The sequence below is a fragment of the Myxococcus sp. CA023 genome, from assembly GCF_010998615.1.
In the GTDB taxonomy this organism is placed as follows: domain Bacteria; phylum Myxococcota; class Myxococcia; order Myxococcales; family Myxococcaceae; genus Myxococcus.
Genome location: NZ_JAAEAH010000058.1, coordinates 1 through 56,162, shown reverse-complemented (window position 1 = coordinate 56,162; position 56,162 = coordinate 1). Strand labels below are relative to the sequence as shown.

Annotated in this window: 50 protein-coding genes (1 of these 50 running past the window's edge); 32 read left to right on the top strand and 18 right to left on the bottom strand. The window is 70.1% G+C overall.

The genetic code is table 11. The annotated features are described in order from the left end of the window. Positions 1-1,124, bottom strand: partial view of a gephyrin-like molybdotransferase Glp gene (gene glp / locus F8M74_RS24540; protein WP_141258372.1) — the 5' portion only. The gene continues 127 nt to the left of window position 1, outside the view; 1,124 of the gene's 1,251 nt are visible here — the first part of the coding sequence; the start codon lies at positions 1,122-1,124; its stop codon lies off the left edge, out of view. A gap of 126 nt (positions 1,125-1,250) precedes the next feature. Between glp and F8M74_RS24535 the strand changes: the two genes are divergently transcribed. The 6 genes from F8M74_RS24535 to F8M74_RS24510 all read left to right on the top strand — a co-directional run bounded on the left by F8M74_RS24535 (position 1,251) and on the right by F8M74_RS24510 (position 5,248). Beyond that, complete coding sequence (locus F8M74_RS24535) at positions 1,251-1,871, top strand: molybdenum cofactor guanylyltransferase (protein WP_141258374.1); 621 nt, start codon at positions 1,251-1,253, stop codon at positions 1,869-1,871. A 71-nt stretch (positions 1,872-1,942) separates the two neighbouring features. Next, complete coding sequence (locus tag F8M74_RS24530; protein ID WP_141258375.1) at positions 1,943-2,533, top strand: TIGR02269 family lipoprotein; 591 nt, start codon at positions 1,943-1,945, stop codon at positions 2,531-2,533. A gap of 6 nt (positions 2,534-2,539) precedes the next feature. Beyond that, complete coding sequence (locus F8M74_RS24525; RefSeq protein ID WP_141258377.1) at positions 2,540-3,262, top strand: double-CXXCG motif protein; 723 nt, start codon at positions 2,540-2,542, stop codon at positions 3,260-3,262. Between the two features lie 113 nt (positions 3,263-3,375). Then, positions 3,376-3,693 (top strand): DUF3817 domain-containing protein, encoded by a 318-nt coding sequence (locus tag F8M74_RS24520; protein WP_140870138.1) that lies wholly within the window; start codon positions 3,376-3,378, stop codon positions 3,691-3,693. A 115-nt stretch (positions 3,694-3,808) separates the two neighbouring features. Next, the gene (locus tag F8M74_RS24515) at positions 3,809-4,423 is read left to right on the top strand and encodes a DUF2378 family protein (RefSeq protein WP_216612114.1); all 615 of its coding nucleotides are present in this window, start codon (positions 3,809-3,811) and stop codon (positions 4,421-4,423) included. Positions 4,424-4,690: 267 nt separating this feature from the next. Then, positions 4,691-5,248 carry a hypothetical protein gene (locus F8M74_RS24510; protein ID WP_171410174.1) on the top strand — a complete coding sequence of 186 codons (558 nt, stop codon included), beginning with the start codon at positions 4,691-4,693 and terminating at the stop codon, positions 5,246-5,248. A gap of 140 nt (positions 5,249-5,388) precedes the next feature. Here F8M74_RS24510 and F8M74_RS24505 read toward each other — a convergent pair whose 3' ends face one another. The 3 genes from F8M74_RS24505 to F8M74_RS24495 form a co-directional block, all read right to left on the bottom strand. Beyond that, positions 5,389-7,182, bottom strand: a complete 1,794-nt coding sequence (locus tag F8M74_RS24505; RefSeq protein WP_141258382.1) for a glycoside hydrolase family 15 protein — start codon at positions 7,180-7,182, stop codon at positions 5,389-5,391. A 354-nt stretch (positions 7,183-7,536) separates the two neighbouring features. Continuing rightward, the gene (locus F8M74_RS24500) at positions 7,537-8,475 is read right to left on the bottom strand and encodes a proline dehydrogenase family protein (protein ID WP_141258384.1); all 939 of its coding nucleotides are present in this window, start codon (positions 8,473-8,475) and stop codon (positions 7,537-7,539) included. 15 nt (positions 8,476-8,490) lie between these two features. Continuing rightward, positions 8,491-8,868: a hypothetical protein gene (locus tag F8M74_RS24495; RefSeq protein WP_228559825.1), complete on the bottom strand. Its 378-nt coding sequence runs from the start codon at positions 8,866-8,868 to the stop codon at positions 8,491-8,493. A 588-nt stretch (positions 8,869-9,456) separates the two neighbouring features. On the opposite strand from F8M74_RS24495, the gene F8M74_RS24490 reads away from it, so the two are divergent. The 10 genes from F8M74_RS24490 to F8M74_RS24445 all read left to right on the top strand — a co-directional run bounded on the left by F8M74_RS24490 (position 9,457) and on the right by F8M74_RS24445 (position 21,291). Next, positions 9,457-10,014: a hemerythrin domain-containing protein gene (locus tag F8M74_RS24490; protein ID WP_141258388.1), complete on the top strand. Its 558-nt coding sequence runs from the start codon at positions 9,457-9,459 to the stop codon at positions 10,012-10,014. Positions 10,015-10,212: 198 nt separating this feature from the next. Then, complete coding sequence (locus tag F8M74_RS24485) at positions 10,213-10,749, top strand: cell wall protein (protein WP_141258390.1); 537 nt, start codon at positions 10,213-10,215, stop codon at positions 10,747-10,749. Between the two features lie 129 nt (positions 10,750-10,878). After that, entirely contained in the window at positions 10,879-11,754 is an 876-nt protein-coding gene (locus tag F8M74_RS24480; RefSeq protein ID WP_011557312.1) for a tryptophan 2,3-dioxygenase, read from the top strand. 141 nt (positions 11,755-11,895) lie between these two features. Continuing rightward, the gene (locus tag F8M74_RS24475) at positions 11,896-13,017 is read left to right on the top strand and encodes a hypothetical protein (RefSeq protein ID WP_140796191.1); all 1,122 of its coding nucleotides are present in this window, start codon (positions 11,896-11,898) and stop codon (positions 13,015-13,017) included. A gap of 122 nt (positions 13,018-13,139) precedes the next feature. Then, positions 13,140-15,998 carry a GAF domain-containing protein gene (locus F8M74_RS24470; protein ID WP_301340578.1) on the top strand — a complete coding sequence of 953 codons (2,859 nt, stop codon included), beginning with the start codon at positions 13,140-13,142 and terminating at the stop codon, positions 15,996-15,998. A 41-nt stretch (positions 15,999-16,039) separates the two neighbouring features. Beyond that, entirely contained in the window at positions 16,040-17,053 is a 1,014-nt protein-coding gene (locus tag F8M74_RS24465; RefSeq protein ID WP_228559830.1) for an OmpA family protein, read from the top strand. 47 nt (positions 17,054-17,100) lie between these two features. Beyond that, positions 17,101-18,561, top strand: coding sequence for an adenylate/guanylate cyclase domain-containing protein (locus F8M74_RS24460; RefSeq protein ID WP_141607767.1), 1,461 nt, complete (start codon positions 17,101-17,103; stop codon positions 18,559-18,561). Positions 18,562-18,614: 53 nt separating this feature from the next. Then, on the top strand, positions 18,615-19,037 hold the full coding sequence (locus tag F8M74_RS24455; protein WP_141256527.1) for a type II secretion system protein GspG: 423 nt from the start codon (positions 18,615-18,617) through the stop codon (positions 19,035-19,037). A 168-nt stretch (positions 19,038-19,205) separates the two neighbouring features. Then, on the top strand, positions 19,206-20,567 hold the full coding sequence (locus F8M74_RS24450; protein ID WP_141256528.1) for a universal stress protein: 1,362 nt from the start codon (positions 19,206-19,208) through the stop codon (positions 20,565-20,567). A gap of 136 nt (positions 20,568-20,703) precedes the next feature. After that, positions 20,704-21,291 (top strand): Fis family transcriptional regulator, encoded by a 588-nt coding sequence (locus tag F8M74_RS24445; protein WP_141256529.1) that lies wholly within the window; start codon positions 20,704-20,706, stop codon positions 21,289-21,291. A 9-nt stretch (positions 21,292-21,300) separates the two neighbouring features. Here F8M74_RS24445 and F8M74_RS24440 read toward each other — a convergent pair whose 3' ends face one another. Beyond that, positions 21,301-21,705, bottom strand: a complete 405-nt coding sequence (locus F8M74_RS24440) for a hypothetical protein (protein ID WP_163884551.1) — start codon at positions 21,703-21,705, stop codon at positions 21,301-21,303. Positions 21,706-21,895: 190 nt separating this feature from the next. Here F8M74_RS24440 and F8M74_RS24435 point away from each other — a divergent pair, with 190 nt between their 5' ends. Together F8M74_RS24435 and F8M74_RS24430 are read left to right on the top strand one after the other, a co-directional pair. Beyond that, positions 21,896-22,363 carry a hypothetical protein gene (locus tag F8M74_RS24435; protein ID WP_026114269.1) on the top strand — a complete coding sequence of 156 codons (468 nt, stop codon included), beginning with the start codon at positions 21,896-21,898 and terminating at the stop codon, positions 22,361-22,363. 150 nt (positions 22,364-22,513) lie between these two features. Beyond that, entirely contained in the window at positions 22,514-22,942 is a 429-nt protein-coding gene (locus F8M74_RS24430; protein ID WP_090491230.1) for a hypothetical protein, read from the top strand. 141 nt (positions 22,943-23,083) lie between these two features. Here F8M74_RS24430 and F8M74_RS24425 read toward each other — a convergent pair whose 3' ends face one another. Next, the gene (locus F8M74_RS24425) at positions 23,084-23,644 is read right to left on the bottom strand and encodes an SCO family protein (protein ID WP_228559831.1); all 561 of its coding nucleotides are present in this window, start codon (positions 23,642-23,644) and stop codon (positions 23,084-23,086) included. A 344-nt stretch (positions 23,645-23,988) separates the two neighbouring features. Between F8M74_RS24425 and F8M74_RS24420 the strand changes: the two genes are divergently transcribed. After that, a complete protein-coding gene (locus F8M74_RS24420) occupies positions 23,989-25,110 on the top strand; it encodes a LysM peptidoglycan-binding domain-containing protein (protein WP_141256531.1) in 1,122 nt (373 codons plus the stop codon). Between the two features lie 196 nt (positions 25,111-25,306). After that, positions 25,307-26,770 (top strand): hypothetical protein, encoded by a 1,464-nt coding sequence (locus tag F8M74_RS24415; RefSeq protein ID WP_228559833.1) that lies wholly within the window; start codon positions 25,307-25,309, stop codon positions 26,768-26,770. Positions 26,771-26,800: 30 nt separating this feature from the next. On the opposite strand, the gene F8M74_RS24410 is transcribed toward F8M74_RS24415, so the two are convergent. Then, positions 26,801-27,559, bottom strand: a complete 759-nt coding sequence (locus F8M74_RS24410) for a hypothetical protein (RefSeq protein ID WP_228559835.1) — start codon at positions 27,557-27,559, stop codon at positions 26,801-26,803. 201 nt (positions 27,560-27,760) lie between these two features. Here F8M74_RS24410 and F8M74_RS24405 point away from each other — a divergent pair, with 201 nt between their 5' ends. From F8M74_RS24405 to F8M74_RS24390, 4 genes are all read left to right on the top strand, one after another. Continuing rightward, entirely contained in the window at positions 27,761-28,186 is a 426-nt protein-coding gene (locus F8M74_RS24405; protein ID WP_171410315.1) for a nuclear transport factor 2 family protein, read from the top strand. Positions 28,187-28,581: 395 nt separating this feature from the next. Further along, positions 28,582-29,448, top strand: coding sequence for a hypothetical protein (locus tag F8M74_RS24400; RefSeq protein ID WP_141256534.1), 867 nt, complete (start codon positions 28,582-28,584; stop codon positions 29,446-29,448). A 37-nt stretch (positions 29,449-29,485) separates the two neighbouring features. Next, positions 29,486-30,064 (top strand): YceI family protein, encoded by a 579-nt coding sequence (locus tag F8M74_RS24395; RefSeq protein WP_090491236.1) that lies wholly within the window; start codon positions 29,486-29,488, stop codon positions 30,062-30,064. Further along, positions 30,061-30,879 (top strand): ubiquinol-cytochrome c reductase iron-sulfur subunit, encoded by an 819-nt coding sequence (locus tag F8M74_RS24390; RefSeq protein WP_141256535.1) that lies wholly within the window; start codon positions 30,061-30,063, stop codon positions 30,877-30,879. Before F8M74_RS24395 ends, F8M74_RS24390 begins: the two co-directional genes overlap by 4 nt. Positions 30,880-30,946: 67 nt before the next feature. On the opposite strand, the gene F8M74_RS24385 is transcribed toward F8M74_RS24390, so the two are convergent. From F8M74_RS24385 to F8M74_RS24360, 6 genes are all read right to left on the bottom strand, one after another. After that, positions 30,947-32,149 (bottom strand): CBS domain-containing protein, encoded by a 1,203-nt coding sequence (locus F8M74_RS24385; protein ID WP_141256536.1) that lies wholly within the window; start codon positions 32,147-32,149, stop codon positions 30,947-30,949. A 110-nt stretch (positions 32,150-32,259) separates the two neighbouring features. Further along, positions 32,260-33,384, bottom strand: coding sequence for an ArsA-related P-loop ATPase (locus F8M74_RS24380; protein ID WP_141256537.1), 1,125 nt, complete (start codon positions 33,382-33,384; stop codon positions 32,260-32,262). A 52-nt stretch (positions 33,385-33,436) separates the two neighbouring features. Beyond that, the gene (locus F8M74_RS24375) at positions 33,437-34,381 is read right to left on the bottom strand and encodes an ArsA-related P-loop ATPase (RefSeq protein ID WP_141256538.1); all 945 of its coding nucleotides are present in this window, start codon (positions 34,379-34,381) and stop codon (positions 33,437-33,439) included. A 138-nt stretch (positions 34,382-34,519) separates the two neighbouring features. Next, positions 34,520-35,740, bottom strand: a complete 1,221-nt coding sequence (gene rocD / locus F8M74_RS24370; protein WP_141256539.1) for an ornithine--oxo-acid transaminase — start codon at positions 35,738-35,740, stop codon at positions 34,520-34,522. Positions 35,741-35,879: 139 nt separating this feature from the next. Next, positions 35,880-36,563, bottom strand: a complete 684-nt coding sequence (locus tag F8M74_RS24365; protein ID WP_090491242.1) for a hypothetical protein — start codon at positions 36,561-36,563, stop codon at positions 35,880-35,882. A gap of 144 nt (positions 36,564-36,707) precedes the next feature. Next, complete coding sequence (locus F8M74_RS24360; RefSeq protein WP_163884548.1) at positions 36,708-37,016, bottom strand: hypothetical protein; 309 nt, start codon at positions 37,014-37,016, stop codon at positions 36,708-36,710. Between the two features lie 72 nt (positions 37,017-37,088). On the opposite strand from F8M74_RS24360, the gene F8M74_RS24355 reads away from it, so the two are divergent. Next, positions 37,089-38,108, top strand: coding sequence for a hypothetical protein (locus F8M74_RS24355; RefSeq protein ID WP_141256540.1), 1,020 nt, complete (start codon positions 37,089-37,091; stop codon positions 38,106-38,108). Next, positions 38,105-39,076 carry a zinc ribbon domain-containing protein gene (locus F8M74_RS24350; protein WP_141256541.1) on the top strand — a complete coding sequence of 324 codons (972 nt, stop codon included), beginning with the start codon at positions 38,105-38,107 and terminating at the stop codon, positions 39,074-39,076. The genes F8M74_RS24355 and F8M74_RS24350 overlap by 4 nt, the downstream gene beginning before the upstream one ends. A gap of 22 nt (positions 39,077-39,098) precedes the next feature. Here F8M74_RS24350 and F8M74_RS24345 read toward each other — a convergent pair whose 3' ends face one another. Then, a complete protein-coding gene (locus tag F8M74_RS24345) occupies positions 39,099-40,478 on the bottom strand; it encodes a serine/threonine-protein kinase (protein ID WP_171410314.1) in 1,380 nt (459 codons plus the stop codon). Between the two features lie 90 nt (positions 40,479-40,568). Continuing rightward, complete coding sequence (locus F8M74_RS24340) at positions 40,569-41,738, bottom strand: serine/threonine-protein kinase (RefSeq protein WP_141256554.1); 1,170 nt, start codon at positions 41,736-41,738, stop codon at positions 40,569-40,571. A 220-nt stretch (positions 41,739-41,958) separates the two neighbouring features. Between F8M74_RS24340 and F8M74_RS24335 the strand changes: the two genes are divergently transcribed. Continuing rightward, positions 41,959-42,411 (top strand): helix-turn-helix domain-containing protein, encoded by a 453-nt coding sequence (locus F8M74_RS24335; protein WP_163884555.1) that lies wholly within the window; start codon positions 41,959-41,961, stop codon positions 42,409-42,411. A gap of 47 nt (positions 42,412-42,458) precedes the next feature. Here F8M74_RS24335 and F8M74_RS24330 read toward each other — a convergent pair whose 3' ends face one another. After that, positions 42,459-44,087 carry a PAS domain-containing sensor histidine kinase gene (locus tag F8M74_RS24330; RefSeq protein ID WP_141256543.1) on the bottom strand — a complete coding sequence of 543 codons (1,629 nt, stop codon included), beginning with the start codon at positions 44,085-44,087 and terminating at the stop codon, positions 42,459-42,461. A 376-nt stretch (positions 44,088-44,463) separates the two neighbouring features. Between F8M74_RS24330 and F8M74_RS24325 the strand changes: the two genes are divergently transcribed. The 4 genes from F8M74_RS24325 (at position 44,464) to F8M74_RS24310 (ending at position 51,198) form a co-directional block, all read left to right on the top strand. Continuing rightward, the gene (locus F8M74_RS24325; RefSeq protein ID WP_141256544.1) at positions 44,464-46,116 is read left to right on the top strand and encodes a hypothetical protein; all 1,653 of its coding nucleotides are present in this window, start codon (positions 44,464-44,466) and stop codon (positions 46,114-46,116) included. Between the two features lie 161 nt (positions 46,117-46,277). Then, positions 46,278-46,655, top strand: coding sequence for a response regulator (locus tag F8M74_RS24320; RefSeq protein ID WP_141256545.1), 378 nt, complete (start codon positions 46,278-46,280; stop codon positions 46,653-46,655). Beyond that, positions 46,652-49,180 (top strand): ATP-binding protein, encoded by a 2,529-nt coding sequence (locus tag F8M74_RS24315; protein WP_141256546.1) that lies wholly within the window; start codon positions 46,652-46,654, stop codon positions 49,178-49,180. Before F8M74_RS24320 ends, F8M74_RS24315 begins: the two co-directional genes overlap by 4 nt. Then, positions 49,177-51,198 carry a response regulator gene (locus tag F8M74_RS24310; protein ID WP_141256547.1) on the top strand — a complete coding sequence of 674 codons (2,022 nt, stop codon included), beginning with the start codon at positions 49,177-49,179 and terminating at the stop codon, positions 51,196-51,198. Before F8M74_RS24315 ends, F8M74_RS24310 begins: the two co-directional genes overlap by 4 nt. Positions 51,199-51,207: 9 nt before the next feature. Here the strand turns inward: F8M74_RS24310 and F8M74_RS24305 are convergent, their stop codons facing one another. Together F8M74_RS24305 and F8M74_RS24300 are read right to left on the bottom strand one after the other, a co-directional pair. After that, the gene (locus F8M74_RS24305; protein WP_141256548.1) at positions 51,208-52,845 is read right to left on the bottom strand and encodes an LVIVD repeat-containing protein; all 1,638 of its coding nucleotides are present in this window, start codon (positions 52,843-52,845) and stop codon (positions 51,208-51,210) included. Between the two features lie 70 nt (positions 52,846-52,915). Beyond that, positions 52,916-54,640 carry an LVIVD repeat-containing protein gene (locus F8M74_RS24300; protein WP_141256549.1) on the bottom strand — a complete coding sequence of 575 codons (1,725 nt, stop codon included), beginning with the start codon at positions 54,638-54,640 and terminating at the stop codon, positions 52,916-52,918. Positions 54,641-54,933: 293 nt separating this feature from the next. Between F8M74_RS24300 and truB the strand changes: the two genes are divergently transcribed. Continuing rightward, positions 54,934-55,842 (top strand): tRNA pseudouridine(55) synthase TruB, encoded by a 909-nt coding sequence (gene truB, locus F8M74_RS24295; RefSeq protein WP_141256550.1) that lies wholly within the window; start codon positions 54,934-54,936, stop codon positions 55,840-55,842. Positions 55,843-56,162: the final 320 nt, after the last annotated feature.

Sequence of the window (56,162 nt, the reverse complement as noted above, 5' to 3'; positions counted from 1 at the left end):
AGGATCTGCCCGGCGCCCTGGGGGCGGAGCACGGCGCGCGGCGCGAGGCCGCCCCGGGCTTCCAGGGTGGTGGTGATGAGGTAGGTGAGGCCCGCTTGCTTGTGGCGTGCTTCGGAGAGGTGGGCGCGGACGCGGCGGCGCGTCTCCAACACACCTTGGTGTTTTAGAAGGAGCGGGCGCGCGAACTGGTCGAACGCCACGGTGGCCGCGCCGGGATTGCCGGGCAGCACGACGACGGCGGTGTCACCCAGCCGGGCCACGGCCACGGGCTTGCCGGGCTTGAGCGCGACGCCGTCCACGAAGAAGCGGGCGCCGAGCGCGGCGAGCACGCGTTTCACCAGGTCCTTGTCACCCACGGAGGCGCCTCCGGTGGTGATGAGGACATCCACCTGCGGGGCCAGTCGGGAGAGCGCATCGCGCAGGGCGCGCTCGTCATCGCGGGCGCGGGCGAGCTGGCGGACATTCGCGCCGGCCTCGTGGGCGAGCGCGGCCACGAGGACGAGGTTGCTCTCGTACACCTGGTGGGGCAGGGCTGGAGTGCCAGGAGGGACGAGCTCATCGCCGGTGGCGAGCACGGCGATGCGCGGCGCGGAGCGCACCCAGACGTCCGTGTCGCCCATGGACGCGAGCACACCGAGCACGGCGGCGCCCATGCGCTGGCCCGCGTCGAAGAGGGGTGTGCCGGTGAGGACTTCCTCTCCGGCGCGGCGGATGTCGTTGCCGGGCGGCACGGTGATGAAGATGTCCACGCAGGCGCCGTCTTCGGCGGCGCGAGTGGCCTCCTGTCGGACGACGGCGTCGGCGCCGGGGGGCAGAGGTGCGCCGGTGAAGACGCGCGCGGCTTCTCCGGGCCGGAGGGGCGTGGAGGGGAGGGCGCCGGCGAAGACCGTGCTGGTGACGCGCAGGCGCGCGGGCCGGTCGCGGGAGGCGCCCTGGGTCTCCTCGGCGCGCACGGCCCAGCCGTCCATGGCGGAGTTGTCACAGCCGGGCAGCGAGCGAGACGCCGTGACAGGGCTGGCGAGGAACCGGCCCTGGGCATTAAGGAGCGGCACGCGCTCCGGCGCCGCCGGGGCGATGGCGTCGAGCGCGGCCTGCCGGGCGGAGTCGAGGGGCGTGAGGGGCATGGAAACGCCGCAGCCTATGACGTGGAGCGCCCGCTGTGTCCACGGAGGCAAGGGACGCTTCGTTTGGGGGCGTGCGTGGGCGGACAGATAAAGTGGCCGCGGCAGGCGCGCGAACGGGGCACGAGCATGGAGCGGATCCGCACGGAGTTCCCGGAGGTGACGCTGGCCATCCTCTCGGGAGGGCAGGGCCGGCGCCTGTCTGGCGTGCCCAAGGGGCTGTTGGAAGTGGAGGGGCGCACGGTCCTGGAGCGGCTCCTGGCGCTGGCCCCGTGCTTCGAGGACGTCTTGCTGGTGGCTAACGTGCCTGGGCCCTATGCGCGCTTTGGGGTGCGCACGGTGGCGGACGTGGTGCCAGGCAAGGGAGCGCCTGGCGGTGTCCATGCGGCGCTGGTGGCCGCGCGCACGCCCTGGGTGGTGGCGGTGGCGTGCGACATGCCGTTCATCACGACGGAGGTCCTGCGGGTGTTGCTGGGCGCGCGGGACGACGGCGTGGACGCGGTGTGCTTCGAGGTGCGGGGCAGGCTGGAGCCGTTGCTCGCAGCGTACCGGTCGGCGCTGGCACCGGCGTGGGGGACGACACTGGCGACGGATCCTTCGATGCGGGAGCTGTTGTCCGGAGTGCGCACGCGGCTGTTGTCCGAGGCCGTGCTGCGCGCGGTGGATCCGTCACTCCGGTCCGTGGCGAACGTGAACACCCCCGAGGACCTGGCGCGCTACGGCGTGGCGCTGCCGTCGTGGCGGGGGTGAGGGGAGTGTGTCTCCGCGAGGAAGGCGCTCAAGAAAGGGATTGGGACCGCCCAGAGATATACTGACAGGCTGTGCGACCCTCCCTGTGCGTATGGCTTCTGGTGCTTGCCTTGTTCTGGGGTGGTTGCGCCACCGCCTCGAATGCACCTCTCCAAAGCGGAGGGGCTGATGCGGAAACGGAGTGTCGCTCGCCCGATGAAGACAGGTGCGTCGCACTCCTGTGCCAGGGGGACGCATGTGGCTTCTACCTCTGTGAGGACATGCCCGGTGCGGTGTCGGTGGCCCTTCCTCGAGGGGCCGTCATGGTCTTCCCCAACTGGAATGGCGCGCCCGAGCGGATCATCCCTCCGTCACGCCAGCTCACGCCCGGGCGCTGGGAAAAGCATCACATCTTTCCCCAGGCAGAAGACCTCTCGATGTGGTTCGGAATTCGAGGCGTCAAGATCCACGACTACACCATGCCGATTCCGCGTGACGTCCATCGGCGCATTCACGGCGGAGACGGACGCGGTGGCGCGTGGAACCAGGCCTGGCGCGACTTCAAGGCGGCAAAGCCGGGCGCCAGCCCCACGGACATCTACAAGTTCGCGGGGGAACTCATACATCGCTTCCAACTCATGGGCGGTCCGATTCAGCCCTACTATTCGCGCCCGGGAGTGTGAGGACGGATGAGCCGTTTCTTCTGGATGCACGAGGACAAGGCCGCGGCGGCAAAGTACGGAGGGGAGATCAACGCCTGGCACAAGCTGTCGCTCCCTGGCGTGAGCTGCGGCACTTGCGGCGAGACATGGGCCCATACGGGACACGAGTATCCGTGCGTCAACCTGGCTCAACTGCCAGAGCGCAACGAGTTCGCGCGTCCCAGGCCCGAGCCCTTCCCTGAATTCGCGCGTCTCCGTGAGCTGGTCCGGCCTCTGGTTCCTCCAGGTGCCGAACTGCCGCCCGGTACGGGCTTCGGTCCCCTGGTCGGACGTGCCACGGGCGTATTCGGTCCCATTGCCTGGGTATGGGGGCAGAAGCTGCTCGTGCAGCGCGACGCCCTGTCGCGGCTGCATTCCGAGGGCGTACAAGGCCTCCAGGCCTGCCCGACGCAGCTGCGCTTCCGGCAGAAAGACCCGCCAGAACTGCTGGAGCTACAGATTGAGCCCCACGGCAGGCTGCATCCGGACTGCATCCCGCCCGATGAGCCGCCACCGTGCGTGACCTGTGGCCGCTTCGGCCTGACGCGGCCGGATGCACCCATTCTCGACGCGGCCTCCCTCCCCACGGGCCTGGACCTGTTCCGGGTCGGGAACTTCTCCACGATGATTGTCGGCACGGAGCGCTTCATGGATGCGGTGCGCCGACTGGACCTGGATGGCATCACCTTCCAAGCGCTGCCCGCGCACTGACGGACGACCCGCCAAGACTCGAGCCTAAGCAAGCAACCAGGCAGCACCTCCTGCGTCACCATGACTCATGGACCGCGGCGGCCGGGAATGGGAAACAGGCGGGGGAGAACCTCATGCTGAAGACCCCTCTTGGACGTTTCCGTGCCGTGGCCCTCGCGGAGGGCCTGTCCGTCATCGCGCTCTTCTTCATCGCCATGCCCTTGAAGTACGCCGCGGGCATGCCGCAGGCCGTGAAGTTCACCGGCTGGGTCCACGGCCTGCTCTTCGTGCTCTACCTCTTCGCGCTCATGGAGGCGGCCATCACCTACCGCTGGTCCTTCGTCCGCGTGGTGGGCGGCGTCTTCGCGTCGCTGCTTCCCTTCGGCACCTTCGTCTTCGAAGCGCGCCTGCGCCGTGAAGCGGCCGAGCCGGCCGTCGAGCCCGCACCCTGAGTCACGTCGCGCATCGGACGTGACAGGTGGGACGCTCCGCACCGAGGCCGCCCGGAGTTCGCGCGGGCGGTCAAGCTGTGCCAGCATCCCGCGCGTTCTCCGACGGGAGGTCAGCATGGAGCGCGGCAAATGGGACACGCCAGAGGATGTGGAGCGCGAGCTGAGCTCGCGGCTCGCGCTCGTGGAAGCGTCCGAGGGCATTCGCGGTATGCACTTCGCGGCCGTCCTCGACACCGTGCGCTTCCTCGGCGGTGAGCAGGCGGTGGCTCCCATCCAGCAGGGCGGTGACTACCCCGCCGACCTGGACACCACCGAGCTCTACCCCGTCCCGCCCTTCATGCGCGTGTTCTTCTCCGCGGCCCGGCTGCTGGCACCACAGCTCGGCGGCGTCGAGGAGGCCATGCGGCAGCTCGGCGTCCAGGGCACGCTGGCCTTCATCAACTCCATGTTCGGCGCCGAGGTCCGGCAGCAGGTGGGCGGCGAGCCCAAGCGCCTCGTGGAGATGCTCCCCGAGGCCTACCGCATGGCCATCAACTTCGGAGAGCTGCAGGTGGCGTGGACGGGCCCGCGCTCGGGCCGCATCCACATGCGCCGCATCTTCACCCCCGTCGCGTACAACGAGGGCATGCTCGAAGGCGCGCTGCTGGCCGTGGGCGCCCAGGACATCCAGGTGCGCGGCGGACAGACGTCCCTGCTGGACAGCGAGTACACGCTGTCCTGGGACTCGTGAGCTGCTGCGTGTCGCGGATGCGGTAGGCCGCAGTGCGTGCCGCGGTTTCTCGCCTCGCGAGAATGGGCCACTGCCAGTGCTCGTCCGTACACATCTGCTGGACGAATCGTGGTGAGCCCTCTGTCACGCGGCTGATCCACGCATGACATCGACGCGACTGTTCACAACCATGACGAAATAAATGATGTTCCTCCGCGCCCATTGGCTAGAAGTGGGCGCCGAGCGCCCGGACATGTGCACCGGGCCTACGCAACGGAGGGACGTCTCATGAAGGCAAACAACTGGAAGAACCTGGCCGCAGTGGCGGGCGTCATGGTGTCGGTGAGCGCCGGCGCTCAGGAGTCGTCGGGGAGCTTCGGTTCGGAGGGGCAGTTCGTCATCAGCACGGATGCCTCCGCGAACATGGGTTACTCCACGCAGGGCAGCGGCATCGGCTACATCTTCCTGGAGCCCGGCGCGGACTACTTCCTCAAGAAGAACCTGTCCGTCGGTAGCGGCCTCCAGGTCCGCGCGCTCTTCGGCAGCGGTGACACGATTGCCGCCTTCGGCCTGAACGCGCGCGTCGGTTACAACATCCCGCTCTCCGACCGCATCTCCGTGTGGCCCAAGGGCCAGGTGTCGCTGTACATCGGCGACGACATCCTGCCCTTCGCCAACTCGGCGCTCCCCGCCAACGTGACCGTCATCCTGGAAGGCTACGCGCCCTTCCTCTTCCACGTGACGCCGCACTTCTTCGTGGGCGGTGGCCCGCGCCTGGCCTTCGGCCTGGGCGATGACGTGGAGGTGAACTTCAGCGTCGCCTCCACCATCGGCGGCTACTTCTAGTCTCCGCCCCGCCGCGTCCCTCGAGGACGTGGACGTGCGTGTGGTGCATCAGGGGCCTCGGACGAGGTGGGACGCTGCTCCCACCGCGTGCCGGGGCCCGCTTCATTTCCAGCCAATGGCCCGGGCCGCCGCCGCCGCCGTCAGTGGCTCCGCTGCTGACCGGGGCCGCCCTCTCGCGACAGGTTCTGCGCGGTGCCCACCAGCGCGAGGTGGCTGAAGGCCTGCGGGAAGTTGCCAACCATCTTGTGGGCCACCGGGTCGTATTCCTCGGACAGCAGGCCCACGTCGTTGCACAGGCCCAGCAGGCGCTCGAACAGCTCGCGCGCCTCGCCCTTGCGGCCCATCAGCGCCAGCGCGTCCGCCAGCCAGAAGCTGCACGCCAGGAAGACGCCTTCGCCCGGAGGGAGGCCGTCCCGTGTCTCGTGCGTGTGATAGCGGCGCACCAGCCCGTCGTGGCACAGCTCGCGGCGGATGGCCTCCACGGTGCCGCGCACGCGGACGTCGTCGGGCGGGAGGAAGCCCACCATGGGAATCAACAGCAGGCTGGCGTCCAGGGCCTGGCTGCCAAAGGCCTGGGTGAAGGTGTTGCGGCGCGCGTCGTAGCCCCGCGCGCAGATGTCCGCGTGCATCTGCGCCCGCAGCGCCTTCCAGTGCTCCACCAGCGCGCCGCGCATGCCGCGCAGGTTCGCCGTCCTCACCATCCGGTCCATGGCCACCCAGGCCATGACCTTGGAGTGGGTGAACTGCTGTCGCCCGCCGCGCACCTCCCAGATGCCCTCGTCGGGCTGGTCCCAGTTGCGCTCCACGAAGCGCAGCAGGTGCACGCTCACGTCCCAGGCCTCGGCGTCCGAACAGACGCCGTGACGGAGCGCGTGGTAGAGGCAGTCGGCAATCTCGCCGAAGACGTCCAACTGGAGCTGGCCCACGGCGGCGTTGCCGATGCGCACCGGGCGCGAGCCCGCGAAGCCCGGCAGCCACGGCAGCTCCAACTCGGTGACGCGGCGCTCTCCGGCCACGCCGTAGAGGATTTGGAGCTCATCGGGCTCTCCGGCCACCGCGCGCAGCAGCCAGTCCCGCCAGGCCTGGGCTTCCTGGGTGTAGCCGGCGTCCAGCAGGGTCAGCAGCGTCAGCGTGGCATCCCGCAGCCAGCAGTAGCGGTAGTCCCAGTTGCGCACGCCGCCCATCCGCTCCGGCAGGGACGTGGTGGGCGCGGCGACCACGCCGCCGGTGGGGGAGTAGGTGAGCGCCTTGAGGGTGATGAGCGAGCGCATCACCTGCGTGCGCCAGGGGCTCTCATGGATGCAGCGGAACGCCCAGGCGCGCCACCACCGCTCCGTGTCCGCGCGCGTGAGGAAGGGGTCCGGCGGCTGACGGGGCGGAGGCAGGTGCGAAGGATGCCAGGACAGGACGAAGGCCAGGCGCTGCCCTTCCGGCACGGAGACGTCCGCGAGCACATGGCTGTGCTCCAAACGCAGCGGCAGCTCCGTGGACAGGTAGAGCGCGTCCGGGCCGGCCTTGGTGCTGACACCTCCCGGAATCAGGCGGGCCCAGGGCGTGCGGTCGCCGTAGCCGAAGCAGGGGGCGAACTCCAGGTGGAGCGGCACCTGTCCGGTGCGGGCCTCCACGATGCGAATCAACTGCGGCGTGTCCTCGCGCAGCGGCATGAAGTCGCACAGGCGCACGGTGCCGGCGTCGGTGTGGAACTCCGTCTCCAGTACCAGCGTGTCGCGCACGTAGCGGCGGTGCACGCGCCGCACGGGCACGGTGGGGGCGATGCGCCAGAAACCATGCCGCTGCTCACCCAGCAGCGCCGCGAAGCACGCGTCCGAGTCGAAGCGCGGCCAGCACAGCCAGTCGATGGTGCCGTCATTCGCCACCAGCGCGGCGCTGTGCGTGTCTCCAATGAGGGCATGGGCTTCGATGGGCAGCGCCATGCGGGAAAGCTAGGGACGCCTCCCGCGGCGTGTCCCTCCAGGAGCACCCGGAGCGGCGGGCCGTCCACGGCCCCCGCGGATGGCGGGGGAGGGGGCAGCCGCCCGCTCGCGGCGCATCGACGCCATGCGACAAGACATGGGGCCTGAGCAGGGAATGCCGCGGCGCGCGATTCGCCCCGGGTATGGGGTTGCCCGGACATGACTGTCCATGCGGGCCGGCCGTTCTCGATTGGCGTTGGTCCTCCGCGCGGGGTTCCCGAGGGTGTGCGCGGTCTGGTGTTTCATCCGCATGTTTCACCCGCATGCGGGCCTCGCGGCGGCCCCGCACGCCAGGCGGGGAGGCGCGTACTGCTCCTACCCACGTACCAGGTTGCGCAGAAGGAAGGTCAGATTGGCGGGGCGCTCGGCCAGCCGGCGCATGAAGTACGGGTACCAGTGCCGTCCGTACGGCACGTAGATGCGCACCGGGTGACCCTCCCTCACGAGTCGCTCCTGCAAGTCCCTGCGGATGCCGTACAGCATCTGGAACTCGAAGGCGCCGCGCGGCAGTCCGCGCTTCGCCGCGTGGTCCAGTGTCGCTTTAATCATCCGTTCATCGTGCGTGGCGATGCCGTGATACACGCCGCTGTCCAGCAGCACCCGCATGGTGCGAACGAAGCTGGCATCCACGTCCCGTTTGTCTGGGAAGGCCACGTCGGGCTTCTCCAGATAGGCACCCTTGCATAGACGGATGCGGATGCGCTGTGCGCACAGCGCCTTCGCGTCCTGCTCCGTGCGCCGCAAGGCGCTTTGCAACACGGCGCCGACATGGGGCTCGCCGAACTCCGCGCGCAGCTGTCGCACGATGTCCAACGTCACCTGCGTCACCGAGCTGTCCTCCATGTCGATGCGCACGAAGGAGTCGCGGGCCGCGGCCTCGGCCACCACCGTGCGCGCGTTCTCCAGGGCCAGGGCTTCATCGAACAGCAGCCCACACTGGGTGAGCTTCATCGACACGTTGGCTCGCACGCCTACCGCGTCGATGCGTGCCAGCAGCCGCTGGTACTGGCGCACCTCCTCCCGCGTCTCCTCGGGCGTCTGGACGGCCTCGTTGAGGTGGTCGAACGACGCCATGAGCCCGCGCGCGGACAGCGCCTTCACGGCGTCCACGGCCTCCTCCAGCGTCTCTCCGGCGATGAAGCGCGAGGCCAGCCGCCGGAAGGGGCGCAGGCGCATGGCGGCGCCTTCCAGGCCAGGGCGGCGGGCCAGGAACAGCAGGGCGGAACGGGACAGGTGGGTGGCGTCGGTGGTCATGGTGTGGGTGGCGGCTCAGTCCAGGTGCTGCCGGAGGAAGTCCCCGGCCAGCGTGTTGAAGGCATCGGGGTGGATCATGTAGGGCAGGTGGCTGGCGCCCCGGATGAGCGCCAGCCGGGCTCCGGGGATGTGCCGGGCCTCGCGCACGATTTCGGCCCGGCCCTCCGGCGGCAACCGCTGGCCTCCCAGCACCCGGGCCACGGTGGGCGCCAGCAGGTACGCCAGGGGCCGGGGCGCGCGCACCAGGGTGGACAGCGTCAGCGCGTCCGTCAGTGGCTCCATGGGCGCGAAGGAACGGCCACTGGCCCCCAGCCCCGGAAGACACACCACGGTGCGTGATTCGTCCGTGTTGCCCTCTGGAAAGGTGAACAGGCGTACCGGTGTGCCTCGCACGGGACGTCGTTCACAAGGCAGGTGGGCATCGCCCTGCTGGATGTCGTCCGCATCGGGACGAGCGGCGGGCCGTGGGGGTGTCCCCCCGGGCGGGATGACAGGGTTTCAAGCATGGGAATGCCTCGTCCGACCCGTGAGTCCGCCCGAAGCGCCGTCATGGCGTTCTCCCGCGTCCCCGCCACGCCGCCCAGCCATGGCAACACCGTGCGGATCAACGGGATGCGGAAGAATCCCCGTTCCGTCAGGCCCAATGGATAGCGGCCGGTGCCCTGGTGGATCAGATGAAAGAAGGCAGGTGTCTCGTAACCCCAGACGCCGTGGTTCCCCACCAGCAGCACCGGGCCTTTCAATGGCAGGTGCTCGCAGCCCAGCAGCCGCACCCGATGGTACAGGGCCGACAGCCCCGCGCCCTGCTCGGCGAGGCGGAATACGGCCCGGCGCAGGCTGGCGAGCGGGGCATCCATGGTGGAAAAACATGGGGATGCGTGGCGTCCCCAGCAGGCGGCGCCCTCCTCCTGGCCGCCGGGCAGCCGGGCGCCCCTGAGACGGCGGTGGCCCTGACAGTGGGGGTTCGTAGGAGTTTGAGTAATGTCAGCTCGCAGGCATACTCAGGTTGTCTGCTTCCAGGTGCATGCCGAACGTTCCGGCATGGGCAGCCCGTTCGACATCCTCATCGACCAGCATCGGGAACTGGAAGAGCGTCTCGAGCGTCTGGCATCGGGTGTGGAACCCGATGAGCTGAGGGGATTGACGGCGGAGCTGCTGGCATTGCTGAGGCTTCACTCACGACTGGAGGAGCGTTGCCTCTACCCGGTGATGGCACGGGTGGAGGGCCGCGAGTCTTGTCGTGAGCAGACGGAAGACCATCTCACGATGCGTGAGCTGATGGCTGAGCTGGAAGAGCTGCCCTCGGGCCATCCCGAGTGGCAGGCGCGTCTGTTGACGCTGGAAGACCTGGCGGTGGCTCATTTCCAAGAAGAGGAGAATGCACGACTGCCCCAGCTCATGATTGCCCTGGATTCCCTGTCGTTGGACGACCTGCGTCGTGATTTATCGGCCACTTGGGACGAGCTGCTGTCACGCCCCCAGGTGTTCCAGGTGGCGGGGGAGGCCCCCCTGCTGGAGTCCCTGCACTGGGACGGCTAGGCCACGGTTGCCGCCGGGAAACAGGTGAGACCTGCGACAACGGGGCGAATGGTCCGTTGCTCAGTCACAACTTTTATCTCTTCCTTTAGACAAAACCATTTTTGGAAGGTAAGGGTATGGGCAGCATCACAAGCATCGAGCATCAGCCCCCCCTAGTACTGCATTACTCTTGTCGTTCCCCAGGTGAGGATTCAACGAATGTCCGTGGATAAAGCGTTTCGCGACATGATCCGCAATGAAATCGAGGTCCAGCTCAAGCCGCTGCGTGACGTGGTCGCGCGGCTGGAGGAGGGCACGGCGGACTTGGACGCGCTCCGCAACGTGGCCGAGCGCCTGGCCCCGCTGGCCGAGGTCGTCGGGCCCCTGTTCGGCGCCCAGATTCCCGCGGCCGCCAAGGCCGGCCGTCGTGGCCCGGGTCGTCCTCCCGCGGCTCGCAGCGTCGTGACGGCGGCTCCCGCGGCAGCGGGTGGCAAGCGTCGTGGCCGCAAGCCGGCGGCGGCGGGTCCTGACGGCTCGCGCGCGTGCGCCATCATCGGCTGCGGCAAGCCCAGCCGCACCAAGGGCTACTGCGCGGCCCACTACCAGAAGCTCCGCATGCTGGAGAAGACCAACCGCCGCCCGAGCGACTGGAAGGACTACGCCGACCCGGACAGCGTGGACGACATCAAGCTGCCGCGTGGACGCGCCGCGTCCAAGGCGTTGGCGGCTGCCGCTCAGGCTGGGCACGCAGGCTAGCCAGCGGCACGCTGCCCCGGCCCGGGCAGAGAGTGACCGCGCCCCCGCCATTCCGCTCTGTTGTCGGGAGAGGAATCGGGGTCCGCCCATGCGGGAGAGACTTGCCCGTGGGGGCTTGCACGAGCATGAATGCCCGGGCCCATGAACAAACGCGATTTGGAGCCTGGAATCATCACCGACCTGGCCGGAAGGACCACGTACGGTGATTATCTGCAGCTCGACCGACTCTTGTCGGCCCAGGTGACGCGCTCGCAGCCGCCTCACCACGACGAGCTGTTGTTCATCATCCAGCATCAGACGAGCGAGCTGTGGATGAAGCTGCTCATCCACGAGCTGGGCGCCTGCATCCGTTACGTGCAGGCGGACCGGCTGGAGCCGTCGTTCAAGATTTTCGCGCGCGTGGCGCACATCCAACGGATGCTCTTCGAGCAGTGGAGCGTGTTGGAGACGCTCACGCCGAACGAGTACCTGGAGTTCCGCGACACGCTGGGCAGCTCCTCTGGCTTCCAGAGCTTCCAGTACCGTGCGGTGGAGTTCCTGCTGGGCAACAAGGACGCGCAGGCGTTGATGCCCTTCCGCCACGTCCCCGCCATCCACGGCGAGTTGGAGCGGCTGTTCGAATCCCCCAGCCTGTATGACGAGTTCCTGCGCCACCTGTCGCGCATGGGACATCCGGTGCCGCAGAGCCACGTGCAGCGTGACTGGCGCAAGCCCTACGAGAAGAGCCCGGAGGTGGTGGAGGTGTTCCGGCGCATCTACCAGGACGCCGAGGCGCACTGGGATGCGTATGAGATGTGCGAGAAGCTGGTGGACACCGAGGAGCGTTTCCAGCTCTGGCGCTACCGCCACATGATGACGGTGATGCGCATCATCGGCTTCAAGCAGGGCACGGGGGGCTCCTCGGGTGTGGGCTTCCTGCGCAAGGCGTTGGACCTGCGCTTCTTCCCGGAGCTGTGGGACGTGCGCACGGAGCTGACGCCGCCTCCTCCGCGTCACCGGCCCTGAACGTTCGCTCGGCTGAAGACAGTCCAGCGCCTCCCGGGGCCGTCCATTCCGGTACGGCTCCGCGGAGGGAATGACGACTGTCTGGCATGCCAGGGGGGCCGGCCACGGATTGTCATGGGCGCGGGTTAGGCTTCACGCACCATGGACGCTGCCGAACCGCTGCTCTTCGACAAGGCGTACGTCCTCTGCTACCGGACCTTCGACATCGCGGAGGAGCTGGACCTGGAGCGCGCGCGCCGGGTGCTCACGGAGGACTCGCGCCGGCTCAAGCTGTCACGGGAGAACAGTCAGTACATCCAGCTGCCCAACCCGCCGCTGGCCTATGAGCTGGGCCGCCGGCCCCTGGCACTGCGGGACGGCCCCGTCACGGTGGATGTCACCGCGCGCCTGTTCGACCATGGCGCCGTGTCCATCATCCTGCAGGTGCCAGTCGTTCCGGGCACCTCGTTGGAAGCGCTCACGCGGATGGCGGACGAGCTCTATGACAGCCAGTCGTTGGAGGCCCTGGCGTTGGAGTTGGTGGAAGGTGTGCGCCGCACCATCGCCCCCGCCGCGCAGGCGCCCCATTTGTGGGAGCAGAACGAGAGCTACACCGTCATCTTCGCCGAGCACATCCGTGGCAATCCCACCGCGGAGGAGTTGGTGACGCGCGCGGACCTGGCCCGGCTGCTCCTGGGCGAAAGCGGCACGGTGCCGCTGTCTCCGCGTGAGAGCGAATCCGTACTCCAGTCGCGCTTCAGCTACACCATCCACGACCTGGTCGTCATCGACTGGAACAGCGCCTTCGTCTACGAGCCGTCCGGCTCGCGAGACATCCCCGACCTGCTGGAAATCGCCAACGCGCAGTTGTTGGAGTTCCGCTACTACGATGAGCGGTTGGACGCGCACATCACCCGCATCCACGAGAAGGTGCAGGCCGCGCGGCATGGCTGGGCCACGTTGTTCCGCAGTCCCTACCGCACCCTGGCCCGGCAGACGCTCTCCACGCTGGTGGACCTCAACGAGTTCATCGAGCGCGTGGACAACAGTCTCAAAATCATCGGCGACTTCTACCTGGCCAAGGTCTACGAGAGCGCAGTGCGCCGCATGCGCATCCCGCCGTGGCAGGCCGCCGTCACCCGCAAGCAGCAGTTGCTGGCCCAGACGTATGGCCTGCTCAAGGGTGATGTGGACATCGACCGCTCCCACACGTTGGAGGCCGTCATCGTTCTGCTCATCGTGCTGGAAATCTTCTTCGCCTTCTTCCGCGTCTACGAGCACTGAGGCACCCACGGGGAACCCCGTACTTCAGGGCAACGCGCTGTGCGGTTTCCACGCTTCGTCCGGCATGGGAGAATGAGGCTTCGAGGCAGGGAGCCATGCGTCCGTGCCGGGGGGAGTGGGGCATGAATGTGCCCGGAAAATCAGTGGGAGCCGCGGTGGACCGCATGTCGCGGGCCCTGGAGCGGCTGTCCGCAGCACCGCCGGTGGTGGCGGTGCTGGAGGAATTGCTTTGCCAGGCGTCCGTCACGCTGGGGGCTTCGGGTGCCTTCCTGTGCTGGTGGGGCGGGACGGGCGACTTGAGCACGCTCACCACTCCCGGCGTGGACGCGGAGGCGACCGCCATCTGCGCGCAGCGGCTGCTGGCCCAGGCGCCCGCGCCGGGTGAGCCGCGCCTGCCCTGGGTGGTGGAGGACGTGTCGCAAGACGCGCTGCTGGCCTCCGAGCCGGACGCCCTGCGGCGGCTGGGGGCCACGGCCTTGATGTCCCAACCGCTCTACTTCGCTTCCGGCCTGGGCGCCGCCGGTGTGCTGGGCGTGCTCTTTCGCGAGGCGTGGCGGCCACAGGAGGAGGAGCTGCGGCGCTTCGGCCTCTCGGTGAAGCTGGCGGCGCTGGCGCTGGAGCGCGAGCGCATGGCGGAGACGCTGCGCCAGTCCGTGCTGTCCGCGCGAGCGGAGGTGGAGGAGTCGGAGGTGCTGCGGCTGCGCCGCTTCCAGGCGGTGACGGAGGCCTTGGGCCGCGCGCTGTCCTCGGACGAGGTGGCGCGCGTGGTGCTGGAGCAGGGGCTTCCCGCGGTGGGCGCGGGCGTGGGCCTGGTGCACCTGGCGGAGCCGGACGGGACGCTGGCGTTGAAGGCCGCGCTGGGCGTGTCCAACGCGCAGCGGGAGGCGCTCCGGGTGCCACCCTGGCGAAGCAGCGATATGCCGGGGCACGGCGCGGGGGCGCCGGTGTGGCTGGAGACGCCCGCCGCGGCGCGGGACGTGGTGCCCGCGCTGGGGGCCCTGCGCGCACTGGTGCTGCTGCCCTTGCACGTGGAAGGGCATGCCTTCGGCACGTTGTGCCTCGGCTTCCCGGAGGCGCGGCGTTTCTCGGCGCTGGAGCGGGCGTCCATCACCGGCCTGGGGCACGAGTGTGGCCAGGCGCTGGAACGCGCGCGGCTGTACGCGCGGGAGCGCACCGCGCGGCTCCAGGCGGAGGCGGCGGGGCAGCGCCTGCGGCTCCTGGCGGACGCGAGCGCGCTCGTGTCGGCGTCGCTGGACTGGGAGGAGACGGTGGCGGGCGTGGCGCGGCTGGCGCTGGGGCACTTCGCGGATGGCTGCGCGGTGGACTCGTACGAGGACGGCGTGGTGCGGCGGCTGGCCGTGCTCTATGAGAATCCGCAATCGGCGCCGCGCGGGTTGGAGCTCCTGCGCTTCGCTCCGCAGGAAGGCAGCCCCACGTTGCTGGCGGAGGTGCTCGCCTCGGGGCGCCCGTGGATGATGGCGCGCCCCACCGCGGAGCCCGGGGACACAAGTACGGCTGCGGCGCGGCTGTACGCGGCGGCGCGCGAGCTGGGCGTGGGCTCGCTCATCCTGACGCCGCTGGTGGCGCGGCAGCGCACGCTGGGGGTGCTCACCTTCATGCGGAGCGAGACGTCCGCGCCCTTCGACATCCCGGACCTGTCCCTGGCCGAGGAGCTGGCGGGGCGCGCGGCGCTGGCCATCGACAACGCGGACCTGTTCCGCAAGGCGCGCGCGGCGGAGGAGGAGAGCCGGCGCGGGGCGGCGCGGCTCCACGTCCTGGTGCAGGTCAGCCACCTCATCGCGGAGGCGGGGTTGGACCTGTCCATGGTGCTGGAGGTGCTGGTGCGCAAGGTGTCGGAGGCGCTCGGAGACGCGTGCGTGCTCCAACTGCTCTCCGAGGACAAGACGCGTTTGGAGCTGGTGACGGTGCACCATCCCAACGCGGAGGCCCGCGCGCTGCTGGACGCATCCATGCGGCGCTGCCCGGGGCGGGTGGGAGAAGGGTTGTCGGGCCGGGTGGCGGCGACGGGGCAGCCGCTCTTCGTCCCGCGCCTTCTGGCCGAGGACCTGCGCGATGAGCGCGTGCCGGAGGGCATGCCCTTCCTCCAGCACTACGGGCCCCACAGCGTCATCGTCGTCCCGCTGGGCGTGCGCGGCCGGGTGCTGGGCACGCTGGGGGTGATGCGCGAGGCGCAGGGCCGCGAGTATTCGGTGGAGGAGCGCGCGCTGCTGGAGAGCCTGGCGGCGCGCGCGGCCTTGGCCATTGAAGACGCGCGGCGATACGGCGCGGCCACGCAGGCGGTGAAGGCGCGGGACGAGCTGCTGTCGGTGGCGGGGCACGAGCTGAAGTCGCCGCTGAACGCGCTCCAGCTCCAGATTCACCTGCTGGCGCGCATGGCCCGCGAGGCGATGGCCGTGGACGGGCTGGCGGAGCGCGCGGAGCGGGCGGCGAAGGCGGGCCAGCGGCTGGGGCTGCTCATCGATGACCTGCTGGACGTCTCGCGCCTCAGCTCGGGGCGGCTGGGGCTGAAGCGTGAAGAGGTGGACCTGGCGGCGCTGACGCGCGAGCTGGTGGGCCGCATGTCCGAGGAGCTGGCGCTGGCGGGCAACGAGGTCCGGCTGCTGCTGGACAGGCCGGTGTCGGGGCAGTGGGACCGGCTGCGCCTGGAGCAGGTGCTGGTGAACCTGCTCACCAACGCGGCGAAGTACGGCGCGGGCCGGCCGGTGACGGTGGAGGTGGAGGCGGTGGGCCCGGTGGCGCGGCTGTCCGTGCGCGACGAGGGCATCGGCGTGTCGCCGGAGGAGCAGGAGCGCATCTTCGAGCAGTTCGAGCGCTCCGCGTCGGTGCAGCACTTCAAGGGACTGGGCCTGGGCTTGTGGATTACCAAGCGCATCGTCGAGGCCCACGGCGGCTGCATCCGCCTGGCGAGCGAGACGGGCAAGGGCTCCACCTTCACCGTGGAGCTGCCCTTGCCGGCTTGAGCGCCTGGACAGCTCGCACTCGCTGCGCTCTGGTTCCGCGGATGATGAAGACGCGCGCACTCCACCGACTGGCCTTGCTCGCCGCCGCCGTGCTGGCCGTGGCCGCCCCGGGCTGCCGGCACGCGCCCCCGCTCGACCCGGGCCTGGACGCGGATGGCGACGGCGTCCTCAATGGGGAGGATGCCTGCCCCACCGTGCGCGGGCTCGCGCGGCTCCAGGGCTGCCCCGCGAAGGACACGGACGGCGACGGCGTGGAGGACGCGTTGGACAAGTGCCCGCGTCACGCCGGGCCCGCGTCGCGGGAGGGCTGCCCCATCCGCGACTCGGACGAGGACGGCGTGGAGGACGCGAAGGACGCCTGCCCGCGGGTGTTCGGCCTGCTGGAGCGGCAGGGCTGCCCCGTCGACGACCCGGACCGCGACGGGGTGGAGGGCGCGGCGGACACGTGCCCGGACGAGCCCGGGCCCGCCTCGCGCGAGGGGTGCCCCATCCGTGACGCGGACGGGGATGGCGTGCCGGATGAAGAGGACGCCTGTCCCGACGAGGAGGGACTGCCCTCGCTGCGCGGCTGCCCGGAGCGGGACGTGGATGGCGACGGCGTGGCGGACCACCGGGACAATTGCCCGCGTGAGCGGGGCGCGGTGGACAACCAGGGTTGCCCGGCGGCGCGCAAGCAGCGCGTCGTCATCCGCCCGGACCGGCTGGAGCTGTTGGAGCGCATCACCTTCGCGCCCGGCACCGCCGCCCTCCAGCCGCGCGTCCAGCCGGCGCTCGACAACGTGGCCGAAGTCCTGCTGGTGCACCCGCGGCTGGGGGTCATCGCCATCGAGGGCCACACGGACAACCGCGGGGACCCGGACGTGCAGCGGGAGGTGACGCTGGCGCGCGCGGAGGCGGTGCGGGACTACCTGGTGGAGCGGGGTGTCCCGCCGGATCGGCTGGAGGCGTGGGGTTTCGGCCCGGACAAGCCCGTCGAGTCGAATGAGACCGCCCAGGGACGCGAGGCCAACCGCCGTCTGGACCTCCGGGTGGTGGCGCCGCGCGGGCGCCCGTAAGTCCCGGACTCCCCGTGGGTGGGGGGTGTGAGGTACACTCACCCACCATGAGTGCTTCCAGCCCCTTGTTTGGTGATTTGCTGCTCAAGCTGGGGATTGTCTCGCCCAGTCAGGTGCAGGAGGCGCTCGCCCTCCAGGCCCTTACCGGGCAGCGCGTGGGGGAAGCCCTCATCTCCCTGGGCTACGTCACGCGAGAGCAGATTCAGGACGCGCTGGGAGAGGCGCTCGGGCTGCACCAGGACAAGAGCCCCCTGCAGCCCGCGCTGGGCGAGCTGCTGGTGGGGCTCAAGTACGTGACGCTGGCGCAGCTCGACGAGGCGCTCGCGCGCCAGCGCCGTGACGGCCGCAAGCTGGGCGAAATCCTGGTGGAGCTGGGCCACTGCACCTACAAGCAAATCTACGAGGCGCTGGGGCTGCAGAACCGCATCGCCGGGCGGCAGGACCTGCCGCGCCCCTCCTCTGACGGCCGTCGCCGCGTGGTGGTGGTGGACGACAGCCCGCTGGCCTGCGCCTTCGTGCAGGAGGGCCTGGTGGCGCTGGGCTACGAAGTCCTCTGCTTCCAGGACCCGTTCGAGGCCCTGGAGAGCATGGGCCGTCTCCAGCCCGTCATCGTCCTCAGCGATTTGGAGATGCCCGGCCTGGACGGCGTGGAGCTGTGCCGCCGCCTGAAGGAAGGCCCCAGCCACGCGGTGCCCGCCATCATCCTCACCGCCAACGACGTGGAGGCCGAGCGCGTGCGCGGCCTGCGCGCTGGCGCGGATGACTACGTCAACAAGTCCGCGTCCATGGACGAGCTGGCCGCGCGCATCGAAAGCGTGGTGCGCCGCACCGGCGAAACGGAGCGCATGCGCAAGCTGTTCGCGCGCTACACGTCCGACGCGGTGGTGGAGGAAATCCTCAAGAGCGCGGACGCGGTGGTGCTCACCGGCGAGAAGCGCGAGGTGACGTTGCTGTTCGCGGACATCCGCAACTTCACCGGCCTGGCGGAGAGCCTGCCTCCAGAGCAGGTGGTGGGGGTGCTCAACCAGGTGCTCGGGCGGATGTCGGACGCGGTGCTCACCTGCGGCGGCACGCTGGACAAGTTCCTGGGCGACGGGCTGATGGCCGTCTTCGGCGCGCCGGTGGCCCGTCCGGATGACGCGCTGCGTGCGCTCCAGTCCGCAAAGATGATGATGGATGCGCTGACGGACCTGCGCATCGAGGCGGAGGCGGAGTGGGCGGCGGGCGGGCGAGAGGGCCAGCCGCTGGTGCTGGAGCTGGGCATCGGCATCAACTCGGGCGTGGTGGTGGCGGGCAACATCGGCAGCACGGTGCGCGCCGAGTACACCTGCATCGGTGACGCGGTGAACGTGGCCGCGCGGCTGTGCGCGCTGGCGGGCCCGGGGGAAATCCTGGTGGGGGAGCGCACCCGCGAGCTGGTGGACGCCAACGCGACGGCCTTCGAGGACCTGCCTCCCGTGCGGCTGAAGGGCAAGCAGCAGCCCGTTCCACTGTTCCGCGCCCTGTAACGGGTGAAGTCCACGCGCGCCTCGCGAGCGGAAAGCGGCTATAGGAAGGGGTCATGAACGCCTCGTCTGACGAGCCCCCTCCGTCCCGCCGCTCCCCCGTTTTGTTCGTGGGGCTCGTCTTCGGACTCGGGTTGGTGGTCGCCGTCCTGGTGGGCGCGCTGAGCGGCTCCAAGGCCGTGCACGCCGACCGCATCCACCAGGACTTCGCCGTGCTGGAGGAGGCCCTGGGCCGCTACCACGCGGACAAGGGCACCCTGCCGGAAGACGCGGACGTGGAGGACCTGCTGGTGCCCGCGTACCTGCCCTCCGTTCCGTTGGACCCGTGGGGCCGGCCGTACCGCTACACGAGCAACGGCACCGAGGTGTTCCTGTCCACCTTCGGCAAGAGCGGTGACCGGGGTGGTTCGGGCGAGGAGCAGGACCACACCAACCACGACGGGCACGCCGTGCCCCAGGTTGCGCCCGAGCGCACGTGACGTGCGGGCGGGCAGGCGCTGGGGTGTGCCCAGGCCCCGCGAGCCCGCGTGTGCGGTGTGCGCCGGGCCCTGGAGCGAGCCAGCGTAGGGCGGGTGCCCGCTTCCTGGCGTCGCCATGGCCACTGTTTCCTTCACGGGGAAGGGTCTTCCCGAACCTGGAGGGCAGCCATGGCCATCGTGTGCGTCACCAACCTGTCCCCTGAGTCCCTCGCGGCGGCCCACGTGGCGGCGGCCGTGGCGGGGCGGCTGCAAGAGCCGCTGCTGCTCCTGGGCGTCGCGGAGGGCGATGCCTTCCTCGACGACGGCACCGGCGCGCTGGCCCTCACCCAGCAGCGGTTGGAGGAGGAGGCCGCGCGGCTCGAAACGCTCGCGAGGGTGGTGCGCTACCGGCTGCAGGCGGGCACCTCCGCGGATGAAGTGCTGAGTGACGAGGAGTGCCGGCACGCGCGGTGGATTGTGGTGGCCGTGTCCGGCTGGCGCACCTCGGCGTGGCGGCGGGCCACGGTGCCCGAACGCCTGTCCCGCTACGGCTGCGCGCCGGTGCTGGCCGTGCGCAGCGACACCGCGCTGACCGACTGGGCGCGGGGCCGCAGGCGGCTGTTGGTGCTGGTGGGCGTGGACCCCGGCTCCTCCACCACGGGCGCCGCGGTGTCCTTCCTGCGCGAGCTGCGCCGGGTGGGGCCGTGTGACGTGCTGGCCACCTACGTGTGCTCGCCCATGGACGAGCGGGAGCGGCTGGGCATCCACAGCCCCGTGCATGTGGAGTTGCTGGAGCCGGCGCTGCAGGGCATGGAGGCGCTGGACCCCATCGTGGAGCGCGTGCTGCAACGCGAGGTGCGCGAGCAGGTGGGGGACCTGATGGGCGAGGGCAGCGTGGAAGTGGTGCTGGAGCCCGGTTTCGGCCGTCCGGCGGACCACCTGATGCACGTGGCGCACACGCGCGGCGTGGACCTGATGGTGGTGGGCACGCACCAGCGCAGCGGGGTGAAGCGGCTGTGGCATGGCTCGGTGTCCGCGGGCGTGCTGCGGCACGCGGCGCAGTCCGTGGTGTGTGTGCCCCCCCTGGTGCAGGCCCGGCGCGAGGACCGCCCACCGCGAAGCGTGCTGGTGCCCGTGGACTTCTCCGAGGCCTGCACCAAGGCCATCTCCCATGCGCGCACGCTGGTGGGGCCCGGGGGCCGGGTGCACCTGCTGCACGTCCATCGCCGCAAGCTGGAGGACCGCGGCTTCGCGGACCACTACGGCGTGCTGCCCGAGCCCGCCAGGGACAGGGACCAGGTGCTCCAGCGGCTATGGGAGCTGGTGCCGCGCGACGAAACCGCCCAGACGGTGCGTTGGAGCGTGGAGGGGGTGACGGGCGAGGACGTGACGCTGGCCATCTGCCAGGCCACGGAGCGCGAAGGGGTGGACCTGGTGTGCGTGGGGACGTCCCTGGAGCCCTCGCGCCTGCGGGACGCCCTGGAGGGCGAGGTGGCCCATGAGCTGGTGACGCGTTGCCGCCGGCCCGTCATGGTGGTGCCCTCCGCCTGAGGCAGGTGTTTCAGACGGGGGATACCTGTCATCACATGAAAGGATTGTCAGGTGGTGCCGGCTCCGACGTGCCCGGCAGGGCACGTCTGCATTAGAATCTAGAAATCACGCATTTCCAGACGCAGGGGGGCCGCCGGTGACACCGCAAGGTTATCGTGAAGTGGAGCTCGTCTGTAACCGTTCCTCGCTGCTCCTCCATGGCGGTACGGAAGAGGAGCGGCGCTGCTGGGCGCAGGAAGCCGCGCGCAACTTCAACGTGGAGCTGGTGGAGGTGCGGCAGGCGGCCGAACTGCCGCAAGCGCTCCGGCAGCCCAACGGGGTGGTGTTCATCCCGGACGTGGCGAAGCTGGGGCGGGACGCGCAGTTCATCCTGCTGCAGTGCCTGCGGATGCAAGAGGAACGGCCGAAACTGGTGCTGGGCGTCTCCGGCTCGGCGGACGCGGCGCTGGCGCGCGGCACGCTGCGCGAGGACCTGCACTACCGTCTGCACAAGGCCCAGGTGGACTTGCAGAAGGACGGGTTGCGGGACGTGTTGAAGCGCCGCTGGGCGCAGCAGGCTGAACAGCTCGCGCTGAAGGCCGCCGCGGCCCGCGCCGCCGAGGAAGCGGCCCGCGAGGCGGCCATTGCCCGGCGTCCGGGCACGGTGACGCGCATCGCTCCCAAGCAGAAGAAGGTGAGCGGCGGCGCTCGAACGAAGGCCGTGTCCAGGAACGCCGCCCGCTGAAGCCGCGCCTCAGTGCCGGTGCTTCTGCCCGCGCTTCGCCTTGGTGGCGGGGCGCGCCTTCTTCGCGGTGCCGCGCTTGGCGGCGGCGGCCTGTCCGGGCACGGACTTGCGGCCCACCTGATTGTTCGCTCCCGCCGCGGAGGCCGTCTTGATGGACGGTGACTTGCGGCGCGCCGGGGCCTTCGTGGGCTTGCCACTCTCGATGACGCCGCGGGCTTCCTTGGCCGCGCGCCGCGTCCCCGCCGCCGTCTTCACGCGGCCGCGGGCGGGGGTGCCCCGAATCTTGGACTGGAGGTTGGCCACTCCCCGGGCCGTCACCACCGCGGTGCCCAGGAGGACCCGCGCGCCGCGCGTGCCGGCCTGGACGGCCACCTCTTTCACCCTGTCCACCAGCCCCCGCTTGGAAATCGCCATGGCGCGCCTCGTCTCTGTGCCTGTCCTTCGCTGCCGCCAAAGGTAGTCACGGGCACACGGGCGTGAAGCCGTCCCCCCTCTCTCTCCCGCGCTCTGGCTCCGGCCATTCCAAGGTGGGCGGGAATGTGTGAAGCGGGGAAACTGGGCTAGAGTCCGGCGCACTGTCCCATTTCCTTCTCGGAGCAAGAGCATGTCCCAGGAAAACACCGGAAAGCCGAAGCGCGGCCTGAAGCGACCCATCGAGGTCGTTCGCGCGGAGCTTCTCAAGGATCCGGAGACGAAGAAGATCGCCGAGGCCGTGAGCATGAAGCTCGAGGACTACGTGGAGCTGGTCCTCAAGTACGCCCAGGACAAGGACAAGGAGGCCGAGGTCGCCGTCATCTCCGACGAGGAGCTGCGCCGCAACGGCTTCAACCCCCTCTCCTCCGAGGAGGCCGCCAACATCCTCATCAAGGGCATGAAGGGCGAGCTGCCCGGCTCACCCCCGGACTTCGAGGCCTCCAAGTTCACCCAGGACAAGGCCTCCACCGCCGGCAAGCCGTCCCTCACCTCGCCTCCCGTGGGCGGCGCCGCCCCCACCGGTCCGCAAGATCCAGCCGCCCGCCAGGAGCTGATGGATCAGCTCAAGAAGGGCAGCAGCGGCGGTAACCGTCCGTAATCCCTGGCACCACGGGCGGAGGCCGGCGGGGAAAATTCGACGAAAAAGGTGAGAGGAAACAATTCCCCACACGCACCGAGAATCCTCTCGAGTTTTCCTTCCGGCACAAATCTCCGCCTTCCGGGCATCTAGAATCCAAGGGGTACGATCATGGGCGCACTCAAGTCCGTTACGAACGTCATCAGCAAGGTCGCCAGCACGGTCAGCAAGATTGCCGGTGGCATCGCGAACATCGGCGGCAAGGCCATGGAGTTCCTCCAGAAGCCCCTGAGCTCGCTGGTGGACCCCATCGCCAAGTTCATCGGTGAGAAGGTCGGCAAGCTGCCCCTGGTCGGCAAGTTCCTGGGCCCCACGGCGGAGAACCTGGTGAAGCAGGGCGCCGCGTCCTTCCTGGGTGAGGGCACGCTGGGCAGCCTGGGCTTCCTGTCCAAGATTGCCCCCAAGGTGCAGGACATCACCAACATCGCGCAGGCGGTCAAGGGCGCGGCGGACAAGGTCGGCGCCTTCGCGGAGAACCCGCTGGGTCTGCAGAACTTCCAGAACATCATCGCGCAGAACCACGCCCGCTTCGTGGAGTGATGATCCGCGCCTCTGGCGCGAACTGGTAGCGCGCCCCAGGGCCGGCCTCCCGCGAAGCTGCGGGGCCGGCCCTTCGGCTTTGCGGGCGACGCGGCCCCCGCGCGGCGGCCCCCGCGCGGCGGCCCCCCCGCGCGGCGGCGCTCAGTGCCCTGTCTGGGCCAGGCGCCGGGTGTCGCGGATGAGGCGCTCGGTGGAGTCGCTGTCCGCGCTGTCGTAGTAGCCGCGAATCTGCCCGGCGTCGTCCACGAGCACGAAGTGCGTTCCGTGGAAGATGGAGAGCAGGTCGTCCTCGGGCGCGCCGGGCTCTCGGCCCATGCTGACCTTGAAGCCCTGGACGATTGTCTCCTTCAGCTGCTCGTAGTCGCCGGTGAGGAAGCTCCAGCGGGAGAAGTCCGCGCCGTGGCGCTCGCCATACTCGGTGAGCCGCTCCGGGGTGTCGTACTTCGGATCCACGGAGAACGACACCAACTGGAGCCCGGCGCCATGGGACGCGGTGGCGTCCTGCACGCCCACCATCTTCCGTGTGAAGGCCGGGCAGATGGTGGGGCAGCGCGTGAAGATGAAGTTGGCCACGAAGGGCTTGCCCCGGAGCTGCGTGCTCCCGAAGGGCTGACCGTCATGCCGGGTGAAGGTGAAGTCCGGCAGCGCGCCCAACTGGGGCAGGGGCCCACTGCTCTGGCCGCGGATCAGAATGGCCCCCATTGTGGCGGTGACGCCAAGCGCGGCCACGGCGACACCAGCCCAGAAGCCCGGGCGCTGCGTGAGACGGGCCCGAGGGGCGGGAAGGACGGAGTCAGCGGACATGGCCCCGGAGGTAACGGAACCCCCGGAGTCACACAAGCGTGGCCGCTGGGGTGCGACATCCTGGCTACTTGGGGGGATGATGTCACGAGTCTGTGACGACCCACCATCGTGTCACAATTCCGTGACTTCAGTGTTTTTGAATAAGTTTATGCATAAATAACTGGTCTTGCGGGGAAACATTCTCTCAGTCGTTACGAAAATGTAGGCACGTCGCCTCTCTGTTTTCAGGAGTCTGCCCCCCCGTGACGACCTACTCCGTTCGCCGTGGCGATACCCTCAGCGCGCTGGCCCAGCGCTTCAACACCTCCGTGTCGTCGCTCGCGAAGAGCAACGGCATCTCCAACCCGAACCTCATCTACGCGGGGCAGCAGCTCCGCATCCCGGACGGCTTCGACGCGCCTCGTGCTTCGGGCGGGGGCCGGGCGGCTTCCAGCTACACCGTGAAGTCGGGCGACACGCTCAGCGGCATCGCCGGCCGGTACGGCACGTCGGTGGGTGCGCTGGCCAAGGCCAACAACATCTCCAACCCGGACCGCATCTACGCGGGCCAGACGCTGACGATTCCGGGCGCGGGCGGCGCGGCGCCGAGCAGCCCGGCGCCTTCCTCGGGCGGCGGTTCGTACACTGTGAAGTCGGGCGACACGCTCAGCGGCATCGCCGGCCGGCATGGCACGACGGTGAGCGCGCTGGCCAATGCCAACAACATCTCCAACCCCAACCTCATCTACGCGGGCCAGCGGCTCACGATTCCGGGGGGGGGCGGCGCGTCGCCCACCCGGCCGACGCCGAACCAGCCGCCGGTGGGGGGCGTGGGTGGCCCGAAGCCGCCGACCGGTGGCTCCGCCGGCGTGACGGTGCAGCAGCTCCGGGCGGTGATGCCCAACCTGTCCCAGGCGACGGCGGAGCAGTACCTGCCCCACCTGAACCGGGCCATGGCGGAGGCGAACATCACCACGCCCATGCGCAAGGCGGCCTTCCTGGCGCAGCTCGCGCACGAGAGCGGCCAGCTCCGCTACATGGAGGAGATTGCCTCCGGCGCCGCCTACGAGGGCCGCAGGGACCTGGGCAACACCCAGCCGGGCGACGGCGTCCGCTACAAGGGCCGTGGCCCCATCCAGTTGACGGGCCGCGCCAACTACCGCGCCGCGGGCCAGGCGCTGGGCATCGACCTGGAGGGCAACCCCCAGCGCGCCAAGGACCCGGACGTCGCGTTCCGCATCGCCGGCTGGTACTGGTCGTCGCGCAACCTCAACACCTACGCGGACGCGGGCAACTTCCGCGAGGTCACCCGCCGCATCAACGGTGGCTACAACGGCATGGCGGACCGCGAGATGTACTACCGCCGCGCGCAGAACGTCTTCTGAGCCCGCGCTCCCAACGCGCGGTGCGGTGAAGCGGGGACCGTGGCCATGGAGGCCCCGGTCCCCGTCGCGTTTCGGGCGAGTCCCATTGGGGAGATGCCGCGTCCAGCCGGGGCGACCGCCGAACGCGCGTGGCCCTGGGAGGCGCCCTGGTGTGCCGGCTGCATTGGACAGGCCGTTCCCACCCGGAGCGCGTCCCATGCCTCGTATCGATTCGTCCGGCAGTTCCTCGTTGTCCACCATCGACACCCCCACGGAGGCCGGAGCGGCGCCCCCGTCTCCGTCACGCGCCGCGGAGCCCCGCGCGCAGGCGTCCCCTCCGCGTAACGAGGTGCGCGCCTTCGACGGATCCGCCGCCAAGACGCCGGAGCCCTCGTCTCGCGGATCCACGCCTGCTGGTGCGGGCCCCGCCCGGTCCGCGGGGGAGATGGCCGTGCTGGGAGGCTGGTCGCGCCCGGACGGCTCGAAGGAGGCGCCCACGGACGTGCTCGAAGGCATCCGCGCGCGCCTGACGCGGAGCCTGGAGAACTGGACCGTCGGCGCCGATGACGTGCGGGCGGTGCACACCGCGCTGGGAAGTCTCCCGGCGGGCACGTACCGGGTCGCGCTGGAGCGCTTGCAACAAGAGGGGCTGCTGGGCGCATACGTGAAGGCGCAGGACGCGGGCTCGCGGCTCGCGTTCCTGGAGCAGGCGGAGTCGAAGGGCGTGCTCCATCGGCGCAACGGGGAGCCGGGCCCGGTGGGCCCTCTGGGCTACCCGGCGGTGCCGGACGTCTTCGTCAATGACCGGCGGCTGCCGGGGGCGATGCGTGACGCGGTGAACGCACACGCCATCGATGTGGGCGCGGGCTTCTACCGGGCGCACACCGAATACCTCGGCCGGTATGCCCGCGCGGTGGATGGGGCCCAGAGCCTCCAGGAACTGGGAGCGCTGGGACCGCCACGCGCCGCGCACCTGCCCGAATCCCTCCTAGGCCTCGAGTGGAAGGACCCGTCGCGGCGGGACTACGAGGCGGCCTGGAAGGCGGGCATCGGCCAGCCGAAGACGCTCAACCAGATGCTGCAACACGTCAGCGCCCGGCAGCGGGAGCTCTCTGGGGAGCGCGCCGGGGGCACGGTGCAGCTTCACGGCAAGGTGGGTGTCAGCAGCGAGAGCGCCCAGTGGAGCGCGAAGGCAGCGCTCGACACCCGGGGACACGGGGAACTGAAGGGGGACGTGGGCGTCTCCGCGCGCGCGGGCCCCGTGGGCGTCGAGCTGTCACACGACAGCTCGGGCGAGACGGAGGGGAAGGTCAAGGTGAGCCTGGGACTCGTGGAGCTCAGCCTGTCATCGGACGGCGAGCAGCGTGTCGCGGTGGGCGTCGGCTCGCTGTTCCAGGTGTACGCGACACTCAACGCGAAGAAAGCGGAGCTTGGGGGCGGCGTGTCAGCGAAGCTCAAGGCGGATGGGAGCCAGGCCAGCGCCGAGGCGGGCTTCTCCATGAAGGGCCTGACGGCGGAGTGGGCCCAGCAAGCCTTCGACCCCGGGCATCGGGGCGTCTTCCAACCGCCCGCCGAACTGGCATCCCGCACGGCCTGGGACGCGCTGCCTGAGTCCACGCGAGCGGCCTATGCGAAGGAGGGGTGGAATCGGGAGGCGTGGACCCGGGCCTTGCCGCGCTGAGGACCCGGACCTGGGCCGCGAGCCCAACGCTCAGGAAACCGCTTCCGGTGACTCGGGGGGCGGCAGGTGGCGAGCGGGTTCATCGGCCTGCTGCCGAGGCCACACCAGGTAGCAGGCGATCAGGGGGAGGTACCAGGGCGCGGCCACCCACAGCCACGGCACGTTCGTCGCCATCCGTGTCAGCATGAGGACGCCGCCGAACCAGAACAGGCCCTGAATCCCCAGGCCCAGGCTTCCGAGGTACTGGAGCGGGCGCGCCTTCGTCCAGGTTCCGAGGAGGGCCAGGAGCGCGGGCGCGATGACGGGCAGCAGGTACGGCGTCAGCAACGCACCCATATCGTCGAGCGTGCGGACTTCCGGGAGGGCCATCAGGATGAGCTGCAACACCAGGCAGAGGAGCGTGACGGCCGTCGCCAGGATGGGCGAGCGGAGGAGGCGCGACGTGGGGGTTTCCGTCGTCGGCAGCCCCCGCTCACTCCGGGCCCGCTCCAGGGCGTCCGGGGGGACCTCCAGCGCATACGGGTAGCCCAGCTCCAGCAGGGCCTCCACCGCCGCGGTGTGCACCGTGATGCCGGCGCTCCCCGTCAGGACACTGGCATCCCCCGGCAGCGTCATCAGGGACAGCAGGTAGTCCGTTCGCTCGCGCAGGGCCTCCGGGTCTCCAGCGGGACGCTGGGCAATCGCCGCGATGAGCGCGTCCACCTCCGAGGGGATGACGCCGGGCGAGCTCAGGGCGCGCCGCAGCGCGGCCAGCGAAGGGGTGGCAGGCAGTGGCGCCAGGGATTCCACAAGGGAATCGCTCGTCGGCTCGGCGGGGCGGGTATGCGTGGAGGTCATGGCCGCGGAGACGAGAGTCTACCACCGGGCCCTGTGGCGAGTCCCCCGCGCGGCCGTCCGGAGGGCGAGGGGCCGGGCCCTTCGGAGGGACATGTCCTCGAGGCGTGCGCACCCTTCCCCTGGGTGACTCTTTCACGAGGAGCGAGGCAGCGCATGGCGATGGAGCGAGCGCAGCGGTTCGTGGATGCACTGGCGAGGCTGGAGAAGGAGGGGGACCTGGAGACCCTCGTCTCCCTCTTCAGTGACGACGCACAGGTGAGCAACGTGGCCTCGCCGCAGGTCTTCTCCGGCCAGGAGGGCGCCCGGCGGTTCTGGCGTGAATACAAGGGCACCCTCCAGCGCGTGGAGTCCACCTTCCGCAACATGATTGAGGCCGGCTCACGCGTCGCGCTCGAGTGGGAGACGCAGGGCACCGCCCACAACGGCGCGGCGGTGGCTTATGAGGGCGTGTCCATCATCGAGTGGGATGGCGACCGGATCCGCCGTTTCTACGCGTACTTTGATCCGCACGCGCTCGGCCTGGAGCTGACCGCCGGCAGCGCGCCGCGCTCGGAAGTCCCCGCCACCACCCCCGCGTGAGGCGTGAGGCCGCCCCGCCTCGGGGCGTCAGGTTTCTCCCTGTGAAGTGAGCCGCCGGGCTCGCCAGCCCGGACGCGCCCTCCACCCCTGGCCGTTGCTCGACACTGAGCCGTGACCTTCAGGCACCTGCCGATTCCCAAGTGCGGACGCTACCGTCAGCCGCCGCGTCCCCGGACTGCCGACGCTGTTCGGACAGGGGGCCGCGGAAAATCATGCCGGTCCGCCGATTTTTAGGCGGTACCGTTCGACGCGGTGCGTTTCCCGGAAAGCCCGGCCGCGATAGCGTTCGCTCCGTCCTCGGAGGAGGTGGGTTGGTGATGGTGTGGCGGAGGACACGAGCTCGGATGACCGGTACTGACCCGGCAGTTTGCTTTGCGTCTACACGGAAAAGCCTGATGACCCGCTTTGCTGCCTTCTTCGTCGTCCTGTCGCTGATTGCCGCACCCCACACCGCCTGGGCCCAGCAGCGCCAGACCGAGTCCGCGAAAAAGACCCGGGCGGTGAAGTCTTCCACGAAGACGAAGGCCACGAAGACGAAGGCCGCGAAGCCGGCCAAGGCCACGTCGAAGCGCAAGCCCGTGAAGAAGGGCAAGAAGGCCGCGCCGGCCGTGGATTCGCGGGCCGTGGACGCCCCGGAGCTTCAGCCCGCCCAGCCCATGATGCAGGTGGAGCCCGCCAGGCTCCTGTCTCCGACGGACGACGCGCCCACCGTCCAGAAGAAATCCGGGGAGGCCCCGGCGGAAGGGGGCGACTCGCTGGACTTCGACCTGCTGGAGCCCGCCGAAGCCGCGGCCGCCGCGCAGGTGGACCCGGACCTGGAGAAGCGCATTGGCCGGCGCCGCACCATGCTCAAGCTGCACCAGGGCCTGGGCTTCGCGATGGCCGCCGGTCTGGTCGGCACCACGGTGGTGGGCCAGCTCCAGTTCAACGACTCGTTCCGCGGCGGCGGTGATGACCGCAACCTGCTGGGCCTGCACCGGGGGCTCGCCATCGGTACGTCGGCGCTGTTCGCCACCGTGGGTCTGCTGGGTGTGCTGGCGCCGGAACCCTTCGAGAAGGAGTTCCGGTGGGACACCATCACCGTCCACAAGATGTTCATGGCGCTCGCCACCGTCGGCATGGTGGCGCAGATCGTCCTCGGCATCATGGCCACGGACCGTTTTGGCCGGCTGTCCGAGACGGACATTGCCACCGCACATCAGATCTCCGGTTACGTGACGTTGGGCGCGGTGTCGGCCGGCGTCTTCACACTGTTCTTCTGAAGCGCATGCCTTTCGTAGTGGTTTCCTGGAGGTTGACGTGATTGCTCGACGAATCGCCCTGATCGCCACCCTGGTGCTCGCGCTGCCCGCAGTCGCGCAGTCGCAGGCCCGCACGTATAGTGTCAAGAAGGACGCCAGCTCGCTCACCTACAAGCTCAAGCACAAGCTGCATGAGGTGGTGGGCAAGGCGCCGCCCAGTGACGGCAAGGCCCGCCTGCTGCCGGACGGCACGCTCCAGGTGGCGGTGCGCGCCAACGTGAAGGACTTCGATTCGGGCAACGCCAACCGCGACGCGCACATGCTGGAGACGACGGACGCGGCCAGGTTTCCCATCATCGACTTCAAGGGCGTGGCCACCGGCGTGAAGCCGCCCACCAGCTTCCCGGCGAAGGTGCCGGTGAAGGTGAAGGGCCAGCTGACGTTCCACGGCGTGAAGAAGACCGTGGAGATTCCGATGACGGTGCTGTTCAAGTCGGAGAAGGAGGCGGTGGCCGAGGGCAGCTTCGACATCAGCCTGGATGCCTACAACGTCAACCGCCCGTCGCTGTTGATGGTGAAGGTGGACGACGTCCTGGTGCTGGAGCCCAAGCTGGTATTCGAGGTGGAGGGTACGTGAGTTCGACGCGACGAGGATTCCTCAAGGGCATTCTGGGAACAGGCGCGGCGAGCGCGGCGGCGACGACGCTGCCGGGCTGCGCGCCGGACATCAACCCCGCTCCGGTGACGGACGTCACGGCCAGCGAGCAGGGGACAGTGGACATCCTGGTGTCGCGCTATCCGGATTTGGAGCCCGTGGGCGGCGCGTTGACGGTGCGCGTCCCGGGTGAGCAGGTGCCGCTGCTGGTGGTGCACTCCAAGGACGACGGCGCGCCGGACGACTTCTCCGTGCTGTCGTCGCTGTGCACCCACGTGGGGTGCCCGCTGGGCTTCGACGGCAAGGACGTCATCTGCCCCTGCCACCTGTCGCGCTTCAGCGCCACGGATGGCTCGGTGCTCCAGCGGCCGGCCACCGTGCCGCTGCAGACGTTCTCGGCGGCGTACAACCCCAACACCGGTGTGCTGCGCATCAACCTGCGCGCGGGCCAGAGCGACTTCCCGTCCGCGGTGAACGGGCAGGTGGTGCTCCCGCTCAGCCAGTTCCCCCAGCTGCGTGACGTGGGCGGCTCGGTGACGGGGGTGCCGTCCGGGTACGGCAAGCGCATCTTCGTGTTCCGCTTGCAGGACGGTTCGCTGTCGGCGGTGGACTCCGTGTGCACCCACGCCTTCTGCGAGGTGAACTACCGGGAGCAGGAGGCGGACCTGTTCTGCGCCTGCCACGCGTCCATCTTCACGCGCGCCGGCGCGGTGACGCAGGGCCCGGCCACCCTTCCCCTCAAGAAGTTCACGGTGTCTGAGACGGGCGACTCCATAGTGCTGACCGGCGTGGCGTGAGCCATGCGCCGGGCGCGGGTGGGCCAGACATAGGGCCCGCCCGCACCCGAAGGGAACGCGGCATCGCTCAGCCGAGCCGGCTCCAGAAGGAGCGCTTGGAGGAGATGCGCTCCAGGGCTTGTTGCAGCTCCTCGTCGTGGTCGGCGCGCAGGGCGATGTCGCCCAGGGAGATGATGCCCACGACGCCGTCGTCGCGCTCCACCACGGGGATGCGGCGCAGCTGACGGCGTCCCATCAGCCTGATGACGTCATGGAGCGTGTCGTCCGGCGTGACGGCCTCCACGTCATCCGTCATCACGTCGCACGCGCGGAGTTGTTCCGGCGAGCGGCCCCCGGTGAAGGCGCGGACCACCAGGTCCCGGTCGGTGACGATGCCCACCAGCCGGCCCCGCTCGTCCACGATGGGGACGACGCCGCAGGACTCGTCCTTCATGATTCGCGCGATGTCCCGCAGCGGACTCTCCGGGCGCGCCGTGCGCACGGCGCGCGTCATCACCTCGCGGGCCAGCAGGGGCTCATGACGCCAGCGGCCGCGGCGGGCGCGGTCGTCCCGGCGGGAAGTGCTCGCCTCGGAGCGGCCCGCGATGGCGGTGTAGACCTGGGTGCTCGCTCCGTCACGCCGTGCGCCGGTGGACGAAGGCGCGCCTGTTCCAGCCCAGCGGTGGGTGCTCGCTTCGTCACGGGCTGAAGCGGGCGCCGCGCCTTCCCCTCGGTGGGTGCTCGCCTCGTCGCGGCCCGGGCCGAGGGAGGCGCTCCGGTCCATCCGGTAGCGGGGGCGCGCGTCTCCATGGCGCTCCTCGCCGTGCAAGCCGCGCTCACGGCCGTGGAAGCGTACGTCGCGGTAGGACTCCCCCTGTGGCGGCTGGGGGCGAGAGGGCTCGCCGCCACCGCCGCCGTAGCCGGTGCGGTCCCAGGACCGGTAGTCAGCGCGTTGGCGGGAGAACTCGACGTCCTGTTCCCCGGTGTCGTGCCGGGGGCCCCAGCCGGTGGCAGAGTGGCTGTCCCGGTCGTCCCGGCCGTAGGGGCCGCTGTCCTCCGGGGGCGTGCCGTACACGTCCTCGCGAGGCCCGTCGTCCACCTGGGTGCGCGGCAGGGCCATGCGCATCGTCGCCGCGCGGTGGTAGCGGCCCTGCCGGGTGGAGGCCTCCTCGTCGCGGGCGGGGTTCCAGCCGGTGAGGTCGGACTCGGCGCGCTCACGCGAGCCCGGAGGCGCCACGTCCGCCTCGCGGTGGGTTTCGTCCCTGCCGTTGTCCATGCTTCTGTGGGCCATGACTCTCCTCGGGCGAAGTCGGGTTCAAACTGCAACGCTGGTGGTGAGGCCGCGTGCCTCCAAGGTGCGAGCGTCCAGGCGAGCGGGTGCCTGTCCCGCCCTGGCGTTCCTCACCCCGCGGCCAGCGCGTCACCCAGGCGCACCAGTCCGCTGAATTCCTCCAACTCCGCGCCCGCGTCCGGCGCGGCCACCGCGAGCGTCCCCGAGGGAAGGTGCCGGGTGAGGCGGTCGAGCACGTCGCGGTGGGCCTGGGCCCGCGCCTGCTCCACCGAGGCCAGGCGGGACAGCGCCGCCACCGCGTGCTCCGCGTGACGGTCGCCTCCCGTGTGCTCCAGCAGTGCCTCCGGCGCCGCGAGCACGTCGTCATGGGCCCAGCTCCGGTTCAGCACGTAGCCCGCGAAGGGCAGGCCCCGCGCGGCCAGCGTCTCGCGGAACCAGGTGGCTTCGCGCAGGGAGGCGGGTTCGGGGGACGTCACCAGCAGGAAGGCCGCGTCCGGCGACGCCAACCGCTGGTACAGCCGCTCCGTGTGCAGCCGCATGCCGGAGAAGAGGCCTCCGAAGGCGCCGATGAAGCCGCGCATCTCCTGGGTGAAGCCCGCGCCGAAGATGCCCGCCAGGACGCGGTCCACCACCGCCTGCGCGCCGTGCCACAGCCGCCCGCCGTGCGCCCGCTTCTCCGGGCCGAACAGCGACACGATGCGTTCATCCAGGAAGCGCGCGAGCCGGCCAGGCGCGTCCAGGAAGTCCAGCGCGTGCCGGCTGGGGGGCGTGTCCAGCAGGATGAGCTCGTAACGGCCGTCCGTGAGGAAGTCGTCCAGGGCCTCGGCGGCGGCGTACTCCTGCACGCCCGCCACCAGCTCCGACAGGAAGCGGTAGAGGCGGTGGTCGACAATCGCCCGCGCCGCCTCGGGCGTGGGCGCCAGCCGGTGCACCATGCGCTCGAAGACGGCGCGCGGGTCCAGCATCCACACGTCGAGGAGGCCCGTGCCCCAGGGGCCGTCGGCGAAGAGGCGCTCGGGGGGAATCGACGTGGGTTCGGGGCCGCTCTCCTGCAGTCCCATGGTCTCCGCGAGCCTGCGCGCCGGGTCGATGGTGAGCACCAGCACCCGCCGTCCCGCGCGCGCGGCGGCCACGCCCAGGGCCGCCGCCGTCGTCGTCTTGCCCACGCCGCCCGCGCCACACAGGACAACGATGCGCTTGTCACGCAGCAGCCGGCGCAGGTCGCCCGCGCTCACGGTGTGAGCCCCTGTGACACGCGCCGGGGCCCACCGGCATGCGGTCCGTGGCTCACTGCAGGGCCTCCTGCCAGGGCGCGTGCTCCGGGGGAGGTGCGAAGCTCTCCGCCAGCGCCTCGACCAGCGCGGGGCCCGTGGCGTGGAGCTCCGGCAAGGTGAGCAGCGGCGCGCGCAGCGTGCGTGACAGCCGGGCGGAGGCAGCCCGGGCCCGCTCCAGCCGCTCCAACTCACGCCACCCCTGGTGTGGCCCGTGCGCGGCGAGCATCCGGCGCAGGGCGGCGCGGGACTCGGGCGTGAAGGGGTCCTCTGGCATCCGGTTGAGGACGGCCGCGGACAGCGGCAGCTCCAGACGGCGCAGCTCGGCGGCCACGGTGAGTGCCTCGCTGACGGGCAGCGGCTCCGGCAGGCTGGTGAGGACCACCGCGGTGCGTGCCGCATCCTGGAGGAAGTCGAGCCCCTCCCGCACGTCGCGTCCGATGGGGCCCCCGGGCATCAGGGACAGCACGCGCTGGGGAAGGGCGGCCAGCGCCAGCGCGTGTCCCGTGGCGGGCAGATCGACGACGGTCAGTGGGTGGACGAAGCGTCCATCCGGCCGGGTGCGCCGGAGCAGGGCCAGCAACTGGTACATCAGCCCCATCTCCCGGAGCGCGGGCCCTGCTTCCAGGAAGCGGCGCAGGGCGCGGGTGTGCAGCGCGGCGTCGGCCAGCCAGCGCGCGGGCAGGGCACGCTCCAGGAAGTGCCGGTGTCCTTCCGCTGCGGACAGCCGCACGAAGTGGAGCCCGGGACGCACCCGCGTCACCTGAGGCCCCGCCTGGCGCACCCCAACGCGCGCCGCCAGGGGCGAAGGCCCGTCCTCCTCCGGCGCCAGCTCCGCCAGCAGCACGGTGCGTCCCGTGCGCGCGGCGGCCACGGCCAGCGCCGCCGCCAGCGTCGTCTTCCCCACGCCGCCCTTGCCCGATACGAGCAGCGCACGCCTGTCCCAGAGGGCTTCGAGCACCGGCCACCGTCCTGTCGCAGCGCCCCAGGCCGCGCGCTGTTCCCAACACGGTGTGGAAGGCGACACGCCAGGACAACCGAGGCTCCGGTGCGGCCGTCCCAGGCACGCGGTCGCTCGCGTGCCCGGGTGGCGCTGGGACTACAGCGCCTCGATGACCTTCTTGATGCGCTCGAAGGCCCAGTCCAGCTCGGCCTGGGTGACGATGAGCGGCGGCGTGAGGCGGATGACGGAGTCGTGCGTCTCCTTGCAGAGCACGCCTTCCTTCATCAACGCCTCGCAGGCGGGCCGCGCGGAGATGTCCAGCGCCACGCCAATCATCAGCCCCCGTCCGCGCACCTCCACGATGTGGCGGTTCCTCAGCGTCTTCAGCATGGCCAGGAACGACTTGCCCAGCTCGGCGGAGCGCTCCACCAGGCGCTCGTCGCGCAGCACGTCCAGGGCGGTGCGCGCCACGGCGCAGCCCAGCGGATTGCCGCCGTAGGTGCTGCCGTGCTCGCCGGGACGGAGCACGCCCATGACCTCGTCATCCGCCATGACGGCGGACACCGGGTAGAAGCCGCCCGACAGCGCCTTGCCCACCACGATGACGTCCGGCCGCACGTCCTCGTGCTGGAAGGCGAACGTCTTCCCGGTGCGCCCCAGGCCCGTCTGGATTTCATCCACCATGAACAGCACGCGGTGCTGCTTGCAGAGCTCGGCCACCTGCTTCAGGTAGCCGTCGCGCGGAATCAGCACGCCGGCCTCCGCCTGGATGGGCTCCATCAGGATGGCGCAGGTGTTGGGGGTGATGGCGCGCCGCACCGCCTCCACGTCGTCGTAGGGCACCACGGTGAAGCCGGGGGTGAAGGGGCCGAAGCCCTGCCGGTAGCTCCGCACGGTGGAGAAGCTGATGAGGCTGATGGTGCGCCCGTGGAAGTTGTTCGCGAAGACGATGACCTCCGCCTTGTCCTCGGGGATGCCCTTGACGGTGTAGCCCCACTTGCGCGCCAGCTTGATGGCCGTCTCGCACGCCTCCGCGCCGGAGTTCATCGGCAGCGCGCGGCTCAATCCAGACAGCTCGCGCAGCGCCTTGTAGAGGTGGGGAAGCTGATCGTTGCGGAAGGCCCGTGACGTCAGCGTCACCTTCGCGGCCTGCTCGCGCAGCGTCTCCAGGATGCGCGGGTGACAGTGCCCCTGATTCACCGCCGAGTACGCGCTCAGGCAGTCCAGGTACTTGCGGCCCTCCACGTCATGAACCCAGCAGCCCTCGCCCCGTTCGATGACGAGGTCCAGCGGATGGTAGTTGTGCGCGCCATACCGCTCCTCCAGGTCGATGAAGTCTCGCGTGGAGAGGGCAGGGGCGACGTGCTCGGTGCTCATGGGACTCCCTGGGGTATCGGGTGGCGCGAAGCAGGACCATCGCTTTCGATGAAGTCCTTCGACGTGTCCACCCTCGCATGGTCCCAGGCGGTTGTTTCGTTGAGCACCGAGCACCGTACCCGAGCCGCCGCGCGCTGCGTCAGTGGACGGACCAGCGCTCCGCGATTTCCTCGCAGGCGAGCACCACGTCGCTCAGCCGCCGGATGTGCGCCCGCGGCGCGGTGAAGACCGTCCCCGCGAAGACATCCACCACCTGGATGAGGCGGTGGTCACACGGGCCCAGCGGGCACAGGTGCTGCTCTGTGAAGCGCTGGAGCAGCGTGCCGATGTACTGCCCCGACCGCTCATCCAGCGGCTGGTGCTTGGAGAAGTACAGCTTCATCAGGCCCACGCGCGCGTTGCCATGTCTGTCCATGCGCTGGAGCACGACCTCCGGCCGCACGCTGATGGTGACGCCCGCCACCTCCAGCACGGGAGGCTCCGCGCCCACCGCGCTGATGAGCGTCTCCTCCAAATCCAACCAGGGCACCAGGTCCGCGAAGCGCTCGAGCGCCTCCGAGCACAGCTGCAGCCGCTGCGCCTCGAACTCCGTCTGGGGCACGCTGCACGCGAAGCGGCGCTGGTGCTCACGGAGGATGGACAGGTCCATGCCCCGGCAGAGGAAGTCCGTAATCGCATGCGACGCCTCCGGGTAGCGCAGGTACTGCTGCTCCGGCGGGTGCTTCTGGTCGTGGATGATGCGCTTGCGACGCGCGGGCGTGGCGACGAGGTACTCGCCCAACTTGTTCACGGACACACGCGGCAGTTCACGGATTTCCGCCATGGAATCGCTCCCCCTGGGTGCTGGCGAATGAGCACACAGTACAGAGGGGGGCTGACATGCAATGGACGGCGTGAGTGCTTGAAATCAGGGAGGTGAGGGGCCGCTCGGGAAGCCATGGCCTCCAGAGCGGCCCGTCGTGAGGACTCACTCCCTCTGGGGTTCGCCCTCGGGGTAGGCGCTCCAGTAGGTGTCGGGCAATGGGTTGGTGCCGGCGTCGCTGCGCGGACCATCCCCGTCCCCAATCTCATCCAGGATGGCGCCGGGCGTGCGCTCCGTCGGGTCGATGGTGCGCATGCGATGCGTGCCTCCCGACGACTCGGCGGCGTCCGCCAGGTCGCGCTTCTCTTCGTTCTCTTCTGTCTCCGGAGCGTGTTGCCGCGGTTCCTCCGTACGGCCGTAGTAATCCTCGGGTGGCTGGATGCCCGGCTGTTGCTGCTTGTCGCGCTGAGCCATGATGGATTCCCTCCGCCCCACTACGTTCGTGACGGCACAGGCCAACGGCAACGGGCCAACGGGCCAACGGGCATGCACGCCAGGAAGGCGGGCCGGCGGACGGGATGGACGTCCCTGGTCAGGTGCGCCAAGACTGGCGGGATGGCCGAGCAATCCCAACAGACCCCGTCCGCCGTGGCCGGACCGTTGCTCCACCTGGGGTGTCAGTCCTGCGGCGCGCGTCTGGTGCTGGAGCCCGCGCTGCGGACCACGCGCTGTCCCTACTGCGCCGCGCCCGCCGTGGTGGAGCGTCCTCCGGTGCCCGGTGTGCCCGAGCCCGTCTTCGCGCTGGGCTTCGCGCTCACGCACATGGCGGCGAAGGAGCATGTGGCGCGGTGGTTGCGTTCGCGCAGTCGCTTCACGCGCTCCGGCATCCGCTCCGCCGCGCCGGGCGAGGTGCGAGGCGTGTACGTGCCCGCGTACCTCTACAGCGTGCTGGCGCAGGCGCGCTACCGCGCCTCCATTGGGGAGAACTACCAGGAGACGGAGACGTACACGACGACGGAGAACGGGAAGCGGGTGACGCGCACGCGCACCGTGACGCGCACGGAGTGGCGTTCGCTGGAAGGCGAGTTGGTCAGCTACGTGGCGGACGTGCTCGTCACCGCGTCCAAGGGGCTGGACAACGCGGAGCTGGAGGCGCTGGAGCCCTTCGACCTGCGCGGCCTGGCTCGCTACACCCCGGCGCTCATCTCCGGCTGGGTGGCGGAGGAGCCCTCGCTCACGCTGGCGCAGTGTCAGGAACTGGCCCGGAAGGAATCGGTGGAGCGCGTGGGCGGGCTGTTGTCGCGCTTCATGCCGGGGGACTCGTACCGGGGCCTGGAGCATCAGTCTCGGCTGGACTGGGAGGCGCTCGACGTGTGCCTGCTGCCCGTCTGGGTGCTGGCGGTGAAGTACGCGGAGGACGCGCCGCCGCTGCGGGTGCTCGTCAACGGGCAGACGGGGGCCGTCCATGGCGAGGCGCCCATCTCTTCGTGGAAGGTGCTGTCCGCCTTGGTGGCGCTGCTGGCGGTGCTGGCCGTGGGCTGGCTGCTCACGGGAGGTGGGCGATGAGCGCCGAAGCGGTGAGGGTGGAGCCCTGCCAGCGTTGTGACTGCGCGCTGGAGGCGGAGGACCTGCGTTGCCCCATCTGCGGGCTGACGGCGCCGCCTCCGCCGCGTGCCGCGGTGGAGCGCGCGCGGGCCCGCGTGGTGCGGTGTGACAGCTGCGGCGCGGCGGTGGAGTACTCCGTGGAGGCGAAGGCGCCCCGGTGTGACTACTGCGGCTCCGTCACCCATGTGGAGACGACGGCGGACCCGGTGGAGCAGGCGCAGCACTGGCTCCCCTTCACCGTGGACACGGAGGCCGCGCGCGGCGCGCTGATGGGCTTCCTGGGGCGGGGCGGCTTCTTCCGGCCGTCCGGGCTGGCACAGGAGGCCTCGCTGGAGTCGCTGCGTCCGGTGTGGTGGCCGGCGTGGATGTTCGACGCGGGCGTGGACGTGAGCTGGACGGCGGACTCGAACGCGGGCTCGCGGCGGTCGGACTGGGCGCCGCACGCGGGCCGGACGCGCTTCGATTTCGAGGGCATCCCGGTGCCGGCCTCGCGCGGGTTGAAGGTGCGGGAGTGCGAGGCGTTGGCGCCCTACTACCAGCGAGGCTCCGGTCAGGACACGCCCCATGGGCCGGAGGGCGCGCACGTCGAGCGCTTCGAGGCCACGCGCTCGGGCGCCCGGCGGAGCGTGCTGGAGGCGGTGGAGCGCCTGGCCAGCGAGCGCCTCCAGCAGGGCGTCATTCCGGGCAGTCGCTTCCGGAACATCCACGTCGCCGTGGCGCTGTTCAGCCTGCGCACCCAGCGGCTGGCCCTGCCCGTGTACGTGCTGGCTTACCGATACCGCGACAAGCCGTACCGGGTGCTGGTGCACGGGCAGGATGAGCAGGTGGTGTTGGGCGAGGCGCCCATCTCCCCGTTGCGCGTGGCGGCGGTCATCGTGGCGACGCTGCTGGTGCTGGTGGCCGTGTTGTACGGCGTGGGCGTGCTGTGAGCCCGCCGTGACGCCACGCGCGTCACGGTGTGTCGGGCTCCTCGGGCGTCGTGGCCTCTGGGGCCGTGTCAGAGGGCTCCGGTGGGGAAGGCGGCTGGGACGACGAGGAGGCCTCGGGGCGTGCCTCGTCCGGTGCCTCCGTGGCGGCGTGCCGCGCGTCCGCTGCGGGTTCCACCGTCTGGGTGATGCGCGCCTCCAGCGTCAGCTCGGCCACCTGTGACAATCGGACCGCGGACCCCGCGGCTTCGCCCAGGGGCGTCTCGGACGAGGGCTCTCCGGCCAGGGCCGCTTCCTCCACGGTCAGCCCTTCCGGATGCAGCCCGCCCTCGAGCAGCTCCGCCTGGTTGCGCCGGACCGTCGCCTCCACGGCGGCCTGCTCCACCTCCTGCGCGATGGCCAGACGACCCCGGTGGCCTCCCTGCGCATCCAGCCACGCGCGCAGCGCCTCCGCCATCTCCGCGCCCGTCTGGAACCGCTCCGAGGGATTCTGCTGCAGCGCCCGCAGCAGGATGAGCCGCAGGGGCTCGGCGACACCCGCTGCCAATCGCTCCACCTGCTCCGGGCCCACCTGGGCCATCCGCGCCGCCACTTCCTTCACGGGCATCCACGTAGGCCCTTGCGCGTGAAGCTCCAGCGGCTCCGACTCCAGCACGGGCGCCAGGTCATCCACCATCAACGGGTGCCGGCCCGTCAGCAGCTCCAGCAGCACCAGTCCCAGTGAGAACAGGTCCGACCGGGCATCCACCTTCCGTCGCCGCAGTGCCTCGGGCGAGGCGTAGGCGATGTCACCTTTCACCAGCTCCCGGCTCGTCACCTCGCGCCCGGAGAGCGACGAGGCCGCCACCGTGAAGTTGGTCAGCTTCACCTCGCCATGGACGCCCACGCGGATGTTCCGAGGGCTCACGTCCCGGTGGACGATGTGCAGCGGCCGGCTCCACTCATCCGTGAGGCCGTGCGCGTGGCTCAGCGCCTCCGCCACCTCCGCCGTCACGTGCGCCGCGAACTCCGCGGACAGGGGCCGCCGCCGCATGGCCGCCAGGTTCAGCACCGTGTCCAGCGAACGCCCTTCCACGTACTCCATCACCACGTGAGGCGCGCCGCGGTAGAGCTTCAGCAGCATCACCTTGGCGATGGCGGGATGGTTGAGCCGGAACGTGAGGTCCACCTCCTCCACCAGCCGTCGCCGCTCCACGAACGTGGCGGGGTTGCGCAGCCGCTTCACCACCACCGGGCCACTCAGGCCATTGCGGTAGCGGCGCTGCGCCAGCATCAGCAGTTCCCCCGTGGAGCGCATCTCCAGCTTGCGGACGAACTCGAACACCGTGCCGGCCACGGTGAACAGCACGCGTGGCCTGCGTGGACCTCCAGGAAGCTCCTCCGTCGTCGTGTCAGGCGTCATCATGGGCTCATGGACCTCTGAGGTTGAATGAAAGTGAATGGATTTCCCGGAGGGCCAGGCGCCCAGGCCCCTCCCAATGCATGGCGGGCCGGCTCAGCACCACGAGCGCAGCGTGGCCCAAAGCCGCTTCAGCGCGTCCCTCCACCGCCGCCACCCGGTGCTCGCGCGGACCTCCGTCAAAGCCCAGGGTGAGGCGGGCTCGGTGGGAGGCGCGAAGGACGCTGGCGGGCGCGCTCGCGCCGGGACACGCATCCAGCGGCGCAACTCGCGTGCTTCCTCGTCTCCGTCGAAGAACTCGAGAGCCTCCTCGGTGACGGCCTCCTCGGGAGCGAGGGGAGGAAACAGGTGCTCATCCCAGGCCGAGTCCGCACCCGCCAGCGCCGCGTCCAGCGCATCGAACAGGGCCGCTCCCGAAGGAGGCCGCCCCGCCGCGGAGGGCGACAGCAAGCGCGCCACGATGGTGTCCAACGCCTTCGGGACGCGTGGGTTGCGGACAGAGGGCAGGGGAAAGCCACCGGACTCGATGCTGGCCAGCAGGCCGGCGGGCGGCAGCTGCGCCGGATAGGGAAAGCTCCCGGTGAGCACCTCGTAGAGCACCAGCCCCAGCGAGTAGAGATCATCCGTGGGGGCGAACGCGTAACGCGAGCCCGCGGGCCGAGGCTGCGCCCAGAAGCGCAGGGCCTCCGGGCTGCGATAGCTGGGGGTGCCCGGCGGCAGGGTGTCCTCGGTCAGCACCGGCGAGCACGCATGGTCCCCCGAGCCGAAGTCCACCAGCACCGGCTGCCCGTCCGACGCGCGGATGATGATGTTGTTGCCCTTGATGTCGCGGTGGAGCACGCCCGCGCGGTGGATGGCATCCAGCGTGAGCGCCAGTTGCTGGAACACCTGCACCGCGCGCCGGGGCGTGGGCTGCGCGGCCAGGGCCCACTCGGACAGGGTGGGGCCCTCCACGTAACCCATGATGAGGACCAGGTGGCCATCGCGCGCATCCGGCCACCGCCGGTAGCCCAGCAGCTCCACGACGTTGGGGTGCTCCAGGCGCATGAGGACGTGGACCTCCTTCCAGGTCCGCGCGTCCGCCCCGGGCGAGTCCTCCTCCGAGGGGCCCTGGAGCGCGAACTTCAGCGCCACCTGCCGGCGCGTCTCGGATTCGGCCAGGAAGATGGCGCCAAAGCCCCCGGTGGCCAGCCGCCGGACGATGCGGAAGGCCCCCACCTCCTCCGACTCCTGGAGCATCAGCGGGTGCAGGTCCTCTCCCGGCATCACGGATGGACTCCCATAGGACCTTGGAGGTCCAATTCAGACGTGGTCCCTGCGGCTGTCATTGTGAGCGGCGTCATGATTCAACCTTGGAGGTCCATAGCATGACGTTTGCCCTTTGAGGTAGTGTCCTGACTTGGGAGGTAGGTTTCTGGGGAGGAGATGCAGCAGGGTGGCGGATGGAAACTTGCAGGACCCGGCGGGCGTGCAACCCTCGGCCGTCATGCGTGAGCCCGTCGACCACAAGCTGGCAGCCGTGCTGGGAGGTGCCGCGCGTGACGCCCGCCTGCGTCTGGGCCTCACCCAGGGCGACGTCGCCGAACGCATGGGCATGGCCATGGAGGTCTACAGCCGCCTGGAGCGCGGGAAGATGCTGCCCCGGACCCAGACGCTGCGCCGGCTGTGTGACGTGCTCCAGGTCTCCGCGGACACGCTGTTGGGCGTGGGCCGTCCCGACGGCGCGCCCGTCATGCCTCGCAAGCCGGTGAAGGAAGACCCGGTGGAGCTGCGCCGCATGACGCGCAAGTTGCGGGAGCTCGAACCCGGTCAGCTCCGCGCGGTGTCCCGGGTGGTGAACGCCGTCGTCACCGTGTTGCCTCAGCCGGTGGCTCCGGCACCCGCCACCCCAGCGAAGCCCGCCGCGCGTGCGGCGCGCAAGCGCCGGGCGACGGGCTAGCGCTCAGCGCCCTCCGCGCAGCACTTCCTCCACGGCCTGGGAGTGCTTCATGACGCCTGTTCCCGCGCCGCGTTCACGCTGGACACCTGGCAGGGCAGGCGCACCGTGAAGGTGGCGCCCTGGCCCAGCGTGCTTCGCACGTCGATGGTTCCCCCCATGGCCTGGACGTTCTGCCGCGTGACGTACAGCCCCAGTCCCAGTCCGCCGTAGTGTCGCTCGGAGACGGCGCGCTCGAACTTCTCGAAGATGCGGCCCGCCGCCTCGGGGGGAATACCAATGCCTTCGTCACGGACGCTGAGCCAGGCGTGCTCCGTCGTCCTGCCGACCTGTAGGTGGACGGGGTGACCCACGCCGTACTTGAGGGCGTTGGAGAGGAGGTTCGACACCGCTTGCTCCAGCCGCCCCCGGTCCCACTGGCCCACCACCTCGTCCAGCTCCGCCTGGATGGGCGTCCCGGTGCGCTGTGACTCACCCTCGAAGCGCGCGGCCACCTCTTGGACCAGCGCTCCCAGGTCCACCGGCTCCAGCGCCAGGCGCAGATGACCGCTGCTGATGAGCGTCACGTCCAGCAGCTCACCCACCAGCGTCGACAGCCGCTTCACCTGCCGCTGCATGACCTCCAGGTCCGCGGGCAGCCGCTCCAGCAGCTCCGGTCCGCGCCGCTCCCGGGTGGCCCGTGCCAGCGTCTGCAGCTTCAAGCTGAGCGGCGTCAGCGGCGTCTTGAGCTCGTGGCTGGCCACGGTGAGGAACTCGTCGCGCAGCCGGATGGCCTCGTCCATGGCGGTCAGCAGCCGCTCGCGCTCCTGTTCGGCCTGCTTCCGCTCGGAGATGTCGATGACGGAGCCGATGTAGCCCAGGAACTCGCCGTTCAGCCCGAAGCGGGGGCTGGCCGAGTCGATGGCCCACCGGTACTCACCATCCTTGCGCCGCAGCCGGTAGTCGAGCCGGAAGGGGCTGCGCCGCGCATTGGCGTCGAGGAACACCGCCCCTGAACGCTCGGAGTCGTCGGGATGCACGGCCTTGAGCCAGCCGAAGCCCAGGCCTTCTGCCTCCGTCTGTCCGGTGAACTCGTACCAGGTCCGGCTGAGGTAGATGCAGCGGCCGGTGGCGTCCGTCACCCACATCATCACCGGCGCGTGGTCCGCCATGTTCCGGAAGCGGGCCTCGCTCTCCTGGCGCGCCCGTTGGGACGCCTTCTGCGCGGTGACCTCCCGCATGGTGACGAAGACCCGGTTGCTCCGCTCCCTCGACGGCCGGGTCAAGGTGAGCATCACCTCGATGCGGCGGCCCCCCAGGGTCTGGAGCTCGGTCTCCAACTCCAGCCGCGTGCCGCCTTCCCAGAACAGGAGGAGCTCGGCGGTGACGGCCTTCGACGTCTGCGGAACGAAGACGCGGGACCGGGACAGGGACAAGGTGCGAAGCACCTCATCCCGGGTGCGCGCTTCGAGCAGGCGTACCGTGGCCTCGTTCACATCCACGACCTTCACCCGCTCCGCGGCCTCCTTCACGAACCCGGGATGAGCCGCGAGCCAGGCACGCAGGTCCTGGACGCCGGAGGCACGCAGGCCGTCGAGCGCGGCCAAAACGGCGCTGAAGTCCTCCTCCCAGAGGGAGACATCCGCTCCGTTGAACAGCTCCTGGTAGCGCGCGTCTCCGGCTGTCTCAGCCCCACCCAAATGTGTCTCCTCCGTACCCCGGCTCGGGCGGATTGAGTCAACAGCGCGGATGAGTCCGCCGCGTCACAAAGATTCTGGAGCCGCCAGGGGTCAACGAACAGGCGTCTTCCTGGCGGCTCACGGTCGAACGCCTTCCTGGGGAGCCGCTACGTCCGCCCGTCCGTCCGCCCGCCTTCCGCGCCGGACTCGCCAAGGCGCGCTGGTTCCCAGGCGCTTCGTCCCCGGCGCCCATGGAGCCCAGGGGGCGGGGCCAGGCTGCATCCCTGCTCTCAGGCCAATGACAGACGCATGCGTGCCGTCCGTGCGGGCTCGACGCGAGGTGGGTCGAGGGGGAGTCACTTGTCACGCGGACATGGGCTCACCTAGAAGGCCGCCCATGCTTCGCAAGCCTTTGCTCTCCTTGCTGCTCAGCGCGTCTGTCCTTTTCGCCGCGTGCTCCGACTCCGACGATGAACAACAGAAGCCGGCCCCGGCCGTGCTCATCATCGACCGGGAGTCGGTCGACTTCGGTGAGATGGATGTGGGCCAGACCTCCCCCGAGCACCTCTTCACCGTGCGCAATGCATCTCCGTCGGCGGTGGAGTCCGTGTCCGTCAAGGTGGAGGGCAGCGGGTTCACCATCGTCGCCAACACCTGCGAGCGCTTCCTCGACGCGGGCATGGAGTGCGAGGTGCGGGTGCGGTTCGCGCCCCGGCTGGCGGGGCCGAGCGAGGCCCGCCTCAAGGTGGAGGGCGCTCCCGACGTGGACAGCGCGGTCCTCAAGGGCATGGGCGTCGGCTATGTGGAGGTGTGGCGCCTGCCCGGTGGCGGAGAGCGCGTGGTGGTCGAGGGGGAAGGCTGGTCCTGCGGCGAGCCGTGCAAGGTACCGGTCCGCAAGGCGCAGGTGACCCTCCGGGCCGCGCCGGCGGGGATTCCGACCTGGGGCGGGGACTGCGCCGTGGTGGCGGGTGGCGGCTGCTCGCTCGTCATCAATGGGACGAAGCTCGTCTCCCTGGAGGCGTTCGAGTCCTTCCTGCGGTGGGGGGCGTGGGTGAGTTCCCATCCCCGGAGCGTGGCGGCCTCGGCCGATGGCGACATCGTCGTCCTGGAGGCCGGGCAGTTGACGCGGCTCAACAGCACCAGGCAGTTGCGCTGGTCGGTCCCCGCGAGCGGCGGAGTGAAGATGGTCTTGGATGGCGCGAGCAACGCCTACGTGGTGGACTCCTTCGGGCGGGTGACTCGGTACGGCACGGGCGGGCATGCGCAGTGGACCTCTTCAGAGGCCGCTGAGAATCCCAGTGGGCACGAACTCGCGGTGAGCGCCAACGGGCACGTCTACGTGCTGTTGAACCTGGGCAATCATGAGCTTGCGACTCAGCTCAAGCTCATCGCCCTCTCGTCGCAAGGGGCCGAGCGCTGGAGCCTGGTCTTCAATGAGGGCCAGTTCAACTACGCCTCTGGCCTGGCGGTGAATTCGCAGGGTGAGGTCTATCTGGCCGGCAGCGTGCACAACCGGGACGCGACGTCCGGGCAGTCGGTGTTCGTGAAGTCCTACTTGCGGAAGTACAGCGCCGAGGGCGCCATCCGGTGGGAGGCGCAGGACTCCGGGAACCTCTTCGCCGTCAATGCCGAGGGCGCGGCGAGCACCCTCGCCCCCAATGGGGGGCCCACCGGGGGCTTCACTCACCGGTGGATTGGCGCGAACGGGGTAACGCAGTGGAACGAGGTGATTTCCAACGTCCCGGGCGTCGTCACTCTGAAAACCTTCTCGTCCTCCGGCACGCTGCTCATCGGCGGGCATGAGCTCCTCGCGGGCGGAACGGGGATTGGCCGGGGCTGGTTCTCGGCGATGAACCTCACGACCCGCGCGCTCGGCCCGGTGACCTACGTCGAGGGGAGCACGGGGACGGGAGGCCCGGTCCGTATCAGCGGCCTCGCGCTTACCCCAGCGGGCCATGTCGTGGTGACCGGTGGCTTCAGCGCCATCAGGGACCAGGACGGGGGCTTCATCCGGGTGTACGACGCGCGCGTGCTCACGGGCGTGCCGTAGCGCCCTCACGGCGTGGGGGACCACGCCTCCATCCGCCACGAGGAACGGGTCCAGGCCCACCTCGGGTGGCCGGTAACGGACCGTTCCACGAGGCGTACGAATCCCTGGCGTTGTTGCGCCCGTTCCGGGCACTGCCGCCCTGGTAGAGTCCGGCCTCAGCCATGACGACCCTTCGCAAGGTGATGCTCGTTGACGATGAAGATGACATCCGCACCATCGGCAATCTCAGCCTCAGCCGTGTGGGGGGATGGCAGACGGTGCTCGCCGCGTCTGGCGCGGAGGCCCTGGAGAAGGCCCGCACGGAGAAGCCCGACCTCATCTTGCTGGACGTGATGATGCCGGGCATGGACGGGCCCACCACCTTCGGCCGGCTGCGTGCCGAGGCGTCCACGGCGCACACGCCCATCATCTTCATGACGGCGAAAATCCAGAAGCAGGAGGTCGCCCGCTACCTGGAGCTGGGCGCGCTGGGCGTCATCGGGAAGCCCTTCGACCCGATGACGTTGCCCCAGGAGATTCGCAAGCTGGTGCCAGGGTGAGCCAGGGGCTTCGCCTCTCCCGTCGCTCGGGCGTGTTGGCGGCGGGCGCGCTGCTGCTCTTGTGCGGCCTGTTCGCCATGGGCCGTCCGTGGGCCACCTCCGACAATGACCGCTACCGCAGCGCGCTGCGGCACCTGCGCGTGGCCAGCGGTGATTTGGAGATGGACGTGCTGCGCGAACGCATGGGCCTGCGCACGCTCCATGGCTCGGACCCGGAGGACTTCGCCGCGCTGCGGGCCCGCGCGGACGCGCTGCGACAGTTCCCCTCCTTCCTGTCCGCCATGGACCGGCGCACGATGAACACGGCGCTGGACCTGTTCGTCAGCGCGCTGGAGGAGAGCGCCGCGCTGCTGAAGCGAGCCCGCGCCGCGGACGCGCGGGGGGAGAAGGAAGAGGCGGACGCGGCCGTCCAGGCCCTGTTGGAGGGCACCGCCAGCACGCGGGCGGAGCGCCTCATCAACACGTACCTGGAGCTCTACGAGCGCACGCAGGCGCGCAACGAACGCTCGCGCATCATCTTCTTCATCGTCTCCCTGGCGCTGGTGGCCTACGTGCTGGTGGTGATGGTGCGGCTGTCGCGGGCCACCGCCGACCTGGCCGCGCTCAACACGGATTTGGAGCGGCGGGTGGAGGAGCGCACCAAGGCCTTGTCCGCCGCCAACGACGGGCTGCGCGCCAGCGAGGCACGCAAGGCCGCGATTCTGGAGGCCTCTCCGGACGGCATCCTGCTGCTGGATGGCGGCGGGGACTTGCTGGAGCTGAACCCCTCGGCGCAGAAGACCTTCCAGGTGGTCGCCGCGGACGTGGTGGGCCGCGACTTCCTCTCCGTGGCGCTTCCGGCGGAGCTGCCGGACGGTGCCCGCCAGAAGGTGCTGGCCGCGGGGCGGTACACCGCGTCGGGGCAGGCCACGCGGTTGGAGTCCCCGTGCCTGCGCAGGGATGGCAGCACCTTCCCCGCGGAGCTGACCATCGTCCGCGTGCCCGGAGAAGGTCCGCCTCGCTACACCGTCTTCGTGCGCGACATCACCGAGCGCAAGGCGGTGGAGCGGATGAAGAACGAGTTCATCTCCACCGTCAGCCATGAGCTGCGCACGCCGCTCACCTCCATCCGCGGCTCCCTGGGCCTGCTGGAGGGTGGCATCGTGGGCGACATTCCGCCCCAGGCGCTGGACATGGTGCGCATCGCCCGCACCAACACCGAACGCCTCATCCGCCTCATCAACGACATCCTCGACCTGGAGAAGATGGAGGCGGGCAAGCTGGAGCTGAAGGTCTCCACGCCGGAATGCGCGGATTTGGTGGAGTCCACCTTCGCGGGCGTCCGGGGCATGGCGGACGGCGCGGGTGTCTCGCTCCAGGCCGAGGTGACGGGCACGCCGCAGGTGAAGGCGGACCGGGACCGGTTGGTGCAGGTGCTCACCAACCTGGTGTCCAACGCGGTGAAGTTCTCCCCGCAGGGCGCGGGGGTGACGGTGCGCGTGGGGGAAGAGGCGGACGGGCGGGTGCGTTTCAGTGTGGTGGACCAGGGCCCCGGCATCTCCCAGGAGCAGCGTGCGCGCCTCTTCGGCCGCTTCCAGCAACTGGACAGTTCGGACACGCGCTCCAAGGGGGGCACGGGGCTGGGGCTGGCCATCTCGCAGGCCATCGTGGAGCAGCACGGCAGCCGCATCACCGTGGAGAGCGAGGAGGGCCGGGGCTCTACCTTCACCTTCACGCTGGAGTCGGCCCGGCCCGCGTCCGTCACGCCGCCGCCCGTCATCCCCGAGGACGCGTCCCGCCATGAGGTGCTGGTGACCACCGCGGACGCGGAGCTGGCGTCGCTGCTGGGCGGGCTCCTCGCGCACGAAGGCTACCGCGTGGTGCGCGCCACCAGCCTCATCGAGGCGGCGAAGCATCTGGACACGGCCCTGCCGGACGCGCTGGTGGTGGACATGCGGCTTCCGGAAGGGCACGCGCTGGACTGGGTGCGGCGCCTGCGCGAACAGCCGCGCACGCACGAGTTGCCCGTGTTGGCGCTGTCCGGCCGCTCGGAGGACGCGGAGGGCGTTCCGCACTGGGTGGACTGGATGCCCCGGCCCTTGGAAGAGTCTCGGCTGCTCAAGTCGCTGCGCTATGCCACACGGCAGCCGGGCCAGGCGCGCGTGCTGGTGGTGGATGACGACGCCAGCACCCGGCGCACGCTGTGCGCGCAGATGGAGCGGCTGGGCGTGCAGGTCTTCGAGGCGGCGGACGGCGAGAGCGCGGTGGAGCTCGCGCGCGAGACGACACCAGACCTCATCGTCCTGGACGTCGGCCTGCCGCGCCTGGACGGCTTCGAGGTCGTCGACATCCTCCGTCAGGGCAAGGGCCGCGCCACGCCGCTCATCGTCTTCACGGGCCGGGATTTGACGCGCATGGATGAGCGGCAGCTCACCCTGGGCATCACCCGGCACTTCACCAAGTCGCGCGCCTCGGAAGAGGAGCTGGTCTCCTCCGTGCGTGACCTCCTCAACGGCCTGCTGGCGAGAAAGGCACACCCCTCATGAGCAGCAGGACGCTCCTGTTCCTGGAGGACGACAAGGATTTGCAGTCCCTGGTGGGCACCTTCTTGCGTGAGAAGGGCTACCGCGTGGAGCCCGCGCGCAGCGCGGCGGAGGCGCAGGCCGTGCTCGCGCGCGTGCCGGTGGACGCCGCCATCGTGGACGGTCTGCTGCCGGGGATGACGGGCGCGGACTTCATTCGCGAGCTGCGCAAGACGCAGCCCAAGCTGCCCATCCTCTTCGCCTCGGCCTTCTGGAAGGACTTGAAGAGCCACGAGCTGCTCACGCGGCAGTTGGGCGTGGTGCGCATCATCCACAAGCCCTACAAGCCGGAGGAGCTGCTCGTCTGGGTGAACCAGCTCTTCCCCGCGCCGGCCCTGCCGCCACCGCCACCGCCCGAGGCGCTGGAGGAGGCGGAGGAAGTGGACGTGGAGGTGGACGACCTGGCCGCCAGCCTCGCGGCGCTCAACGCGGAGTACGGCACCCGGCTGAAGGAGAAGGTGGCGGCGCTGGAGGCGCTGCTCGTCCGCGGGCGTGGTGGTGACGCGGCGGCGCTGGAGGAGGCCTACACGGTTGTCCACAAGTTGCACGGCACCGCGGGCAGCTACGGCTTCGCGGAGGTGAGCATCCGGGCGGGCCAGTTGGAGGCGGTGCTGCTGCCGGCCCGGGCCGGTGCGCCCGTGGATGTGGCGGCGCTGGACGCTGCCTTCCGCACGTTGGCCGCCGCGGCCTCCGTTCCGGTGAAGCCCGCCGCCGCGCCGCCGCAATCCTCTGAAGGTGTGCTGCTGGTGGTGGACGAGGACGCGAAGCTGTTGGCCGACGCGGAGCGCATGGGTCGGCAGGTGGGCGTGGGCGTGGTGACGGCGCGCACGGCGGACGCGGCGTGTGAGGTGGCGCGGCGGCAGTGGGTGGATGGCGTGCTGGTCCACCTGGACCTGGGCGGTCCACTGGGCGGCCTGGCCGTGGCGCATGCGCTGCGTGCGGAGGAGAGCCTGCCCGTGCTGCCGCTGGCCGTCACGGGTGCCCGGGATGTGCTGGAGGAACGGGTGGCGGCGGCGCACGCGGGGGCGTCCCTCTTCCTTCCACGGCCCTTCACCGCGCGGGACTTCTCCGCCGCGGCCGAGCGCATGGTGGCGGCGCGCCGCCCGGAGCGCGCGCGGGTGATGGTGGTGGATGACGACCCGGACGCCATCGCCGCGCTGACGCAGGCCCTCGCCAGCGACCAGATTGAGGTGGTGGGGCTGAATGACGCGCACGGGTTGATGGAGGCGCTGGCGCAGCACCGGCCGGACCTGTTGCTGCTGGACGTGCAGATGCCGGGGCCCAGCGGCTTCGACCTGTGCCGGATTCTGCGCTCCACGCCGGAGTGGCAGGAGTTGCCGGTGCTGCTGATTACCGCGCACCTGGGGCTGGAGTTCCGGCTGGCGGCCTTCCAGGCGGGGGCGGATGACTACCTCTCCAAGCCGGTGCTGCGCGAGGAGCTGCGAGCGCGCGTGCAGGCCCGGTTGGAGCGCACGCGCCTGTCTCGCGAGCGGGCGGAGCGGGATGGACTGACGGGCCTGCTGCTGCGCCGGCCCTTCCTGGACGGGCTCCGCGCCCGGCTGGCCGAGTCACGGCGCCAGGGAAAGCCGCTGGCCTTGTGCTTCCTGGACGTGGACCACTTCAAGCAGGTGAATGACCGCTACGGCCACTTGGCGGGAGACCGCGTGTTGATGTGGTTGGGCCGGCTGCTGGGCGCGCGCTTCCGCCGCGAGGACGTGCGCGGCCGCTGGGGCGGCGAGGAGTTCGTGGTGGGGCTTTTGGGTGAGGGCGCGGGCAGCGCCTCGGAAATCCTCGCCCGCACCGCGGCGGAGCTGTCGGACATGACCTTCGACGGCGACACCGGCGAGCCCTTCCACGTCACCTTCAGCGCGGGCATCGCGGTGTCGCCAGGGGACGGCGACACGGTGGAGTCGCTGCTGCGGACCGCGGACGCGCGGCTCTTGCGCGCGAAGGAGAACGGCCGCAACCGCATCGAGGCCTGAGCCCCAGGGCTACGGCTCGTTGAAGATGAGCAGCCCGCGCGACGTGTCCACGACGTAGATGCGGCCGTCCCCCGGCACGCGGATGCCGATGGCGCCGTCGGTCAGCTTGTCTGTCCGGTTCGGGTCTGACTCGCGGAAGGTGTTGTAGTGCGCGATCTCGCGAGGCTGCGAGGGATTGGACACGTCCAATACGCGCACACCCTCATGGTAGTACGCGACGTACAGCCGCGTGCCCACCAGCAGCATGTTGTGGACGGAGGTGAGGCCGCGCAGGCGGTACTCACCAATCTTCACGATATTCGCCGGGTCGGTGACGTCCAGCACGCGGATATGGGAGCCCATCGTCTCGCCGCCCTCGAAGGCCACGGTGCGGCCATTGAAGGTACCCACCGCGTTGGCGTGGCTGAAGGCATGGGGATAGGTGTAGCGGCCGAGCAACTCCGGTGTCTCGTCGTCCAGTCCTGCGATGAGGAAGCCATCGTCGAGGTGGTTGATGTAGAGGCGCCCCTCATACGCGAAGGCGTCATGCGGATAGCCCGTACTTCTGGGATACGTGAAGCGGGTGAGGAGCTGAGGCTCCAGCGGTTGGGTGATGTCGAAGATGATCGTCTGCTTGTGGGATGGCGACATGGCATAGAGCCGATTTCCGTCCACGAAGAGGGTGTGCACGTCGACTGGGCCGCCACCGCTGGGGTGGTTGCGCACGAAGGCGGGCACCCGCGGGTCAGCCAGGTCGAACACGAGCAGGCCGTCGCGAGCGCTGCCGACGTAGAGCGCATTGTCTCGAGCCCACACGGCATTCCAGTAGTCGTTATGGCCGAATCGGATGACCGTCTGCTGGACGGGAATGTAGGGATTGCTCACGTTGAAGACGACGAGGCCGCCGCCGACTCCTCGCCGGTCGATGCCCACGACATAGGCGTGGCCATGGGTGACATACACGTCCACAGGCGTGTCCAGGCCCACGCGCATTTCGGACAGGAGCTGGAGGTTGGCGGACTCGGGCTCGCCCTCTCGCCACGTCATGCGCTCGGCGCGGAAGCTACCGCTATGGCGCAGGATGCTGTCTCGGCACCAGAGAACGCAGCCGGTGAGGCTCCGTGGACCCTGGGCGTGACAGCCGATGAACGTGTAGCGGTCTTGGAGCCTGGTTTGGCTCGTGGGTCCGGAGGACATGAAGAACCGCTCGCCATTCATGGTGGCTGCATGGGGCTTGCGCCCCATGACGGACATGGGCTGGCCCGAGGCATCGAACTGGAAACCACCGTTCTCCGGGAAGACTTGCACGGTGCCGGGCTGCACCTGGGTCTCGTACCGGATTTCCGCGCGGTAGATGGCGCCCTGCCGCTCCAGGCCCGCGAGCGAGCCGAAGTCACAGTCTGGCATCACCAGTGTCTCCGGCGCGTTGCACGCCGCCTGGGACGTCTGCGCGGGACAAGACTCGAAGGCCCCGGGGTCCACCCATTCCCCCAGCTCCGGAAGCACCTCCCAGGGGCCGTTATACGCCGGTGGCTCGGGAGGCGGCGTGGAGGGCGAGGGCTCCGACGAGGAGCAGGCGGACAACGACACGGAGCAAACGAGCGCCAGCAACGGGAGCAAGGCACGAACAGACATGAGGTGCAGCCTCTGGATGATGGGCGCCCGCATCGTTTCGCGGACGCCCTGTGTTCAGCATGGAGGTCATCGCGAGCGCCGCGAAGTGGCGCCCCCGGATGGCTCACGGCTCGTTGAAGATGAGCAGTCCGCGCGAGGTGTCGACGACGTAGACGTACCCATCCCCGGGCACGCGGATGCCGATGGCGCCCTCGAAGGCGCCGTCACTGCGATTCGGGTCGCGCTCCCGATACGTGTTGAAGTGCGCCACCTGCCGGGGCTGGGTGGGATTGGCCACGTCCAGCACCCGCAGGCCCTCGTGGTACCAGGCGACGTACAGCCGGTGGCCCTTGAGAATCATGTTGTGGATGGACGTGGTGTATCGCATGCGGAACTCGCCAATCTTCACGATGTTCGCTGGGTCGGAGACCTCCAGGACGCGCAGGTGTGAACCCGGGAACTCGCCGCCCTCGAAGGCGATGGTGCGGCCCGCGAAGGTGCCCACCGCGCTGTGGTGCGCGAAGCCACCGAACCCCGGATAGAAGTATTGCCCCAGGTGCTGCACGTTCTCCAGGTCGCTGACGTCCACGATGGAGTAACCGCCGGAGGCGTTGCTGATGTAGAGGCGGCCCTCGTACGCGAAGACGTCATGCGGCCCGCCCGAGGAGTACATCTCGGGCAGGGTGATGACCTGCCGCAGGACGGGCGCCAGCGGTGTGCTGACGTCGTAGACCCGGGTGTTGCCCACGGAGTCGGTGATGTCGGACGCATACAGCCGGTCCCCATCCACCAGGACGGTGTGCACGTTGGCGCGGCCGTTGCCAGGCAGGCTCATGACGAACTCCGGCGCCCCCGGGTCGGAGATGTCGAAGACGGAGACGCCGGTGATGGAGCTCGCGATGTACAGCGCGTCGCCCTTGGCCCACACGCCGTTCCAGAACGAGTCACCCGGTAGGCTGATGGAGGTCTTGAAGAAGGGGTGCGCCGGGTCGCTCACGTCGAAGACGGTGAGCCCGCCGAAGCGGCCGTACAGGTTGAAGGACACCACGTAGGCATGGCCGCGGGTGACGTAGACATCCGCCGGCGTGCCCAGCTCCACGAAGGACTCGGAGACGAGTTGCAGCCCACCGGAGGCCTCGGCTTCACCGCTCCGCTCCGCCCGCTCGGCCTCGAAGGTCCCCGGGGTCCAGGTGGAGCGCTGGGGCGTCTGCCGGCAGCTGACGTAGCAGCCGGTGATGAAGCCGGGCTGGGGCGTCTCGCAGCCGGCCACGGAGTAGACCCGCTCTCCGAGGACGGGGTGCGTCTGCCGGGCGGAGAGGAAGAACATGCCGCCGTCCGTCATCCGCGTGGTGAGGGGCATGCTCAGGAGCGTATCGGTGCCCCCGTCCGAGAAGAGCCGGAAGCCGGCGCTGCCCGGTGTGACGGACGTGCCGCCATCCGCCAGCGGCCGCGCTCCCCGCCCGTCGCCCACGTAGATGCCGTGTGGCTCCACCGCGGCGAGCTGGTCGGGGTTGCAGGACGACAGGTCGAAGTTCGCCGGGTCCGCGCATTCCTCGAGGGTGGGGTTGGTGGCGGTGAAACGGCACGCGGAGAACGCGCCCCGGTCAATCCAGTCACCCGGGTCGTCCAGCACGGTGTAACTCCCATCCCAGGGCGCCTCGGGACCCGCGTCCGTCCCGGCGTCCTCGGTGCCCGCGTCCTCGGAACCCGCGTCCGTGCCGGAGTCCGTGGGCTGCTGCCCCGCGTCGGGTACGGGCGGCGGCGGGTCGTCATCACAGCCCGTGGTGGCGGACAGCAGCAGGGTCAGGGCGGACAGTAAGGCCCGGCCCGAGCGAAGCGGGGACGTCATGTCGAAACCTCATGGGGCAATGCGAGGCACGGCGGGGATGGCCGTCCTGCACCTGCACGCAGGCATACGCCCGTCATGGCGTTCCCGATTCGAGATGATTGCCAGATGAATGCCAAAGGCCGGGCAATGCAGCGGTTGCTTGTTTTTTGGGCGGGAAATGGTCCTGACCTTGCGGGCGCGCGGCGCCCCGGCGCACGGCATGAATTGTCTTTCATTGCGGACGCGGCGGGGGTGCCACCTTTCGCCACCGCTCACGCGGCCAAGGTAGGGTGGGAGGCCACAGGAGGGTCGCGGTGGGAGGGAAACTGAGTCCGGGCATCTACCGGGTCCACAAGCCGGTGGGCGCCACGAGCTTCTCGGTGGTGCAGCGGTTCATGGAGGAGGCGAAGGCCGCGCAGCCGGGCAAGCGGATACCGGTGTGCCACGGAGGGACGCTGGACCCCTTCGCGGAAGGGTTGCTGCTGGTGCTGGTGGGGCAGGCGCCGCGCCTGTTCGAGCTGCTGCACGCCGTGCCCAAGGTCTACGAGGCGGAGGTCGTCTGGGGCACGGAGACGGACACGGGGGACCTGCACGGCCGGCCCGTCTTCCAGGGAGACACGGGGGCGCTGACGCCGGAAGGCCTGGACGCGGCGCTGGCGTCCTTCGTGGGCTGGCGGGAACAGGTGCCTCCGGCTACCAGCGCGAAGAAGGTGGGGGGCGAGCCCGCCTACCGGAAGGCGCACCGGGGAGAAGTCGTGGAACTGCCGCCCTCGCGCGTGTACCTGCACGCCGCGCGCTGGCTGTCCCATGACCTGCCGCGCGCCAGCCGCCTGTGGCTGAGCTGCCGTGGGGGCTACTACGTGCGCTCGCTGGCCCGCGACGTGGGGCGCGTGCTGGGCTGTGGGGCGCACCTGTCCACCCTGCGGCGCACGGCGATTGGCCCGTGGGAGGACCCGGGGCTGGGGCAACGGGTGTGGCTGCACGGACGCGATCTGTTGCCCTGGGCCCGCGTGCGGACGCTCACGGACGCGGAGGTGGGCGAGCTGCGCCGCGAGCGCCCCGTCCCCGCGAGCGGCCTCCAGCCGGCGGATTGGGCGCTGCCCCCCGGCTTCCCGGACCCGGTGGCGCCGGTGCGAGGCTTCCACCAGGGGCGCCTCGTCTTCCTGCTACGGGAGCGCGACGGCGCGCTGTGGAGCGAGTTGGAGCTGCGCGGAGGGCTGTAGGCCCGCGCGCGGGAAGCCCCGCCCCACCGTTGCCAAGGTGCCACGCGCTCCGCCCGGGATGGGCCGCCGGTGACAAGAGTCACCACCTGGGGGCTGTCCCGGTGATGACGGTTGTCACCGGTGATGACAGTTGTCACCACCCCGCACAGCCCCGTGAAAAGGCACCCGAATCCATAACCCACTGAAAAGACTTGGGACGTTCAGGTGGGCCCACCGGGCCCCGTGTGTGGCACGCCACACGCAATAGGACAGGACATCACGCTCCAGCACGGAGCGGGGCTCGAAGCACGGGGGGCCTGGCCGGGGGGCCAGGCGCTGGG

What these genes read in the sequence shown, in the direction of transcription:
- F8M74_RS24535 (WP_141258374.1), top strand. Translation starts at nt 1,251, where the DNA reads ATGGAGCGGATCCGCACGGAGTTCCCGGAGGTGACGCTGGCCATCCTC.
- F8M74_RS24525 (WP_141258377.1), top strand. Translation starts at nt 2,540, where the DNA reads ATGAGCCGTTTCTTCTGGATGCACGAGGACAAGGCCGCGGCGGCAAAG.
- F8M74_RS24520 (WP_140870138.1), top strand. Translation starts at nt 3,376, where the DNA reads ATGCTGAAGACCCCTCTTGGACGTTTCCGTGCCGTGGCCCTCGCGGAG.
- F8M74_RS24515 (WP_216612114.1), top strand. Translation starts at nt 3,809, where the DNA reads ATGGAGCGCGGCAAATGGGACACGCCAGAGGATGTGGAGCGCGAGCTG.
- F8M74_RS24510 (WP_171410174.1), top strand. Translation starts at nt 4,691, where the DNA reads ATGAAGGCAAACAACTGGAAGAACCTGGCCGCAGTGGCGGGCGTCATG.
- F8M74_RS24505 (WP_141258382.1), bottom strand. Translation starts at nt 7,182, where the DNA reads ATGGCGCTGCCCATCGAAGCCCATGCCCTCATTGGAGACACGCACAGC.
- F8M74_RS24500 (WP_141258384.1), bottom strand. Translation starts at nt 8,475, where the DNA reads ATGACCACCGACGCCACCCACCTGTCCCGTTCCGCCCTGCTGTTCCTG.
- F8M74_RS24490 (WP_141258388.1), top strand. Translation starts at nt 9,457, where the DNA reads ATGTCAGCTCGCAGGCATACTCAGGTTGTCTGCTTCCAGGTGCATGCC.
- F8M74_RS24485 (WP_141258390.1), top strand. Translation starts at nt 10,213, where the DNA reads ATGTCCGTGGATAAAGCGTTTCGCGACATGATCCGCAATGAAATCGAG.
- F8M74_RS24480 (WP_011557312.1), top strand. Translation starts at nt 10,879, where the DNA reads ATGCCCGGGCCCATGAACAAACGCGATTTGGAGCCTGGAATCATCACC.
- F8M74_RS24475 (WP_140796191.1), top strand. Translation starts at nt 11,896, where the DNA reads ATGGACGCTGCCGAACCGCTGCTCTTCGACAAGGCGTACGTCCTCTGC.
- F8M74_RS24470 (WP_301340578.1), top strand. Translation starts at nt 13,140, where the DNA reads ATGAATGTGCCCGGAAAATCAGTGGGAGCCGCGGTGGACCGCATGTCG.
- F8M74_RS24465 (WP_228559830.1), top strand. Translation starts at nt 16,040, where the DNA reads ATGATGAAGACGCGCGCACTCCACCGACTGGCCTTGCTCGCCGCCGCC.
- F8M74_RS24460 (WP_141607767.1), top strand. Translation starts at nt 17,101, where the DNA reads ATGAGTGCTTCCAGCCCCTTGTTTGGTGATTTGCTGCTCAAGCTGGGG.
- F8M74_RS24455 (WP_141256527.1), top strand. Translation starts at nt 18,615, where the DNA reads ATGAACGCCTCGTCTGACGAGCCCCCTCCGTCCCGCCGCTCCCCCGTT.
- F8M74_RS24450 (WP_141256528.1), top strand. Translation starts at nt 19,206, where the DNA reads ATGGCCATCGTGTGCGTCACCAACCTGTCCCCTGAGTCCCTCGCGGCG.
- F8M74_RS24440 (WP_163884551.1), bottom strand. Translation starts at nt 21,705, where the DNA reads ATGGCGATTTCCAAGCGGGGGCTGGTGGACAGGGTGAAAGAGGTGGCC.
- F8M74_RS24435 (WP_026114269.1), top strand. Translation starts at nt 21,896, where the DNA reads ATGTCCCAGGAAAACACCGGAAAGCCGAAGCGCGGCCTGAAGCGACCC.
- F8M74_RS24430 (WP_090491230.1), top strand. Translation starts at nt 22,514, where the DNA reads ATGGGCGCACTCAAGTCCGTTACGAACGTCATCAGCAAGGTCGCCAGC.
- F8M74_RS24425 (WP_228559831.1), bottom strand. Translation starts at nt 23,644, where the DNA reads ATGGGGGCCATTCTGATCCGCGGCCAGAGCAGTGGGCCCCTGCCCCAG.
- F8M74_RS24415 (WP_228559833.1), top strand. Translation starts at nt 25,307, where the DNA reads ATGCCTCGTATCGATTCGTCCGGCAGTTCCTCGTTGTCCACCATCGAC.
- F8M74_RS24405 (WP_171410315.1), top strand. Translation starts at nt 27,761, where the DNA reads ATGGCGATGGAGCGAGCGCAGCGGTTCGTGGATGCACTGGCGAGGCTG.
- F8M74_RS24400 (WP_141256534.1), top strand. Translation starts at nt 28,582, where the DNA reads ATGACCCGCTTTGCTGCCTTCTTCGTCGTCCTGTCGCTGATTGCCGCA.
- F8M74_RS24385 (WP_141256536.1), bottom strand. Translation starts at nt 32,149, where the DNA reads ATGGCCCACAGAAGCATGGACAACGGCAGGGACGAAACCCACCGCGAG.
- rocD (WP_141256539.1), bottom strand. Translation starts at nt 35,740, where the DNA reads ATGAGCACCGAGCACGTCGCCCCTGCCCTCTCCACGCGAGACTTCATC.
- F8M74_RS24365 (WP_090491242.1), bottom strand. Translation starts at nt 36,563, where the DNA reads ATGGCGGAAATCCGTGAACTGCCGCGTGTGTCCGTGAACAAGTTGGGC.
- F8M74_RS24360 (WP_163884548.1), bottom strand. Translation starts at nt 37,016, where the DNA reads ATGGCTCAGCGCGACAAGCAGCAACAGCCGGGCATCCAGCCACCCGAG.
- F8M74_RS24355 (WP_141256540.1), top strand. Translation starts at nt 37,089, where the DNA reads ATGCACGCCAGGAAGGCGGGCCGGCGGACGGGATGGACGTCCCTGGTC.
- F8M74_RS24350 (WP_141256541.1), top strand. Translation starts at nt 38,105, where the DNA reads ATGAGCGCCGAAGCGGTGAGGGTGGAGCCCTGCCAGCGTTGTGACTGC.
- F8M74_RS24345 (WP_171410314.1), bottom strand. Translation starts at nt 40,478, where the DNA reads ATGATGACGCCTGACACGACGACGGAGGAGCTTCCTGGAGGTCCACGC.
- F8M74_RS24340 (WP_141256554.1), bottom strand. Translation starts at nt 41,738, where the DNA reads ATGCCGGGAGAGGACCTGCACCCGCTGATGCTCCAGGAGTCGGAGGAG.
- F8M74_RS24335 (WP_163884555.1), top strand. Translation starts at nt 41,959, where the DNA reads ATGCGTGAGCCCGTCGACCACAAGCTGGCAGCCGTGCTGGGAGGTGCC.
- F8M74_RS24325 (WP_141256544.1), top strand. Translation starts at nt 44,464, where the DNA reads ATGCTTCGCAAGCCTTTGCTCTCCTTGCTGCTCAGCGCGTCTGTCCTT.
- F8M74_RS24320 (WP_141256545.1), top strand. Translation starts at nt 46,278, where the DNA reads ATGACGACCCTTCGCAAGGTGATGCTCGTTGACGATGAAGATGACATC.
- F8M74_RS24310 (WP_141256547.1), top strand. Translation starts at nt 49,177, where the DNA reads ATGAGCAGCAGGACGCTCCTGTTCCTGGAGGACGACAAGGATTTGCAG.
- F8M74_RS24305 (WP_141256548.1), bottom strand. Translation starts at nt 52,845, where the DNA reads ATGCGGGCGCCCATCATCCAGAGGCTGCACCTCATGTCTGTTCGTGCC.
- F8M74_RS24300 (WP_141256549.1), bottom strand. Translation starts at nt 54,640, where the DNA reads ATGACGTCCCCGCTTCGCTCGGGCCGGGCCTTACTGTCCGCCCTGACC.